Consider the following 56,737-nt stretch of genomic DNA (forward strand, 5'->3'; position numbering starts at 1 on the left):
CGCCTGCTCTGCCGCCCGTTCGGGTAGGCTTCGGCCCCAGGGCACGCGCCATGTTCGGCTTCCTCAAACGCAAGAAGACGCCCCCGGCGGCCGTGGATCCGTTGGCCACGTTCGACCGGCTCATCGAGGACCTGGAGCGCCAGGCGGCCGAGGTGCGCAAATCCGCCGCCACGCTGCTGGCCCTCAAGGGCGAGCTCGCCCGTGGGGTGACGCGCTACACGGCCCGCCTGGGCGACATCTCCGGGCGACGCCAGACGGCCCAGGAGCGGGGGGACCCGAAGGGCGTGGGCGTGCTGGAGCGCGACCGCGTGCAGACCGAACGCCTGCTGGAGTCCACGCGCGAATCGCTGCGCCGCGCGGAGCGGGACTCGGAGCTGCTCCTGTCCGCGGCTGGAGAACTGGGCGAGCGTGTGGCCGACCTGCGCATCGAACGGGAGAGCGCCTCCGCGCGGATGGCCGTGGGCAGCGTCATCACCGACACGCTGCGCGAGCAGGTGGAGCGCTTCGACCGGGTGCTCGCGCTGGAGGCCGCGCGCGACGAGGTGGAGAAGGCGCACGCCCTGGCGGACATCTACCGCGAGGAGCACGGCCCCGCGCCCGAGCGCGCGAAGGAGTAGGGCAGGGGGCTCAGGAGCGACGCGCCGTCTGGTGCAGCTCCAGCACGATGTTGCCGCCCTTGAGCAGCCGCACCGCGCCCGACGTCTGGCTCACCACCAGCGCGATGCAGTGGGTGGTGGAGGTGATGCCGGCGGCGGCGGCGTGCCGTGCACCCAGCCCCAGGGGAATCTTCACCGTGTCGTCGTTGGCGGACAGGTAGCGTCCGGCGGACAGCACCACGCCGTCCTCGCGGATGACGAACGCGCCGTCCAGCACGGAGAAGTTCTTGATGGCGTCGCGGATCTTCGGGTCGAGCACGTTGCGCTCGGCCTCCGACAGGCCCTGGAACGGGTTGATGGTGAGCTGTCGGCTCTTCTCCAGGACGCTCGTGTGGTCGCCAATCGTGATGATGGTCCCGATGGGGTGGCCCTCGAAGCCCTCCTGGCCAATCTGGAGCGCCAACTGGATGAGCGCGTCCACCACCTGCGAGTTGAACTCCTCGCCCAGCTTCACGCCCTCGATGGCCAGCCGGTCGTCCAGCGATCCGCCGATGCGCATCTGCATCAACGTGTCCGGTGCCCGACCCACCTTTCCCGTCATGCACAACACCAGGTCGCCTTCCTTGAAAGCTCCCTGGGAAAGCGCGGACACGAGCGCTACCTTCACGCGCTCGGTGCGCGAGTAGTCGTAGGCGGGAATCACGAGTGCGCGTACCTTCTTGCGCTGATGCTCGTGCGCCAGCGTTTCCAGCGTCACCGCGTACACGAGCTTCCTGCGGGCAGGACGACCCCGCAGGTCCTCGGGAGGAATGGGCGTGTCACAGATGTAGAGGAAGTGGTCGACGTCGCTCTTGGCGGCCAGGGTGAGCGCCGAGCGCAAGAATTCCCGATCGAACTTCGTGTTGTCGCTCAAGCCGCCCCTCGTGCATCCACGATTTCAAGCAGGTCAGCTTGACACTGCAAGCTGCATGAATAAAGCTTTCGGGCCCTTTTTTTCAGGGGCCCAAGCCCCCTCTACCCGCCCCACCTGGAGCGCAGGCTGTGAACCAGAAAGATCTCAAGCGTTACAAGAAGATGCTCGAGGACAGCAAGGCGAGCCTGCTCGAGAGCGCGAAGAAGACCCTGGTGGAGGAGTCTTCTTTCGACACCGACGACCTGCCGGATGAAATCGACCAGGCCGCCTCCGAGTACACCCAGTCCATGCTCTTCCGTCTGAGGGACCGTGAGAAGTTCCTGATTCAGAAGATCGATAAGGCACTCGAGCGCGTCAATGACGGCACCTTCGGCACCTGCGAGCGCTGCGAGGAGGAGATCTCCCCCAAGCGTCTGGATGCGCGTCCGGTGACGACGCTCTGCATCCGCTGCAAGGAAGAGCAGGAGAAGAAGGAGAAGTCCTACGGCTGACGCCGGAGCGTGAAGTGTCCGGGCCGCACGGGCCTTGAAGCGCCGTGCGGCCTTGCCTTCCCGCCGCAGGACCCGCGAGGGACGTCCGCTTCAGGCGACGACGGCCTGGATTTCCACGCGCAACAGCTGGCGACCGATGAGGAAGTGGTCGCCGTTGTCCACGAACGTCGGCCCGGCGAGCCGGATGAACGTGCCGTTGGACGAGCCCACGTCCCGCACCATCAGCCGGTCCCCTCTTACCTGTAGCAGCGCATGCCGCCCGGACACGAAGCCGTCCGTGGGGAAGGCGATGTCGCCCTGCTCACGACCCAGCAGGTTGTCGCCGTCCTTGAGCGGGAAGGCCGCGCCGCGCAGGCCGCCCTCCAGCAGTTGGATGAGCCGCAGCCGGTAGCCGGGATCCGGAGACCCCCACACCTGCGTGCCGCCGGGCCCGAGCGCCGCGGTGGGGATGGGCTCCAGCACCAGGCGCTGACGGCCCAGGCGCAGCTCTCCGCCCGCGGGCAGCTCGCGCTCCTGGCGCAGGCGCACGAAGACGCCGTTGGCGCCGCCCACGTCCTCCACGGCCAGCCGGGCGCCGGAGAAGAAGAAGCGGGCCTGCACGGGCATGATGAAGGGGTCGTCGTTGAGCGCGATGTCCGCCTGCTGGCCGCAGGTGAGGGTGTCGCGCTGCATGCGCACGAGGGACTCGGGGCCGCCGTCCGCCCGCACGACGCGGATGGACACCTGCGGGCGCGAGGAGACGTGCGCCACGGCCATCACCATCGTCCCGGAGCGCAGCGCCGAGCCACAAGCGCGGCATACGGTGGCATCCCGGGAATTCTCGGTGTCACAGCGGGGGCAATAGTCCACGGCGTCCATGAGAGGCCCTCTTCTAGCAGGCTGGAGCGGTGTTGGGGGGCCCTGCGCGCACGGCTTGCTCCGCACCCGAGGGGCGTGGTGAAGTCCTGACCCCACCCACTGGACGCTGACGTGTACTGCCCTTCCTGCGGCGCCGACGCCGAAGACTCTTCCCGCTACTGCCCCGCCTGCGGCGCGACGTTGTTGCGCGCGGCGGAGGGCGGCGACGAGTACGTCGGCAAGACGATTGCCTCCAAGTACCGCGTCGAAGCCCTCATTGGCGAGGGCGGCATGGGCAAGGTGTACCGGGCCCGCCAGCTCGCACTCGACAAGGTGGTGGTGCTGAAGGTGTTGCGCCACACGCTGCTGTCGGACGAGCGCACCGTCGCGCGCTTCCAGCGTGAGGCGAAGGCCGCCAGCCGGCTCAACCACCCCAACTCCATCAGCGTGCTGGACTTCGGTCAGGCGGACGACGGCGCGCTCTTCATCGCGATGGAGTACGTGTCCGGGCAGGATCTGCATCAGATCCTCAGCCGCGAGTGGCCGCTGGGCGAGGCGCGCGTGGTGCGCATCGCCGTTCAGATCCTCAACGCGCTGTCGGACGCGCACGGCGCGGGCGTCATCCACCGGGACTTGAAGCCCGAGAACATCATGGTGGAGCAGCGCCGCAACGAGCCGGACTTCGTGAAGGTGCTGGACTTCGGCATCGCGAAGATCACCGACGTGCAGGACGAGGGCCCGGCCCTCACCCGCGCGGGCTTCGTGTGCGGCACGCCCGAGTACATGTCGCCGGAGCAGGCGCGCGGCGCGGTGCTGGACTACCGCTCGGACCTCTACGCGGTGGGCGTCATCCTCTACCAGCTCATCACGGGCCTGCTGCCCTTCGAGTCCGACTCGGCCGTGGGCTTCGCCACCAAGCACCTCACCGAGGAGCCGCCCCCGCCCTCGCGCCGCCGTCCGGAGGCGCGCATCTCCCCGGGGATGGAGCGCCTCATCCTGCGCGTCCTATCGAAGGACCCGGATGACCGTCCGGCCAACGCCGCGGCGTTCAAGGCGGAGCTGCTCGCGGTGGACAAGGAGCGCCGGCGCGGCGGTGCGAACGACACCGCGCCCCGCCGTCCGCAGGCCGCCAACGTGCTGGCGCCCATTCCGCGCAAGTCCCAGGCCGCCCAGAACCAGGACGCCCGGAACAACACCGGCTGGAACGACGTGACGGTGGAAGCCACCGTGCGGGCGCTGCCCGACTCACGCACCCCCGTGTCGTCGGAAGAAGCCACGCTGGCGCCCGAGGAGGCCCGGCGCGCTGGCCGCACCTCGGTGTCCACCGCGCCCGCGTCGGGTGGCGGCGAGGGGCTCATCCTCTTCTTCAAGGCGCTCACCACGGTGCTGGTGCTGGGAGCGGTGGGCTTCTTCGTCTACTACTTCGGCATCGGCGCGGGCAGCGGCGCGGAGGGCAACTCCTACCTGCCTCCGCCCAATGCGCCCCGGCAGCTCACCGCCGGCACGGATCCGAACCAGCCGCCCGAGTACCTGCGGCAGATTCCGAGCACCTCGCGCAACGTGGACAAGGCGCGCAAGCTGACGCAGGACGGGGACCGCGACGTGCTCGCGGGAGAGCTGAGCCGCGCGACCGCGAGCTACAAGGAAGCCTTCAGCTTCAACCCGGAGGCGGAGCTGGCCCTCAAGCTGGGGGAGCTGTACTGGCAGCGCGATCAGACGGACGAGGCGCGGGGCTGGTGGGAGCGCCACATGCGGGACATGCCCGACTCCAAGGCGCGTGAGTACATCGAGAAGCGGCTCGGCAGCCCCATCGCGCGCCCCGCGGCGCCCTGAAACCTGGGGACTGCACGGTGCTGGCGGTGCCTTGCCTGGAACGAGGGGCCGGTCCATCCAGGCCCGGCCCCAGCGCTTGCGCCGAGCGGTTTGCCCCGACCTGAAGGTTCGAGGGGGGACCGCTGGTTGACGCTGCGACCTGCGTCTAGCCGAGCGTTTCGACCTGCACCACGTGCTGGCCCAGGCGGACCCGGTCGCCCGGACGCAGGGGACGCTCCGTGGCCGGCGGGATGCGCACGTAGGTGCCCAGGCCGCCGGACAGGTCGCGGAGCATCGCGCCCGTCGCGGTGGGGCTCAGCTCGCAGTGCCGGCCGGCGAGCCCTTCGTCATGCGGGTACGCGAGGTCGCAGTGCGCCTGTCCGATGGTCAGCAGCGCCGCGGCCGTCACCACTGCCCGGCCCGCCCTGCCGCCCATGTGCACTTCCTCCACCCCGTACAGCGCCTGGCCCAGCGGCACCGGCGAGCCGTACAGGTTGGGGCGGCCCGCGACAGGGGGCGGGGACTCCACGCGGCCGGTGAAGCGGAACAACCGCTGGCCCGCGCTGAAGAGCGCTCGGGGCGCCAGGGGCTCCGTGCCGGAGAAGGTGACGTACACGCCGGAGGCGCTCGTCTCATCCCGGACATAGAGGGCGCCGTCCTTCACCAGGAAGGTGGCATGCAGCGGCGACACGAAGACGTCGTCGGGGAAGAGGATGGCGCCGCGCTGCCGGCCCACGACGCAGCCCGTCACCGGAAGCTTGTAGCGCTGGCCGCGCGTCGTCCCGGCGATCACCGCCAGCCCGAAGCGCGAGGCCACCGGAGGCGGACGCGACACCGGCGCCCCTCCCGTGGGAGCCGGCGCCGTGGGCACCGGGCCCGTCGTCGCCGGAGCGGTGGGCGGCAGGGTCGTCCCCGTGTTCGCACCCCGGCCGGGCAGGGCGCTGTCCGGCACCGGAGGCGGGGGACGGGTGTTCGCGGCCGGGAGCGCCGGCCCGTAGCCCGCGCGGGGGGGCGGGGCGCCCGGAGCCGGCGGTGGCGCGCGGCGGGCCTCCACCATCAGGCCGGCGGCGGCGGTGGGCGGGGGGGTGCGCGCCGAGAGCTTGAGCCCGGGAGGCACCTGGCTGGGATGGAGCGGAGGCGCTGCCGGCGGGGGAGGTTCACCCGGGCGCGGGAAGCTGGCCACGGCGGCGGGACGGCCCGGGGGGGGCGTCACCGGCCGCATCACCGCCGGCACGGGCGTCGGACGGGGGGCGGCAGCAGCCTCGTCCAGCGCCTGGCCGCAGAGCACACAGGTGGCCGAGCGTGGCGGGTTGTACCCGTCACAATTCGGGCAGACCACCGGGAGCGCGGACAACAGGAGCTGAGACATGGTCTTGGGGCCAATCTAGGGGGGCCTGAAACGTCGGGTCAATGAAAGCCGGCAGGCTGCCGGAACCAGCGCTCCAGGCTTCCAACGCCCGTGAAGGAAGTACGATGTTCCAGGGGAACGTTGCCCCTGCTGTTTGAGGCAGTTACGATTGCTCCGCCTCGATGATTCGCCTGAACGACATCCTGCAGCGGGTTGCGTCGTACCACCCGGACCCCGACCTGGACATCATCAAGAAGGCGTACGTCTACTCGGCCAAGGTCCATCAGGGGCAGCTCCGGAAGTCCGGTGAGCCCTACCTGATTCATCCCCTGGAGGTGGCGGGCATCCTCGCGGAGCTCAAGCTGGACGAGGCGTCCATCGTCACCGGCCTGCTCCACGACACCATCGAGGACACGCTCGCCACCGCTGAAGAGCTCACGGAGCTGTTCGGGCCGGAAGTCGCCCAGCTCGTGGACGGCGTGACGAAGCTGTCCAAGTTCTCCGCGTCCGCGACGCTCTCCCAGGAGGAGAAGCAGGCGGAGAACTTCCGCAAGATGATCATCGCGATGGCGCAGGACATCCGCGTCATCCTCGTGAAGCTGGCGGACCGCACGCACAACATGCGGACGCTGGATCACATGTCCGAAGAGAAGCAGGCCCGCATCGGACAGGAGACGCTGGACATCTACGCGCCCCTGGCCAACCGCCTGGGCATCTCCTGGATCAAGACGGAGCTGGAGGACCTGTCCTTCCGCTACGTGAAGCCCCAGGAGTTCTTCGCGCTGGAGGAGCAGCTCAACAAGCGCAAGAAGGAGCGCGAGGCGTACATCGAGGACACGTGCGACCTGATGCGCGCCAAGCTCCAGGAGCGCGGCCTCAAGGGCGACGTCAGCGGCCGCTTCAAGCACGTCTACAGCATCTGGAAGAAGATCAAGTCACAGGGCATCGACTTCGATCAGATCCACGACATCATCGCCTTCCGCATCATCGCGCCCGCCGTGCCCGCCTGCTACGAGGCGCTGGGCATGGTGCACCAGATGTGGAAGCCGGTGCCGGGGCGCTTCAAGGACTTCATCGCCATCCCGAAGCCCAACATGTACCAGTCCCTGCACACCACGGTGATTGGTCCGTTGAGCGAGCGCGTGGAGGTGCAGATCCGCACCTCGGAAATGCACAAGATCGCCGAAGAGGGCATCGCCGCGCACTGGGCCTACAAAGAGGGCCGCGCGCCCATCTCCAAGGACGATGAGAAGTTCGCCTGGCTGCGCCAGCTGATGGAGTGGCAGCAGGACCTCAAGGACCCCAAGGAGTTCCTCGAGACGGTGAAGGTGGACCTCTTCACCGACGAAGTGTTCGTCTTCACGCCCAAGGGCGACGTGCGCAGCCTGCCGCGCGGGGCGACGCCGGTGGACTTCGCGTACGCCATCCACTCGGACGTGGGCGGTCGGTGCGTGGGCGCCAAGGTGAACGGCAAGATTGTTCCCCTGCGCTACAAGCTGAAGAACGGCGACACGGTGGAGGTGCTCACCAGCCCGCAGGCGCACCCGTCCAAGGACTGGCTCACCTTCGTCAAGACGAGCCGCGCGCAGCAGCGCATCCGCGGGTTCATCAAGCAGCAGCAGCGGGACAAGAGCCTGCAACTGGGCCGTGAGCTGGTGGAGCGCGAGTTCAAGCGCTTCCAGCTCAACTTCAACAAGCAGATGAAGTCCGGCGAGCTCAAGAAGGTCGCCGAGGAGCTGGGCTTCCGCGTCGAGGACGACCTGCTGGTGGCCATCGGCTACGGCAAGGTGACGCCGCAGCAGTTGGTGCAGCGCATCGTGCCGCAGGACAAGCTGGCGCAGGTGGAGCCCCCTCCGCGTCCGGACGCCAGCAACGGGAATGGCAACGGCAACGGGACGGGCAACACGTCCATGCTGCCGGGCCTGTCCCGCATGACGGACCTGGCCAAGCGGCTCGTCGGCCGCAACAGCCGCAGCGGCGTCCAGATTGGCGGCGTGGACGACGTGCTGGTGCGCTTCGGGCGCTGTTGCAACCCCGTTCCCGGGGACCCCATCGCGGGGTTCATCACCCGGGGGCGGGGCGTGACGGTGCACACGGTGGGGTGTGAGAAGGCCCTGGCCACCGACCCCGAGCGGCGCGTGGACGTGTCCTGGGACGTGAAGGGCGACTTCAAGCGGCCCGTCACGCTGCGCGTGCTGACGGCGGACAGGCCGGGCCTGCTGGCGGACATCACCCACACGTTCTCCAAGAAGAGCGTCAACATCTCCCAGGCGAACTGCCGGGCCACCGGCGATGACCGGGCGGTGAACACCTTCGAGGTCACCATCTCCGACCTCAAGCAGCTCACGGACCTGATGCGCTCCATCGAGCGTTTGACGGGCGTCTACTCCGTCGAGCGAATCTAGGCCCGGCCTGGATGTGCTACAGCGCGCGGCGGACCCGCGGCCCCTGATGTCCTTTCGGGGGCCGCCTCAACGCGAGGTGTGCTGCATGGCGCGCAAGGCAATCCACTCCGACGACGCCCCCAAGGCGATTGGCCCTTACTCCCAGGCCGTGCAGGTGGACGCCGGGAAGCTGACGTTCCTTTCCGGGCAGATTCCCCTGGACCCCAAGACGATGGAGATCGTCCCCGGTGACGTCGCCGCGCAGGCCGAGCGCGTGATGGAGAACCTCAAGGCGGTGCTCGCCGCCAGTGGCCTGGACTTCTCCCACGTCGTGCGCTGCACCATCTTCCTCACTGACCTGGGCGACTTCGCCAAGGTGAACGAGGTGTACGGCCGCGCCTTCACCGGCGCGCCCCCGGCCCGCGCCACCGTGCAGGTGTCCGCGCTGCCTCGCGGCTCCAAGGTGGAGATTGACGCCATCGCCGTCTCCTGACGCCCCCGGCTGAAGGGACGCGAAGCGCTGGAAACACGAAGGCCGCCGGTTCCCGCTGTGGGAGCCGACGGCCTTCAGTGCTTCAGGCTTTGGGGAAGCGGAGGTGGACTACTTCGCGTCCGCCGCGACCGCGCCGGCCTTCTTCAGCTCCTCGTCGATGACGCGCTTGAAGGCGTCGAAGGGCTGGGCGCCCACGAGGGTGCGGCCGTTGATGAAGAACGTGGGCGTGCCGTTCGCGCCCAGGGCGGAGCCGGTGGCCATGTCCGCGTCGATCTGCGCGTCGAACCTGTCGCTGTCCAGGCCGGACTTGAACTTCGCCATGTCCAGCTTCAGCTCCTGCGCGTACTTCTCCAGGGACTCGCGATCCAACGCGCGCTGGTTGGCGAAGAGCTTGTCGTGCATCTGCCAGAACTTGCCCTGCTCGTGGGCGGCCATGGAGGCCTTCGCGGCGAGCCTGGCGTGCTGGTGGAAGGGCAGCGGCTGGTGCTTGAAGGCGATCTTCACCTTGCCCTCGTAGGCCTTCTCCACCTGCTCCAGCGTCGGCACCGCGCGGCTGCAGAACGGGCACTCGAAGTCGGACCAGGCGACGATGGTCACCGGGGCCTTGGCGGGACCGCGCACCGGCGCGTTGCCCACGTCCACCTTCTGCACGGCCGGCTCGGACGGCGCCGCGGGGGCGGCCGGGGCGGCGTTCACGTTGTCCTGGTTCAGTTTGGCGTAGAGGTCCTCCGCCTTGGTGCCGGCGGCCAGCGCCTTGTCAGCCTTGGCGATCTCATCGTCGATGAGGGGCTTGAAGGCCTCGAAGGGCTGCGCGCCCGACAGGAAGCGGCCGTTGATGAAGAAGGCCGGGGTGCCGTTGGCGCCCACCGCGCTGCCCGCATCCGAGTCCGCCGCCACCTGCGCGTTGAACTTGCCGCTGTCCAGGGCGGACTTGAACTTCGCCATGTCCAGCTTCAGCTCCTCGGCGTACTTCTCCAGGGAGTTGCGATCCAGCGCGCGCTGGTTGGCGAACATCTTGTCGTGCATCTCCCAGAACTTGCCCTGCTCGTGGGCGGCGAGCGACGCCTGGGCGGCGATCTTCGCGTTCGGGTGCATGGGCAGCGGCTGCTGGCGGAACACCACGCGCACGTCCTTGCCGTAGGTCTCCTTGATGCGGTTGAGCGTGGGCACCGCGCGGCTGCAGAACGGGCACTCGAAGTCGGACCACTCCACGATGGTGACCTTCGCGGTGGTGGGGCCGAACGACGGCGCGTTCGCGGGGACTTCCACCTTCTTCGCGGCGGCGGCGGGCTCCGCGTTGCCCTGGGGACGCGACGGGGCGCGCTCGACGCCCTTCTCGATGGTGCGCGCGTAGACCTGACCGGGGGCGACGCCGCTCTTCACCAGGCCTTCGGCCTTGGCGAGCTCCTCGTCGATGAGGCTCTTGAAGTTGTCGATGGGCTGCGCGCCCGACAGGAAGCGGCCGTTGATGAAGAAGGCCGGCGTGCCGCTGGCGCCCAGCTGCGAGGCCAGGGCCTGCTCCTTGGCGATGGCGTCGGACAGACGGGACGCGGTCATGTCCTCCTTCCACTTCGCGACGTCCAGGCCAATCTCCCGGGCGTACTTCTCCAGGCTCTCCCCATCCAGCTTCTTCTGGTTGGCGAAGAGCAGGTCGTGCATGTCCCAGTACTTGCCCTGCTCACCGGCCGCGAGCGCGGCGAGGGCCGCGGGCTTGGCGTGCGCGTGGAAGGACAGCGGGTTCTGGCGCATCACCACGCGCAGCTTGCTGCCGTAGTCCTTCTGGAGCTGCACGACGGTGTTGTGCGCGCGGCTGCAGAACGGGCACTCGTAGTCGGAGAACTCCACCAGGGTGACGAGCGCGTTGACGCTGCCCTTCACCGGGGCGCCGTCGATGGGCACCTTGAAGACGGTGGGGTCCACCTGGCGCGCGCCGGGCTTGGCCGCCTGCGCGACGGTGGGCGTGCTGCCGGGGGTGGGGGTGGCTTTCGAGCCGCTGGCGGCACGGCCGCCAACGAACCCGAGCACCAGGCCCACCAACAGGGCCACGATGACATTGGGCTTCATGGGTTGGGAATGCTCCTGCGCCATAGGTCCGACTCCGAGGGGGCCCAAGCGGGTGTCTGGGTAGGGAAAGGGCGGCGTACTTAACAGAGGGAATTCCAGACACGCAAGCCGCGAAGACCGCCTGCGTCCGCCTATCCGGAAGCTCCCGAAGGGGCGGACAACGACGCGGGGTGGATCAAAATTCCCTCTCATCACGAGCCCGCCTGCGTTCAGGGCCCATGGCAGGATGCGAGCCCATGGAAGCAGGTGTGCGCGTGGATACCTCCGGGGCCTTCTGCCCGGTGCCCATCCTCGAAATCGCGAAGGCGATGCGGCGCCTCCCGCCCGGGACGCTGGTGGAGCTGGTGTCCACCGACCGGGGGCTGGAGGCGGACCTGCCCGCGTGGTGCGAGGCGACCGGCAACGAACTCGTCCGCCTGGAGCGGCGGGGCACCCACTATGTGGGCTGGGTGCGCAAGGTGGGGTGAGCGTCCGTGGGGTGCGGTCCTACAGCAGTTGGAGGACGCGGTCCTCCAGGCGGCGACCCCGGCTGACGCCGAGAATCAACGTCTGGTGCTGGATGAGGTGGCCCACGGTGCGGCTGATGACCTCCTCGGCCTTGTGGGCCTGGCCATCGAAGCGCACGCACAGCACGTCGGTGCCTTCCATGCGCGCGCCGATGACGCCGGGCAGGGAGGTGATCTCCGGGATGATGACGTCGCCCCGGGCAATCTGGACGCGGAACTCGGCGCCCTGGCCGGTGAGTTCGGCCATGGTGCCGGCCTGCGCGAGCGACCCCTTGTCGAGGATGGCGGCCGCGTCGCACAGCTCCTCCAGCTCCTGGAGGTTGTGGCTGGAGACGACGACGGTCTGCGTGCCCTTCATGTCCTTGATGACCTGACGCACCTGGGCGGCGATGCGCGGATCCAGGCCGGCGGTGGGCTCATCCAGGAGCACGAGGGGAGGGCGCCCCATGAGGGCCTGGGCCATGGCGGCCCGCTTGGCCATGCCGTGGCTGAGCGCCTGGGTCTGCACCTTCCAGGCCTCCATCAGGCCCACCTTCTCCAGGGCGCCGCGCGCTTCGTGCTCCGGCTGGGGCAGGTCCGACAGGCGGGCCCAGTACATGAGCAGCGCGCCCACCTCCCAGCCCGGCGGCAGCACCGCGTCCTGGGGCAGCGCGCCCACGCGGCCCTTGAGGGCACCGGGCGTGGTGGGCGACACGCCCATCACCTTGAGCGAACCCTCGGAGGGGTAGAGGTAGCCGCACATCATGGAGAACGTCGTCGTCTTCCCGGCGCCGTTGGGCCCGATGAGACCGAAGACGTCGCCCTGGCGCACCTGGAGGCTCACCGCGTTGACGGCGACCTTGGGGCCGAAGCGCTTGGACACGCCCGACAGTTCAATGGCCAGCTCGCTCACAGGTCCCTCGCGCGCAGGACGCCGTAGGCGCCCACCAGGAAGATGGCCGCGAAGGCGGCGTAGGCCGCGCCGCTGCCGGCGAACTCGACGAGCTTCGGGTGCAGCAGGTTGCCCGAGTAGTAGGACGGGGACAGGTAGCGCACGAAGCGCACGGGGCTGGTGTCGGCCACGGCGCGTCCCACGGAGTCCATCAGCCAGAAGACGAACAGCAGGATGAAGTTGAAGACGAGGCTGACGGCCGGGCTGCGGAACAGGCTGGAGCACAGGGTGGTGAGGGCCACGTACGCCAGCGAGAACACGATGGTCGCGCCCCAGAACTTCAGGAGGTTCGTCGCCAGCACCCCGAAGCCGAAGTCCGGGTTGAGGATGCGCGCGTAGACGAAGATGGCCAGATCGATGACCAGCACCAGCCCCAGCAGCAGCGTGGCCTGGGAGAGGAACTTGCCCAGCAGCACCGATGAGCGGCGCGCGCGCACGGTGAGGTATCGGATGGAGCGCGGTCCCACCTCGCCGCTCACCTGGTCGAAGCCCATCAGCGCGATGTAGGCAGGGAGGAAGAAGAGGGTGATCTTGAAGACGATGAGGACGACGATGGGCACCTGCGACAGCGCCTGCATCATCGCGGTGTCGTTGCTGGTGAGGAAGCCCAGCACGCCCTGCTGCATCTCGTCCGCGGCGCGGGCGGTGGCCTCCGCGTCGGCGCCAACCTCCATGAGCTTCTCGTTCACCTGGCCCTGCAGCTCGCGGGTCACGAAGCCCACGACCAGCAGCACCAGCGCGGAGAACATGCTGTAGAGCCCGAGCAGCACGAGCGCGCGGCCACTGCGCACCGCCCGGCGCAGCTCCGCGGCCCAGATCACCATCATCTCTTTAGGTCCGTCCAAGGTGCACAGGACCCTACTGGACCTCCGGGCAGCTTCCCAGGTTTCTCCCAGACGAACGAAGCAGTCGAGGGAGCAAGCCGTGGACAGCGCGCCCTCAACGACTACGATTCGGCGGCCTGCTCCCTGCCCCCCCAAGGAGAGCCCCGAAGCATGACGATTCGCCGCTTCCTCGCCGCCCTGCCGCTGTTCCCTCTCTCGATGCTGCTGGGCGCCTCGGCCCCGGACGCTGGCGTCGCGCCCTCCGCGGCCGTCGCCCCTTCGGATGCCCAGTCGCTGGCCGCCGCGCTCAACGCGCTGGAGACGGACGCGGGCCCCGTGGGCGCCCGTGCCCTCGTGGAGAAGGTGGAGGCCGAGCAGCGCGCAGCGGCACCCACGGCGACGGCCGGGTTGGCTCCAGACGCCGGTGCGCCGGTAGCCCGGGCCCCCGAGGCGGGGCAGGCAGGAGCGCAGGCCGGGTCGCCTTCGGTCGCGAAATCCGGCCAGGCACCGGGAACCCCCAACACAAGCGCTTCAAGTGCTCACGTCGTGCAGGCGCCCGGCGCGTCGGACGCGAAGGCCGCTGGCTCGAACCTCGCGGCCACCCCGGCGGACGTGACGCCCGGCGTGCCCGCGGCTCCAGCGGGCCAGGGCCTGGACACGCGTCCGGTGGATGCTCGCGCGCTGGCGGAGGCGCTGTCCTCGAAGAGCGACGTTTCCTTCGAGCCCGGCATGGTTCCTCCTTCGCCAGTGCCCTCGCGGGAGAAGGCGCCTCCGTTCGGCAAGATGCAGGGCCTGCCCCGGGCCCAGGACCTGGTGGCGCGCGCGAAGCTGGAGGGCAACAAGCTCGTCGTGAAGGGGGGCAAGAGCGCGCCGGATCAGGTGCTCACCATCGACCCAGGTCTCCAGGCGTCGCTCACGAAGATCATGCAGAACTACCAGGTGCCCTACGGCGCCGCGGTGGTGCTGGATCCCTCCACGGGCCGCGTCCTGGCGATGGCGGAGCACTCCGAGGCGAAGCCCGAACTGCGTGGGCTGCCCATCCGCGCGGTGTTCCCCGCCGCGAGCATCTTCAAGATCGTCACCGGCAGCGCGCTCCTGGAGGCGGGGGTCGCGCCGGAGACCGAGTCGTGCTTCCACGGCGGCAAGCGCAGCCTCTCCGAGCGGCAACTGGCGGACACCGACCGCGACGGCGCCTGCTATTCGCTGGCGCTGGCCATGGGCAAGAGCGCCAACGTCATCTTCGCCAAGATGACGAACAAGCACCTGAGCGCGGACGCCCTCAAGCGGATGGCCGCGCGCATGCGCTTCAACCGCGAGATTCCCTTCGCCCAGCCCCTGGACGTGTCGCTGGCGTACATCCCGGAGGACGGCTTCGCGCTGGCCAACACCGGCGCGGGCTTCGGGGACGTGTACCTGTCGCCGCTGCACGGCGCGCTGCTGGCCGCGGTGGCCGCCAACGAGGGCCGCTGGGTGGATCCGGTGCTGGTGGAGCCGGAGCCCTTCATGCCCCTGCCGGAGCCGGAGCCCGTGCTCACGCCCACCGCCGCGCACGCCCTCACGCGCATGCTGGAGGAGACCGTCACCCACGGCACCGCGCGCGCCGTGTTCCGTGAGCGCGGCTTCCAGGTGAAGGACGCCGTGGGCAAGACGGGCACGCTCGCGGACCGCGAGCCCTTCCGCGACTACTCGTGGTTCGTCGGCTTCGCACCCAAGGACAATCCCCGCGTGGCCGTGGCCGCCCTCATCGTCAATGATCCGAAGTGGCGCATCCGCGGCTCCTATCTGGGCCGCGAGGCCCTGCGGCTCGCCCTGGAGCGCATCCCCGCGCCCGTGGAAGTGACGGCCCCGGCGGGCGCCGCCGGCAAGCACTGAGGCGGATCAGGAAAGCGGACGCGGGGTGAGCTTCACGAGCTCCGTGTCCACGAAGCCCTGGAAGAACTTCAGCGCTTCCAGCTCCTGCAACGGCGAGACATGCACGATGGCCGCCACGTCCCGCTTCCCGTCGATGCGCGACAGCAGGTAGCGCTCCGGGGATGACAGGGGCAGCGTCTTCAGGTGCGGCGCGGACACCCGCAGCGTCGGCACGCGCGAGGGCTCCATCAGCGCCTTGCGCAGCTCCGCGAGCAGCCGGGCCTCCGCGTCGCGCAGGAGCTTCTGGGTGTGCTCGGACGGTGAGATTTCGTGAGCCCTCCGGGCCAGCGCTTCGCCGTCGCGCAGGTTGCCCGCGTCGAGGAAGAGCTGGGCAGCCTGGAGCACCTCGTCCGACGAGGACTCGGAGCCGATGACGCCGCCCCCGTTCTCGTCGTCGTCATCCTCTTCCACCACCACCACGGTGGGCGCGCCGCGCTCCGGGGCGGGCAGGGGCGCTTCGTCCGACACCCTCAGCGCGTCCTGCCGGTAGAGCGCGTACAGGCGCTGGTAGAGGAAGAAGTCGGTGGCGTGCAGCGCCAGCGCGATGCCGTCGATGCTCAGCCCCTCGCGCGCGAGCTGGACGATGCGGTCGTCCATGCTGCCGGCCTTGCGGTCCGCGAGCTTCCTCTCGTCCACCTCCAGCCGTACCCCGCCGGAGGGGAACACCGCGCGGATGGCCTGCCACGCCGTCTCACGGAACTCGCCCTCGCGGTGCACGTCCAGCAGGTCCACGCTGACGTCCAGGCCCTCCAGCTCCGGGGCGACGTCCGTGGCCCGGAAGTCGAAGCCGCCTTCCTCCCAGGTGAAGGCATCCAGCAGCATCTCCCGGAACTTGTGGGAGAGCGTGGTGCGCACGGTGGCTTCCGTCACCGAGCCCGTCATGATCAGGATCTTCCCCAGCAGGATGTGCGTCTCCGCCTGGGTGGCGAACGCTCGCTCCAACTGGTCCTCGGTCAGGTGCCCCATGTTGATGAGGAACTGACCGAAGTATTCGCGCGGCTGGTTGGAGCTGGCGGTGATGACGTGCCCGTCGCGCAAGAGCAGCTGCTTGCGCACGTCTCCCCGCTCCACGTTCAGGGTGCCGGTGGACCGGCGATTCCCGAGGTGGACGACCAGGTCCTTGAGGGGCATCGTCGAAAAATCACCAGACACGCCGCGCATCGAACGCCCATCCTGCAACGCATGCGCGTCGATATCTACTCGAAACCCCGATGCTCCCTCTGTGAGAAGGCGCGTGCCGTGGTGGAGGAGGTGCAGGCCCGACTGCCCTTCGAGCTCTACGTCACCGACATCCTCCAGAGCCCGGAGCTCTTCGAGACCTGGCGTTACGACATCCCCGTGGTCCTGATCGAAGGCGTCCCCGCCTTCAAATACCGCGTGGATCCGGAGGTCCTCGAAGCGCGCCTCCGTGAGGTGATGAATGGCACACCCATTGCTAAAACCGTGGGCCAGGATGGGTAACAAAGTGCCCTTCTCCAAGAAATCCGGGGGGATACGAAGGGCGCAAAAGTGACGGGGCTGTAAATCTGGGCGGTCGGGAGGGGCGGTGGGGCAGAAATTGCTGGAAGGGAGGGCACGGCGGTGGGTCTGAAGCGCAAGCGGACAGGAAAGTCGGGGCAGCCTCCTACGGTGTTGCTGGTGGAGCCTCGGGCGGAGGATCTGGAGCGCACCCGGGCGCTCCTGGGCGAGGCGGGCTTCCGCGTGGTTCCGCTCACGCGTTTCGACGCGGCGGTGCCGCTCTTCGAAGTGATCCGCCCGGACGCGGTGCTGCTCGCCGCCCAGCCGCCGGACTACGCGGCGGTGCAGACGGCGCGGCGCCTGCGGCAGGTGGGCAAGGGCACGGTGCCGATGCTGTACCTGGTGGATTCGCACGACCGGGATGCCTGGCGCTTCTGCGTGGAGAAGGGGCAGTGCGTGGACGTGGTGCCGCGCACGGTGGATGGCGCGGAGCTGTCCATGAAGCTGCACGCGCAGATGCGGCTCAAGCAGTCGGTGGAGCGCGCGGCGGCCGGTGAAGAGGCCGGCACGGCGCTGGCGCTGCATGATCCGGTGACGGGCCTCTACAACCGGCCCTTCCTGCTGGCGCTCATCGGCCTGGAGGCCCGGAGGACGGAGCGCTACGGAGGCAACTTCTCCGTGGTCGCGGCGGAAGTGAGTGGCTGGAGCGCGCTTCGCAAGGAGCACGGCAGGTCCATGGCGGAGCGGCTGCTCGTCTACAGCGCGGTGGTGCTGGGGCAGACGGTGCGCGAAGCGGACGCGGTGGCGAGGGTGGGGGACAGCGAGTTCGCGATGCTGCTGCCGGGCACGCCCGCGGAGTCGGTGCCAGAGGTGCTGGCGCGGGTGGAGGCCCGGTTCGAGGCGGCACGGTTCCAGATGGAGGGTCGCGTGGTGCGCACGGCGCTGGAGCTGGGGGCGGTGAGCTTCCCGGACACGGTGGGGGCTCCCACCCAGTTGCTGAGCGCGGCACTGCTGACCCTGAGGCGTACACGTGAGATTCGGCGGGCGGCCGGTCCGGCCCGGCTGTTGTCGGTCTGATGAAGTTCACTGAGGATTTGATGCACAGGGCGAGCGGAGGCGTGGGGATGGATCGGATCGCGGTGCTGGTGGTGGATGACGAAGAGTCGGTGCGCACGTTCCTGTCCGAGCTGTTGGGCAGCTCGGGTTACCAGGTGCGGTGTGCGTCGGGCGGCTCCCAGGCGCTGGAGATGCTCTCCGGTGGCTCGTTCGATGCGGTGCTGCTGGACGTGGTGATGCCGGAGATGAGCGGCCTGGAGGTTCTGCGCCGCTACCGGGGCAACGGCGGCAACGCCCCGGTCATCGTGTTGAGCGCGCTGTCCGGCGCGGACGACGCGGTGCGAGCGCTGAAGATGGGCGCGTCCGACTATCTGGCGAAGCCCTTTGGCAACGACGAGCTGCAGGACGTGCTCGCGCGTGCCCTGGGGACCCGCGTGCCGGAGCGCCAGATTACGGCGCCGGTGCCGCCCGCGCCCCGCGTGATGCTGACGTCGGCGGAGGCCGCGGCCGAGGCTCGCGTGCTCATCTCCACGTCGCCAGCCATGCGCCGGGCCCGCGCGCTGGTGGAGCGCATCGCGGACACGGACGTGCCGGTGCTGCTGCTCGGTGAGTCCGGTACGGGCAAGGAAGTGATTGCCCGGGAGATCCACGCGCGCAGCCAGCGCCATGGTCGCCCCTTCATCAAGGTGAACTGCGCGGCGCTGCCGGGCGAGCTGCTGGAGAGCGAGCTGTTCGGCCACGAGCGCGGTGCCTTCACGGGCGCCACGGCGGAGAAGCCGGGCAAGTTCGAGCTGGCGGACCAGGGCACCATCTTCCTGGACGAGATTGGCGAGATGGCCATCCGCCTCCAGGCGAAGCTGCTCCAGGTGCTGCAGGACGAGGAGTTCTTCCGCGTCGGTGGCAAGAAGAGCGTTCGCGTGGACAGCCGCGTGGTGGTGGCGACGAACCGCGACCTGGAGAAGGAGATCGCGCTCGGCAACTTCCGCGAGGACCTGTACTACCGCCTCAACGTCGTGGCCATCCGCCTGCCGCCCCTTCGCGAGCGCCGCGAGGACGTGGTGCCGCTCACCGACCACTTCTTGAAGAAGTACGGCAAGGGCTTCATGGCGGGCGTCTCCGAACTGCCCACGGAAGTGCTCCATGCCTTCACGGACTACGAGTGGCCGGGCAACGTGCGCGAGCTGGAGAACATGGTGCGCCGCCTGTGCGTGCTGAAGGATTCGACGCTGGTGCTGGACGAGATTCGCGGGGGTGGCCGGACCCCGGCGAGCGCTCCGTCGCTGCCCACGTCCTTCGGGGGGGAGGACTTCAGCCCTCCGCCTTCGCCTTCGCGCCACTACGAGGAGGCGGCTCGCGTCTTCGCGGCCCCTCCGTCCCAGGTCGTCTCCTCGAACGCGTCGGGCGTGCAGGTGCTGGAGATGCCCGCGCGCGGCTCGATGACGCCCGCGCCGGTGGCGCTGGTGTCGGACGCTTCGCCGTTCAACGCCGTGGCACCCCAGCGTTACCCCAATCCGTTCGACGCGCCCCAGCCGCCGCCTCCGCCACCTCCGGCCGGGGAGCCGTCGCTCAAGGACATCGGCAAGCGCGCCGCGATGCTCGCTGAGCGTGAGGCGATACTGGCCATGCTCCAGCGCACCGCGTGGAACAAGCGCCGCGCCGCCGGCAAGCTGCGCATCAGCTACAAGGCACTGCTCTACAAAATCAAGGAGTGCGGCATCATCGATCCTCGCGCGAGCGCCGAGTTCTAGCGCCGCTCCCGCCCGTGTCCTCGGGCGGGGATGCATGAACGACGGCCCTTCTTCCAGATGACGGAAGGAGGGCTGTCCGCTTTGCGGGGCTCTCTTGCGCCGGAGGGGTGTTGGCCGATATCGCGGAGGCCATGACGGCTCCGCTCATCCTGCTCGGCTGTGGCTACACGCTCACGCGTTTCGCGCGGGTGGAGGCCCGCTCCGGCCGTGAGGTCCTCGCCACCACGCGGGATGCGTCGCGCCGCGCGGTGCTGGAAGGCGCGGGCGTGCGGGTGCTATCGCTCGAAGACGCCCTGGCGCGGGTCGACGGGGCCCACGTCGTGGACTCGGTCCCTCCCGAAGCCGGGCTGGATGCGCACTTCGCGGACGTGCTGTCCCGGGCCCGGCCTTCCCGGCTCGTCTACCTGTCGTCCACGGGCGTGTATGGCTCCGCACGCGGACACGTGGATGAGACGACGCCCGTGGATACGACGTCCCCGGTGGCTCGGGCCCGGCTGGCAGCGGAGGCGCGCTTCCTTCCCCTGGGCGCGAGCGTGATGCGCATCGCGGGCATCTACGGCCCTGGCCGTGGGACCTCCGGACGGCTGAAGGCGGGCACGCTGCGCATCCCCGAGTCCGGTGGCGGTCGGCTGTCGCGCGTCCATGTGGATGACCTGGTGGATGCCGTTCGGGTGGTGCTCGAACGCGGTGCTCCCGGGGAAGTGTATTGCGTGGCGGACCGGCGCCCCGCGACCCAGGAGGAGACGGCCACCTGGCTCTGCCAGCACCTGTCCCTCCCCATGCCGCCCCGCGTCCCCTTCGAGTCGCTCCATGAATCCCTGCGCGGGGACCGGGCCATCAGCGGCGCGAAGCTGGAGGCCCTGGGCTGGACGCCCCGCTACCCGGACTTCACGACCGGCTTCGTCGCGGCCATGGAGGAAGAAGCCCGGGGGTGACACGTCGTCCGACGGTCAGTGCTCGGCGGCTTCCGCGCGCAGGATCTGCTGGAGGTCGAGCTCCGCCCAGTCCAGCTCCTGCTCCACCTGCTGGAACGCGGCATCCCCGATGGTCCCGTTCGCGCGCAGCTCCAGCAACCGCCGCCGCTCGGCCGCCATCGCGGTGCGCACCATGTCCGCGTCGGCGGAGGGCGGACCCCAGGGCGCCGCGGCCCCGTCCGGTCGGGCTCCGGCGCGTGTGTCCGCGCGCCCCTCCAGCAACTGCTTCGCCCGCTGGAGCTGCAGTTCGTACCGCCGCCGGACGAGGGCCGCCATCTCCGTGCCCGGGGAGGCGTCGGTCGTATCCAGCGCCGCGCGCAGGGTCTGCACCCGGGCGAGCCTCACCTCGTGGTCGACCGCGCCGTCGTCGTCCAGCTTCAGGCGCGTCATCAGGGGTCGCAGCGTCATGCCCTGGAGGACGAGCGTGCCCAGCACCACCGCGAAGGACGTGAAGAGGATGAGGTCCCGGTAGGGGAACGGGGGACTTCCCTCGCCACCGGTCGGCAGGGCCAGGGCCGCCGCGAGCGTCACGATGCCGCGCATCCCGCACCAGCCCACCAGCATGGCCGCGCGAGGTGACAACGCGACCGCGTGGGCGCTGCCCGGGGTCTTGGAGGAGGTCCGGCGCTCGCGCCAGCGGCCGAGCGCCGCCACGCCCATCACCCAGGCGATGCGCGCGAGGATGGCCACCCCGGTCACCACCGCCGCGATGCCCGCGTACTCCAGCCACGTGGGCCGGTCCAGCCGCCCGACGATGGACTTGAGCTGGAAGCCCACGAGGATGAAGGCGAGCACGTTCAACACGAACACCGCCACCTCCCACACCGCGTACGCCGGGATGCGGATCCGCGCGGGCGTCACCAGGGCCGCGATTCGCGAGGCCGTCATCGCGTAGACGACCGTCGTGAGGATGCCGGACAGGTGCAGCCGCTCGGCGAGGATCCACACCGCGAACGTGCTGCCGAACTGCACGATGACCGCCGTGGACACGTCCTCGACGAACCGGTTCATGAAGAGGGTGACGCGCGCGAGCACGTACCCCAGCACCACGCTGCCCACCGTGACGATGAGCAGCATGGGCAGCGCGCTCCAGCCCAGGATGCCCCCCGCCGCCACGGCCCCCAGCGCGAGCCGGTAGATGAGCAGGGCGCTGGCGTCGTTGAAGAGGCTTTCGCCTTCGAGGATGACGAGCAGCCGGTGCGGGGGCCGCAGTTGCTTCAACACCGCCGTGGCCGCCGCCGCGTCCGGGGGCGCGACGATGGCGCCCAGCGCGATGGCCGCCGCCCAGGGCATGCCCGGCACGAGCCCGTGGACCGCGACCGCCACCGCGATGACCGTGAGCACCACCGCGCCTAGCGCCAACCCCACCACCGGCCGCCAGTTCGCCCGCAAGTCACGAGGCGAGGCGTCGAACGCCGCGTCCAGAAGCACCGGCGCGACGAAGAGCGTGAGCGCCAGCTCCGGATCCAACACCAGCTCCGGCGTCCCCGGCACGAGCGCCAGCACCGCCCCCGCGAACGCGACCAGCGCCGGGTAGGGTGTGCCAATCCGCCGGGACAGCGCCGCGAGCAGCGCGCCCCCGAGCAGCAGCGCGATGACGATCTCGAACACGAGCATGGAGCCCTCCCAGGGGAACAATCCGCCGCCTGGAATCCAGCGGCGTAGCGCAGGAATGCCGGTTCTGGACAGTGGCGACTCGCCGACGCCGCAACCCGTCGTACCCACGAGGGGCGCGCGCGTCATCAGCCCAACGCGATGGATGCCATCAGCCGGGGAGGGGGCGCGGCTTTGCGGAGCGGTGTCCCCCGGTGACAGGCTGGCGCTTTGGGCCACGTGCGGATGCGGGGCCCTCGCAACCCTGTTCCCTGGGGGAACGATGTCCAGGTCGTTGTTGTTCGCGGCGTTCAACGAGGGCGTCCACCGTTCCATGTCCGGCAACCACGAGGCCGCGGTCCAGTCGTTCGATCAGGTCCTCGCCGTGGATCCACGCCACTTCCCCGCGCTCACCGGCAAGGCGTTCGCGCTCAAGCAACTGGGCCGGACCGCGGAGGCCCTGAAGGGCTTCCAGCGCGCCGTCGAACTGGAGCCCACCGCCGCCGACCCCCTGCGCGAGGCCGCCCTCTGCCAGTTGGAGCTGGGCGAGCCCGAGGCCGCCGCCCTCCTGATGGAGCGCGCCGTCCAGCTCAACCCCACCCCCGGCTACCGCGAGGCCGCCGCCGTGGAGGTCTACCACCTGGGTAACGCGCTCCTGACGCAGGGACGGCGCCCGGACAAGGCCCGCTACCGGCTGGCCCGGCAGGTTTTCGAGCTGGCGCTGGAGCTGTCCCCCGCCTACGTCGAGGCCGCCAAGGCCCTGGCGGACGTGTGGGAGCACCTGGGAGACCCTACCCAGCAGGAGCACTACACCCAGCTGGCGACCCGCCTACGCCCTGCCTCCTCCTGAGCCGTCCCGTTTCAATTTTCCATAAAAGCGGAGGGAAAGGGCGCGCCGTGGGTGTTGAATGCCGACTGGACGCCCTTCTTCAGGAGAACCCTTCGCATGATCGTGATGCTCGAGCCGGATTCCCCGGAATCCGTCGTGAACGCCGTCCTCCACCTGGCTTCGCAGTACGAAGGCGTGACGCCCCGCGCGCACGTGGTCCAGGGCGCCGAGTCCACCATCACGGAGCTGTACCTGCTGGGCTCCACCGCGCAGGTGCCGCTGGAGCCGTTCCAGCAGCTTCCCGGCGTGCGCCAGGTGGTGCGCGTGTCGCAGAAGTACCGGATCATCGGCCGGCACGGCGGCCAGCGCACCACGGCGGGCTTCGAATACAACGGCGTGTCCTTCGATGACACCTCCGTGAACCTCTTCGCGGGCCTGTGCGCGGTGGATTCGCTGGAGAGCGTGGATTCGATGATGGCGGCGCTCGCGCGCTGCGGCATCAAGACGACGCGCATGGGCGCGTACAAGCCGCGCACGAATCCCTACGAGTTCCAGGGCCTGGGCGCCAAGTGCCTGCCGTGGGTGTTCGAGTCCGCGGGCAAGCACGGCATCAAGGTCGTCGCGATGGAGGTGACGAACCCGCGCCACATCGATGAGATCAACGACGCGCTCAAGCAGGCCGGCAATCCCACGGGCGTGATGCTCCAGGTGGGCACGCGCAACGCGCAGAACTTCGAGCTGCTCAAGAGCATTGGCCAGCAGCGCGCGTTCCCGGTGCTCTTCAAGCGCGGCATGGGCATCACGCTGGAGGAGTCCCTCAACGCGTGCGAGTACGTGGCGAGCGAGGGCAACCCGAAGATCGTCTTCTGCCTGCGCGGCGTGAAGACGCACCTGGGCGACCCGCACCGCAACATGGTGGACTTCGCGCACGTGCCCGTCGTGCGCCGGCTGACGCGCATGCCGGTGTGCGTGGATCCCTCGCACGCCATCGGGCGCGCGGAGGCCCCGCCGGACGGGCTGCCGGACATCTTCCACGCCATCGGCCAGGGCCTCATCGCGGGCGCGTCCATGGTGTTGGTGGACTTCCACCCGCACCCTGAGATTGCCCTGTGCGACGGACCGCAGGCGCTGCGCCTGGAGCAGTTGGGCGCGCTCCAGCGCTACACGAACATCGTGCGCGGCGCGTACACGGAAGCCGTGAAGAACGGCGACGGGACGGCCTCCAAGGCCGGCGCGCAGGTCAGTCGCTGAGCGCGTAGCTGCCGAGGACCTGGAGCGACGTGCACGCGCTCCGGGCCTCCTCCAACGCGGACCGCACGGACGGCGCATCCTCGCGGCCGTCCACGTCCAGGCACCAGCGGTAGTCCCAGGCGCGGACGCCGCCGGGGCGGGACTCCAGCCGCGCGACGTTCACCCCTCGCGCGGCGAAGGCCGCCAGTACACCCGCGAGCGCGCCGGGCCCGTCGTTCACGGTGAGGACCACGGACGTCTTCCACCGGGAGCCCAGGTGGGGCGGGATGGCCGGGCCCACCGCGAGGAAGCGGGTGGCGTTGTCCGGTGAGTCCTCGATGCCTTCGGCGAGGACGGCCAGGCCGTAGAGGTCCGCCGCCGTCCGGCTGGCGATGGCCGCCGTGCCCGCGGGAGCCTCCTCGCCCACGCGCCGCGCGGCGACCGCGGTGTTCACCTCCGGCACCGGCTGGAGATGGTGTTTGCGCAGCCAGCCCGAGCACTGAGCCAGCGCCTGGGGATGGGACAGCGCGCGGGTGAGGCTCGCGAGCGAGCGTCCCGGCGGCGCGAGCAGACAGTGGCGCACGCGCAGGCGCATCTCTCCGGACAGGCGCGGGGTGAACTCCAGCAGCAGGTCCACCACTTCCGCCACCGGCCCCGCGAGCGCGCTTTCCAGGGGCAGGACTCCGCCGTCCACCCGGCCTTCGGCGACGGCTTCGAGCACGGCGCGGAAGGAAGGGCAGGGGACCAACACCACGGTCGGGCCGAAGAAGGCCCGCGTGGCCTCGTCGCCGTACGCGCCACGCTCACCCTGGAAGGCGATGCGGCGGGGGGCGGCGTCATCCATCGAGATGCTCCGCGCGCGGATACGTGCCCAGCACGCGCAGCGATGAGGTGAGCGAGCGCAGATCCTCCAGCGCCGCCGTCACCGACGCGGACGCGGCGTGGCCCTCCACGTCCAGGTAGAAGCGGTACTGCCACGGCGCGCCGGGGATGGGGCGCGACTCCAGCTTGGTGAGGTTCACCCCGCGCTGCGTGAGCCGTTGCAGCACCTGGCCCAGCGTGCCCGGGCGGTGTTCCAACACCACCAGCAGCGACGTCTTGCACGGCACATCCGGCGCTAGCGGCGTGGGTTCGCGCCCCACCTCCACGAAGCGCGTGAAGTCCGCGCCGGGTTGCAGGTCGCTTGCGAGCACGACGAGACCGAAGCGGCTGGCCGCGGACTCACTGGCGATGGCGGCCACCGTCACGTCGTTGCGGTCCGCCACCGTGCGCGCGGCGACGGCGGTGTCCGGCCCCAGCACCGCGCGGGCCCACGGCACGTGCGTGCGCAGGTAGTCCTCGCACTGGGCCAGGGCCTGGGGATGCGACAGCACCTCGCGCAGGTCCTCCAGTTTCGCGCCCTTGATGCCCAGGAGCCGGTGATCCACCTGGCTCACCAACTCGCCGGTGATGACGCCATCGCCCGCGGCGAGCACGTCATAGGTCTCGTTGATGGTGCCCGCGGTGGTGTTCTCGATGGGCATCAGGAGCAGGTCCTGGTCGCCCTTCTTCAGGGCCTCTACCGCCTGCCTCGCGGAGTCGAAGCCGGTGAGGAGCACGCCGCCCGGACGGTGGCCGTAGCGCTGGCGTGCGGCCAGGTGGCTGTAGGAGCCCTCGACGCCCAGGTACCCCACGCGCAGGGGCGTGGTGTCCAGCCGCGTGACGAGCGCCTGCTGCCGCGCGACGGACATGTCCAGGATGACGCGGTAGAGGCGCTCCACCTCGTGTGGATCCAAACCGCGCTCGGCGGCCCGACCGCGCAGCTTGCGCAGGAGCAGGTCCTCGCGCTGCGGGTCTCGAAAGGGCCAGGCCGTCACCAGCTTGGCGCGCGCCACGTCATCCGCCAGGGCCATGCGGCGCTGGAGCGCGTCGAGGATGTCGTCGTCGACGCGTTCGAGGGCTGTCCGCAGGGTGTCCAGGTCCGGGGTGTCCGACATCGCGAGAACATAACAACTCGCGTCAGGGAACGGTCATCCGGTTACATCCCAAGCCGTCGGGCGAGCTCCGGAGGCACCGGGTAGACGGACTCCTTCGGCAACAGGCGGGTGGCCTGGTCGGCGCGGCCGTCGTCCAGGTGCTTGCGCAGCTTCTGCGTGAGCGGCGTCAGGTCCGTGATGGAGACGGTCCAGTCGTCCACGAAGCGCTGGATGACGGCGCGGCTCAAGCCCACCTGGATGCTGTCGTGGGGCAGGCCCGCGCCGCGCAGGGTGCGCTCGGGGTCCCACTGGATGTGGACGGGCGCGGACTCGAAGGCCTTGCGCCACGCGTCCTGGGTGCCGTGTGCCTTCGGCTCATAGGCGGTGAGGACGCCAGCGCCCAGGGCCTCTTCCCAGCCGGAGCGCTTGATGCGCACCGCGAGCGTGCGCTCCTGGCCACTCTTGCGGCCCCAGTTGGAGCGGTGCATGAGCCATAGGAAGCTGGGTTTGATCCACGTCATCCGCCCCACGGAGAACGGGGGGCCGAACTTCTGCTGCTTCACGGCCACGTCCGCGATGGCGTCCGGATAGGCTTGGTAGAGCACGATGGACGCGCGGTCGAAGTCGGCTCGGACTTCCCGCGCGGCGCTCATGGGCGGGCCCCGGACTTCGCTTTCGACTTCGGCTTGGACGCGGGGGCCTTTGGCAGCTTCGTGCGGCCCATCTCCAGGACGAGCTCGAAGTGCTCCACCGGGGTGGGCGTCACGCTCAGGCGGCTGCGGGTGAGCAGCGGGAAGTCCTTGAGCGCGGGCGTGGCCTTGATGGTGGCGAGCGTCACGGGGGCGGTGAAGGCGACCACGGGGCCCACGTCCACGGAGGCCCAGTCCTCACCGGGCGCGGTGGGGTCGGGGCCCGGCTTCGTGAGCACGCGCGCCACGCCTACGACGGCCTTGTCCTCGTTGGAGTGGTAGTAGAGGCACAGGTCCCCGGGCGTCATGGCCCGCAGGTTGTTGCGCGCCTCGAAGTTGCGCACGCCCGTCCACTCCGTCCGTCCGTCCGCTTCCAGCCGTGCGTACGCGTAGACGGAGGGCTCGCTCTTGATCAACCAGTACCGGCCAGTCGCCATGGCGGCGCACCCTAGCGCAGGGCCGCCCGGAGGCCAGCGGCCCTGAGTGCCAGGGGCGTGACTACTTCGCGCCCAGCGCGGCGATGAGCCGGTCCGCCTGTTCGCGGATGTGCTTGTCGGTGCTGGCCTGGGCCTTCGTCGCGTGCGTCCGGGCCTGGGCCTTGTCGGTGTCCGCCAGGGCCAGGGCCAGGTTGAGGTGCACGCCGACATCGTCCGGGTGCGTCTTCAGCGCCTGGGTCAACACGGCGCGCGCGGCGGTGGCTCCGCCAGGGCGGGACAGGTGCAGCACCGCGAGGTCGTTGGCCGCGCCTACTTCGGACGGGTCGGCGGCGATGGCGGCCTCCAGCAGCTTCTGCGCTTCCGCGTCGTCGCCCAGCCGGCGGCGGACCTTTGCCAGCGCGATGCGCACGGCGGCGTTGTCCGGCACCTTGGCGAGCGCTTCGCGCAGGATGCGATCCGCGTCTTCGTTCTTGCCGGCCACGAAGGACGCAAGCCCGTGCAGGTAGATGGCGTCCGCGTTGTCCGGCTGCTGCATGCGCAGGTCGATGGCGGCTTTGATGGCCGGCTCGGGCGCGCCCGCGAAGAAGCACAGCGAGGCGAACTCGCGGATGAGGGACGGCTCGCGGGGGCTGCGCAGGATGGCCTGTTGCAGCGTCGTCAGCGCGGCGCCCACGTGCCCCTGGAGGACCTGCACGCGCGCGGCGAGCAGCAGCGGCAGGTGCTCCGTGCGACTGGCCTCGGCGGCTTCCTGGTAGCGCTTCAGTGCGCGGTCCAACTGCTTGTCGCCCTGGAGCGCCATGCCCAGGTACGTCAGCGTCTGGGGATTTCCTGGCTGGACGGCGAGCGCCTTCTCCAGCGCGGGGATCGCTGCGGTGTACTGGTGGTGGGCGAGCAGCCCCCGGCCGTGGTTGACGACCTCGAAGAAGCCCGCCTTCGGCTGGGCCGCGAGCGCCTCCAGCACCGCGAGCTGCCGGGCATCACCCTTTTCGGCATCGAGCCGGGCCAGGTGGCTGAGCGCTTCAGGGTGGGTGGGGTGCTGCTCCACGAGCCGCTGGAGCATGGCGCGCGCTGCGGGCTCGTCATGCTGCGCGAGGCGCAGACGTGCGAGCCCGAGCATCGCGGCGGCGTCCTTCGGGTCCTGCTTGAGGGCGCGCTCGAATTCGAGCGCGGCATCCTTGAGCAGGCCCTGCTTCATCAGACGCGCAGCGGTGGTTGCCTGTTTGGAGACGGCCATGGGTCAAGAGGATAGCCCAGCCCCGGAAGGGCCGGGCAGTCTCCCGGGGACATCAGTCGAACAGTCCACCCACCGCGCCGCCGATCCCGCCAATCACGTCGCCCGCGCCTTTGATGAGGTCGCCCGCGGCATCCACCGCGCCGGAGAACACATCGCCGGCCGCGTCCAGCACCGCGCCGCCCGCGTTGATGGCGCCCTCGGCCACGTTCTCCAGGATCTCGCCACCGGCAGCGGCGGCCGTCTCGCCGACCGCCTTGAGGATGTTGCCGGGGTTGACGGAGCCTTCCACCTCGACGCCCAGGCCCAGGCCGGCCGTGGCCTCCACGCCGACGTCGAACTCCAGGTTGCCGCCATTCAGGCCGATGTCCGCGTGGGCGTCGCCGCTCACGCCGGCGCTGGCGCTGGCGGTGATGCTGGCGGAGGCCAGGGTGTCATCCTCGTGCTTCAGCTCGATGGCGCCCGTGAGGCTGGCCTGCGCGCCGGCGAAGCCGGACGCCGCGGCGCTGATGGACACGTCGCCGTCGGTGCCGACGTGCAGGTCCAGGTCGATGCTGCCCTCGGCGCCAATCTTGCCCAGCGCGGACAGGTCCAGCTCGACGGAGTACTGCTCACCGGCGATCTCGAACTCCACCGTCTTGGTGGCGCTGGCGCCCGCTTCCAGCAGGTTGGCGGACACGTCCACCTGCACGTTCACGTCGATGCCGGACAGGCCGATGTCGGCGTCCACGGAGGCATCCGCGCTGAAGGTCGGGCCCTGGACGTACGCGTTGGTGTTGATGCCGCCCGGGCCGGTGCCGTTGACCTCGGAGCGCGCGCCGCCGGCTTCGAAGCTCGACTGGCCGCTCAGCACATTGCGCGAGTTCGACTGCACGTTGCCCTGCGCCGACGTGTCCACGCGCGAGCCGGCCGGTGCCGTCGCGGGCTTCTGGCCATTCTTCGCCAGGTTCGGCGCGACGGGCGGCGGCGCGACGGGCCGCGGCGGGGGAGGCGGAGGCGGGCGGTAGCCGATGGGCGTGGACATGGCGGGCTCGATTTCGAAGGAACGGCGCCAGATTCGGCGCCAGCTTTTCCTCATTCTCCGAAATGCCCGGGGGAGAGTTTCCGACCCCGCATCACTTTGTAAGAAATGGCCCCCAGGATTCTCGCGAAGTGGGCGGGTGTCACACATGCAGGGTGGAATGTTTCCTGGGGGCCAGCGCGGAGACGGTGCGGTGCGTCGAAGCCAGGGTGTGGAGGACTGTCCATCGCGCTCCCCGGCGCGGGCCCACCCATGGAAACCTGCGCGATGGGATGTTGTTCCACCCGTGCCATTCCCGGTTGTTGGGAATATCGCCAGGGGGCGGGAAGGGCAGGGGGATGGCACGGTCAGCCTTTGGGGCGTGGCCGACTGACGTTCGCCCTACTGGATCAACCCGCGCTCACGGAACGCGGCGAGCAGCCGGGGCTTGCCTTCGTTCAGCATCGCCTCGCCGTGAGAGGGAATCACGTGCTCGAAGTCGAGCCCGGCGAGCGTCGCGATGGCCGCGTCGAACGCAGCCCGGTCCTTGGCGAACCGGAGGAACAGCTTGCTCACGGCGAAGCGTTTGTAGGTGCCGAACATCCCGAAGAACATCCAGGCGGCGAGCCCCCTGGGCTCTTTGATGTTGAAGACCATGTCGGTCAGATAGAGCGCCTTCGAGGGGCGGTGCAGGAACGCGCTCTCGTTCATCTTCGGCATGCCTGGGATGGGCAGCAGTCCAAGCTCGCTTTCAAAAGGCCACGGTGTTTCTCCAAGGATGCCGTGCCAGCTCAGCTCGGGATGCTTCTCCCGCGCGCCCAACGGGCCCCAGAGCCTCGCGTTCGGATGCGCCTGCGCGGCGGCCTTCATGCCGGCGGTGTGCATCAGGCTGGGGGCCACGATGTCAGTGACCGGGCCGGCTTCCTGAAGCTGTCCGGCCGTGAGCTTCGACCCCGGCGAGAGCATCACCCGCGCCTGCTCAAGCTCGAAGACCGCCGTCCGCACGGGCAAATGCATCAGCGGCGAAACCAGCGTGCAGTCCAGAAAATGTGTCTTGGGAAGGGACATGGGCCGGAAGCTCCCACGAACCTCCCCTGGACGTCACGCTGTCAGACCTCACCCGATGTTCGTCTTGCTGAACACGCGCAGTGCCTCCGCCACGCTCCATGCCTGGGCGAAGCAGCCTCGCGGATGGTAGGGCTCCGTCGCGTCGAAGATCTCCGAAATCTGACCGATGCCCCCGTGCGACAGGTGGTCCTCCATCCCCGCGAGCAGCGCGCGCGCCGCTTTCAGGTCCGGCGTCACCTTCAACGTCGCGTCCACGTAGTGCCCGATGAGCCAGCCCCACACCGTGCCCTGGTGATAGGCCGCGTCGCGCGCCCGCAGGTCGCCGTCGTACTTCAGTTTGTAGTCCTTGCTGCCCGGCGCGAGGCTCCTCAATCCCACGGGCGTCACCAACTCGCGGCGCACCACTTCCAGCACCCGCGCCCAGTGCTCGCGCTTGAGCACCGGGTGCTTCAACGAGATGGCGAAGACCTGGTTGGGCCGCACGTGCGCGTCCTCGTGGGCCGCGTCTCCGTCCACCACGTCGTAGAGACATCCGGCCGCTTCATTCCAGAAGCGCTGGTTGAAGCTGCCATGGGCCCGCTCCGCGGCGAGCCGGTACGGCGCCGACTCCTGGCCCAGCCGCTCCGCCCACTCCGCCATCAGCTTGAGCGCGTTGAACCACAACGCGTTGATCTCCACCGCCTTGCCCCGGCGGGGCGTCACCACCCAGCCATCCACCTTCGCGTCCATCCAGGTGAGCTGGTAGCCCTCCTGCCCCTGGCGCAGCAATCCATCCGCCGGATCCACCCCGATGTGGAAGCGCGTGCCTTTCTGGTGGTGCGCGACGATGTCGCTCAGCGTGGGGTACAGGTCGCGCAGGAGGTTCTCGTCCCCTGTCTCCTCCAGGTAGCGGTCCACCGCGTGGAAGAACCAGAGCGTTGCATCCGCCGTGTGGTAGACGCCCTCGTTCTCCCCGTCCGGGAAGTAGTTCGGAATCAGGCCGTCCTTCACGTAGTGCTGGAACGTGCGCAGGATGGCCGCCGCCTCGCGGTAGCGCCCCGTGGCCAGCGTCAGCCCGTCCAGGCTGATCATCGTGTCGCGGCCCCAGTCGGTGAACCACGGGTAGCCCGCGATGACGCTTCGAGCGTCCAGGCCCATGGACCGCGCCCAGGCTGCGTCCGCGGGCCTCGGCGGATCGATGATGAATTGATCCGCCGCCAGCACCAGCCGCGCCGGAACACCGGAACGCGCATGCTCCGGAGCGCGCTCCAACAGGCGCTGCTGCCGTGTCAGCTCCCGCTCGAACACGACGGCGGGGTCCCGCTGCAGATGCCCCGCGGTCTCCACGGTGAGGCCAAAGGCCAGCGTGCCCCCGGGCTTCAGCGTGGCGGCGAAATAGCCCGGCGAGTGCTGCACCTCCGTGAAGTCATAGCCGCGCGCCTTCTCCACGCGCAGGTGCTGCGGCTTGGACGTCTCATCCAGGCTCACGAACGGCGTGGGCCCGTCCGAATACAGCCGCATCGTCATGAGCGGGCCGTCCTCGCCGTTGCGCAACGTCACCAGCGGACCCCGCAGCGTGACGATGGCATCCTCCACCTTCTCGAGCAGCGGTCCATCATGCGAGCGCAGCACCGGGAAGGGCCGCAGGTGCAGGGTGGCCTCCGGACCGGACAGGTGCTGCCATTCGATGAACACCGTGTCCTCGCCGTGCACCATCACGAAGCGCCGACGCAGCCGCGTCCTCCCCAGCGCGTACTCCCAGACGGGAACAAGCCCCTCCAGATGGAAGTGCCGCAGGTGGCGCGCGCCGTCTTCCAGCGCCGTGCCGTCCGCATGCTCCTCGGAGGTCAGCCGGTAGCGCTGACCGTCCACGAAGGCCGCTTCGTCCATCCGCGCCATCAGCACCGTGCGGCCCAGCTTCTCCAACGTGGGGATGAACAGGCCGTGGTAGCGGCGCGTGTTGCACCCCACCAACGTGCCGGACGCGTAGCCCCCCCGGCCGTTGGTCATCAGCCACTCGTGGTGCACGCCGACGCCAAAGTCGGCGCCGTCCTTCCAGTCGAACGAGAGGCGGGGCAGGTCGGGGGCTGATGAATTCACGCCGTGGTCTCCTCCTCGCTCGTCAACACGAGCGCGGTCTGTCCGGGCAATGGCAACCGTCCATCCTCCGGAATCGGTGGCGAGCCCATCCCGCCGTAACGGGCCTGGTCACTGGACAACAACAGTCGCCAGCGCTTTCCCGAAGGTGGAGCGAGCAGCGGCTCCGGACACGGCTCCGAATCCAGTCCCGTGCCCAGGTTGAGGAGGACCAGTCGGTCGCCTTCCTGCTCGCTGCCCGAATAGCGCAGCACCAGCGCCTGCGGCCCCAGGACGGCCCCCGCCACGCGCGTGAGGTCCTGCGCGGCGAACACCGGATCCTCCCGGCGCAGGCGCAACAGGTTCCGGTGCAACGCCAACGCCTCGGTGTTCCGGGCGTGCTCGCTCCAGTCCAGCTTGGAGCGGCGGAAGGCCTCCTCTCCGATGGGCAGGTGGAACCCGTCCTCCTCCATCGCCTGCCGCGCGCTGGCGAACTGCGCGAGGAAGTCATCCCGGCCCTTCTGCACCAGCGGCTGGAGCTTGTCGTCGTGGTCCACGAAGTAGTGGAACGGCGTGGAGGCGAAGAACTCCTGACCCATGAAGAGCATGGGCGTCTGCGGCAACAGCAGGAAGAAGGCGGTGAGCGCGCGCATCCGGGGCATCCCCGCCAGAAGTTGGAGTCGGTCGCCGCGCAGCGTGTTGGCGAGCTGATCATGGTTCTGCAGGTAGAAGACGACGCGCTCCGCGGGCACCCGGCCCAGGGGCGAGCCGCGCTTCTTCTTCTGCCAGCGGTAGTACTGGCCCTGGTACAGCGAGTTGCGCAGCGCGCACGACAGCAGCTCCTGCGCGGTGCCCTGGTAGTCGGTGAGGTACGCCTCCGGGTGGCCCGTCATCGCCACCCGCGCGGAGTGGTGGAAGTCATCCACCCAGAGCCCGTCCGCGCCCTGGCCCCGCGCCTCCGGGGGCGTGACGATGTTCACGTCCTGGGGTTCGTTCTCCGCGATGAGGAGGATGCGCCGCCCGCCCGCCGCTTCCCGGGAACGCGAGATGAGCTCGCCGACGATGTTCCGGGGCGAGGCGTCGTAGAGGCTCTGCGTGGCGTCCAGGCGCAGGCCATCCAGGTGGTACTCGGCAATCCAATGGGCCGCGTTCTGGATGAAGAAGTCGCGGGATGCTCCCGCGTCCTCACCGTCGTCGAAGTTCGTGGGGTCTCCCCACTCATTCGGATGCTTCGAATTGAAATAGCCCTTCGAGAATTGCGCCAGGTAGTTCCCGTCCGGGCCCAGGTGGTTGTAGACGACGTCCAGGATGACGCCGAGCCCCAGGCGGTGCGCTTCGTCCACCATCCGCCGCAGATCGTCCGGATCGCCATACACGGTGCAGGGCGCGAACAGCGACACGCCGTCGTAACCCCAGTTGTGATGGCCCGGAAACGTGTTGAGTGGCATCAACTCCACGGTGGTGACGCCCACGTCCTTCAAGAGGGCCAGCTTCGAGGCGACCCCCGCATAGGTGCCCTCCGGGGTGAAGGTCCCCACGTGCAGCTCGTACAGCACCTGGCCGTGCGCCTCGATGCCCTTCCAACTGGCGTCCGTCCAGGCGAAGCGGCTGGGGTCCACCACCTGCGAAGGGCCGTGCGGGCCCTCCGGCTGGAAGCGGGAGCAGGGGTCGGGAAACGCGTCCCCACCATCCAGGCGGTACTTGTAGCGGGTGCCCACGGCGACCGCGTGCGTGCCCGCGAAGTAGCCGTGTGACTCTTCCTGGAGCGGCAGCGCGCGGACGCCCTGGGGGTCGGACAACAGCACCTCGACGGTGCGACGGCGCGGGGCCCAGACGCGGAAGCGGGTGCGCCCCTCGTCCAATGGCTGTGCACCCAATGAAAGTGATGCGGGAGTGATCCCCATCCTGCGTCCTCCAATCCATGGCCCGTGCGTCCGCCGGAATTCCCAGAGGGGCGGCCTCAGGGCGGAGACGCGGGGGAAAGGGTAGGAAGCAGGGGATGGCCCGGCATCGTCCCCCGGTCCGTCGAGGCCTCGCCGCCGGGCGCGCAGCGCATCGTGCTCGAGTGTCGGTTGCGCATCGGCCGCCGCGCCTTGCCGCGTCCGCGCTCCCGGGTGGCAGAAGCACGGTGGCTCGGCGTGCGCACCTCGCGGCCGTTGCCGCTGGCCCCCTGGAGTCCGTCCGCTCCCCTGGCTGCCCGCAGGCCGACAGGAGGGGCAGGCCCTGACTGGCGTCATCCCTGTGAGTGGGCCTCGCTCCCGGGTCCCTTGCGACGGCCTGGAAGGAACCGCACCTCACCCAGGACCTTCGCGGGCGCTTCTCCTATAGAGAGAGGTCCACCCCGGCGATTCGGAACGTGGAGGGGCGCGGGCACCCGGGTGTTCCGGCCCGAGGAGGAACGGCGTGGCCATCCTGAAGTCGACGGGCATCAGCGGGCCCCAGCGCGGGCTGGCGGAGCAGGTCTTCTCCCGGGCCGCGGGCGCGCCGCTCGTGCCGGGCAACGACGTGCACCTGCTGCGCGACGCGCGGGAGAACTACCCCGCGTGGCTGAGCGCCATCCAACTGGCCCGCCGCTCCGTCCTCTTCGAGAACTACATCATCGAGGACGACGACGTGGGCCGCGCCTTCGCGGACGCACTGGAGGCCCGTGCCCGCGACGGCGTGCGCGTCTGCGTGCTCTATGACTGGCTGGGCTGTCAGGGCACCGCGCCCAGCCGCTTCTGGCGCCGGCTGCGCGAGGCGGGCGTGGAGGTGCGCTGCTTCAATCCCTTCCAGTTCGACCGGCCCCTGGCCTGGCTGGGCCGCAACCACCGCAAGACACTCACCGTGGACGGCGAGGTGGGCTTCGTCTCCGGCCTGTGCGTGAGCCACAAGTGGGTGGGGGACCCGGAGAAGCACGTGGCCCCGTGGCGCGACACCGGCCTCGCGATTCGCGGCCCGGCCGTGGCGGACCTCGTGCGCGCCTTCGCCCAGGGCTGGGCCACCGTGGGCGCTCCCCTGGACGAGGACGCCTGCCTCTCCGCCCGCGCGCCCGAGCCCAGGGGGGACGTGGCCCTGCGCGTGGTGGCCGGCGTGCCCTGGAGCGCGGGCCTGTTCCGCGTGGACCAGCTCATCGCGTCGCTCGCCCGCAAGCGCCTGTGGCTCACCGACGCGTACTTCGTGGGCACCGCCGCGTATGTGCAGGCGCTCCGGGCCGCGTCGCGCGACGGCGTGGACGTGCGGCTGCTGGTGCCCGGCAGCAGCGACATCCCCGTGCTGCGCCCCCTCACCCAGGCCGGCTACCGCCCCCTGCTGGAGGCGGGCATCCGCGTCTATGAATGGAACGGCACCATGCTCCACGCCAAGACGGCGGTGGCGGATGGGCTGTGGGCCCGCGTGGGCTCGTCCAACCTCAACCCCGCCAGTTGGCTGGGCAACTCCGAAATCGACGTGGCGGTGGAGGACATCCACTTCGCCCAGCAGATGGAGGCCATGTACCAGCAGGACCTGGAGCACGCGACGGAGGTCGTGCTCAGCGGAAGGGACCGGCGCCTGATGTCCATGAACCCGCACCCGCGCCCGCTTCCGCGCTCCCAGCGGGGCGCGCCCGGACGGCGGGGCAGCATGAGCCGCGCGGCCGCGGGCGCGGTGCGCCTGGGCAACACGGTAGGCGCCGCCGTCACCAACCACCGCGAGCTGGGGCGCACGGAGTCGAAGCTCGTCTTCGGCGCGGGCGTGGTGCCTTTGGCGCTCGCGGGCGTGGCGCTGTGGTGGCCGCAGGTGGTGGCCGTGCCCGCGGCGCTCCTCTGCGCCTGGGCTGGCATCGCCCTGTGGAGCCGCGCCGCGCGCCTGCGCCGACAGGAATCCGAAACGCCCGAGACGCGAGCGCCCCTGCCGGAGTCCGAGGTGCCGCCCATGCCCGTCAAGGTGGAGCCGCTGCGGGTCGCGGAAGCCGAGCCGCGCAACGTGCCGGAAGCGGAGCGACATCAGCCCTGAAGGTCCGCGTCCGGACGCGCTCCGGGCGTGTCCTCGCCGCGAGCCTCAGTGCTTGCGCGCTTCATGGCTTGCGCGCTCGCGCAAATGAAACGGGGCCGCCGGGTCGGAGCGCAGGAAGCGTTGCTTCCCTTCGCGTCCAGGCCCGAGGCCCCGTGATTCCTACAGTCCTTCAGCCTTTATCAGGCCACCTGCCTACGCCTGCTTCGCGACGCCGGTCGGCTCCGCCGCCTTGCCGTTGAGCAGCGCGCTGCCCCCATACAGGGCCAGGCCCACCATTCCCAGGACGCCGGCTTCGATGCTGCTGCCCATCGCCGCGCCCATCAGGCCCACCACGCTGGTACCCACCATGAAGACCAACCCCATCGCCCCAGCTGCCTTGCCCATTCCGTTGTCCCCCGTGTGACGGTTGTGACGCCCTGAAACCCTACCGCTGCGTCCGACGGGCAGTCCCTCTTCAAGTCCCGTGCCGAAGTGCTCGCACAGGAGGGCCCCTCACATGTGCTGGAGCGTGTGGAACGGGGAGGGACTGGATTGGGCAAACCTCTTCCACTGCACGGAAGCGATCGGCAGAAAGCACAGGGGAGAACACCGGGGTACGACCGGAATTTTTCCCGATTCCCCCCATGTGCGCCTGATGTGGCACGCCGTAACCCACCGAAGTCCAAGGGTTTTCCTTCTTACAAGCCGCTGGCACACGCGCTGCTAAGGGACACCGCCAGAAGCGTGCTGCTCGGCCCGCAGGGCCGGTGGACGGCGGCACTCGCCAGACATCAGTGAACGAAGGAGAGCGGAAGATGGGAATGCGGCGCACGGGGTTCTGGGTGGGGTTGGGGATGCTCCTCCTGTCGGGATGTGCTCACCAGCAGACGCTGAAGGTGGACAACGCGGATCAGCCGTACCGGATCGGCCGCGAGGACGTCCTCGACGTCAGCGTGTGGCGTGACGCGGAGCTGTCGCGCACGGTGCCGGTGCGTCCCGACGGTTACATCTCCGTCCCCATGGTGGGGGAGATCCAGGCCGCGGGCATGACGCCCACGGAGCTGGCGGAGGCACTCAAGACGGGTCTGCAGCCGTATGTGCAGGAGCCCCGCGTGACGGTCATCGTCCGCGAGGTCAACAGCACCCGCGTGTTCGTGACGGGCGAAGTGGCCCACCCGGGCGCCTACCCGCTGCGCGGCCGCGTGTCGCTGCTCCAGGCCATCGCGCTGGCGGGCGGCTTCACCGACTTCGCCAACTCCGACGGCATCGTCGTCATCCGCACGGACGGCAAGGGCGGGCAGATCCCGGTTCGCTACAGCGACCTGGTCTCCCCCGACGGCGAGAACGTCATCCTGCGTCCCGGTGACACCGTCGTCGTCCCGTGAAGCATGACGGACGCAACTTAAAACACAGACATCCGGAAGATATGAACAAGGGCGCGGGCGTGGGCATGGATGGGAGGGCGGCGGTGAGGGGCAACTGGAAGCGGGCAGTGATTGCAGGCTGTCTCATCGCCGGACCGGCTGCTCAGGCGGCCACCATCCTGGAGCCGCGGCTGCGCCTGACGGCGGAGGAGCGCTTCGACAACGACCTGCGCCTGGGCGGCGGAGCAGGGGCCACCGGCGGGCAGTTCATGACGAAGCTGTCGCCCCGGCTGGGCCTGGATGTGAAGAACGAGCAGCTCACCCTGGATACGTTCTACGCCACGGACCTGCTCGCACGACACGGCTCCGGCAAGACGACGCTGGATCACCGGGGCGGGTTCGGCCTGCGCGACGTGCTGTCGCGCCGGCTGCGATTGGACGCGAGCGCCAAGGTGTTCCGCGTCACCGACCCCACCTCGCTGCCGCGTGACGGTCTGGCGCGCTCCACCTCTCCCACCTTCTATGCGCAGTCGAAGGTGGGGTTGACGGGGCGGGTGACGGACCGCATGGATGTGCGCGGCAGCTATTCGTTCGAAGCCACGCGCATCATCGAGCCGGGACGGGAGGCGGGTTACGCGCACACCCCGTCGGTGGAGTTGTGGTACCGCTCCACGCGCCGGTTGTCGTTGGGCGCTGAATATCGTTATCAGGGCTTCCTCTACGCGGGGGACTACAGCCAGGCGCACGGCGCTTCGGCGGCCCTGCGCTACCGGCTGACGCGGCCCACCACGCTCACCCTCCGGGGCGGGCCGGTGCGCTACATGCCGGCGGATTCATCCCGCGGGGGCTGGCTGCCTCGCGTGGCGCTGGAGCTGGTTCGTGAAGGAGAGCGTTCAGACATCGGCTTCGCCATGGGACACGATCTGGTGGGTGCCAGCGGGTTCTCCGGCGCGGTCTGGGCGGATTACGCATCACTGATGGCGGCGCACCGGTTCACGGCGAAGTTGTCTGCCTTTGGGGCGGCCAGCTTCTTCCGCAACGGCACCGCGCCGAACTTCAACTACACGCAGTGGCGCAACACCACGAACGTGTCGCAGGGCTATGCAGTGGGAGGCGGCGTCGAGTACCGGATGAACCGGAAGCTCGCGTTGCAGGGGGCGGTGGATCGCATCGCGCAAGTGGGCGCGGCGGACATCGCCGGGGCAGGGGATCTGACACGCAATGTGTTTGCTCTCCGTCTGGTCATGACACCTTGGTAGGGAGCATGCGAGTGCGAGGCATGGAGGAGCGGATCATGGAGCGTGGGATGACGGCGGACCAGATGCTTTCGGCGCTGTGGCGTCGCAAGGCCCTGGTGGGGGCGATCGCTGCTGCAATTTTCGTGGTGGGCGCGGCGATCGTGATGACGCGGCCTAGCATTTATGAAGCGTCGGTGGTGGTGCGCGTGGAACCGCAGCGCCCCGGTGAGGAGATGGTGCAGCGCACGGTGAGCGAGCTCATCGAGCAGCGGCTGGTGACGGTCCGCCAGGAGCTCCTGGCCCGGCCGGTGCTCCAGAAGGCCATCGAGGAGATGAACCTCTACCCGGAGCTCGTTTCGGAGAAGGGCATCGAGGCGGCGGTGGAGCAGATGCGCAAGGACCTCACCGTGCGCGTCGAAGGTGAGACGGCCTTCGAGCTGACGTACGCGGGCCGCGACCCGCAGGTCGTCGCGCAGGTGACCAACCGCCTGCCGGCCATCTTCTCCGAGGAGACGCTGAAGATCCGCCAGGCGCAGGCGGCCCGCGCCACCAACCTCTTCACGGAGGAGATGGTGAACATGGGCAAGGCGGTCTCCGCGTGGGAGGCGAACATCAGCCGCTTCAAGGTGGACCACCTGGGTGAGCTGCCCGAGCAGATGGAGATGAACATGCGCGGCCTGGAGCGCATCAGCGCCCAGCTGCAGACCAAGTCCGAGGAGCTGCGCGCCGCCGAGGCCCGTCGCTCCGACCTGGCTCGGGCCCGCAACGCCGCGGACAGCGAGGCGGGGCGCCTGGAGGCCGCGCAGAGCGGGCTGTCCCGGACGCTCACCCAGGCCAAGACGCAGTGGACCGAGGACCACCCGGAAGTGAAGCGGATGGAGCGCGAGCTGGGCAACGTGTCCGAGCAGCGCAAGGACGCCGAGGGCCGGATGTTCGCCGAACGCAACGAGCGGACCCGCGTCACCACGCTGGTGGGCAGCATCCAGAAGGACATCGTGGACCTGCAGAAGCAGGCCGAGGCCTACCAGGCGCGGCTGAACAACACCCCCCGCTGGGCGCATGAGCTGGCGGTGATGAACCGGGACTACGAAATCGCCCGCACCAAGTACCAGAGCGTGGTGAGCCGCAAGGTGGAGGCGGAGATCGCCCAGGAGCTGGAGGCCAAGAGTGCCCAGAGCCTGTTCAACGTCATCTCGCCCGCCGGGGTGCCTTCCGCTCCGGCCCGCCCGGACCGCCTGAGCGGCCTGCTCATCGCGGCCCTCCTGGCCCTGTCGCTGGGTGTCCTGACCGGCACCGTGCTGGAGATGCGCGACGACAGCCTCCGCGATGGCACCGAGGTCCGCGAGCGCATCACGCTGCCTGTCCTGGCGGTGGTCCCGAACATGCAAGGGAAGACGGAGAAGCGGGTGTTGATGCCCATGGCTGGGAGCAAGAACAGCGTCTCCTCGCCGACTTCGCTGAATTAATTGCCGACCCCCTACGGAAAAGATTGGAGCACTCAGATGGATTCGACGATGGAGCGGGCCGGAAACTTCCTCCCGCGTGTGGATGAGAGCGCGACTTCCTCGAACGCGGTGGACCGTCGGGTGGTGACGTTGACGGCCCCGGCCTCCGCGGCCGCCGAGCAGTACCGGACGCTGTACTACCGGCTGGAGCGGATGCGGGAGCAGCGCCCGATGAAGGTGGTGGCGCTCACCTCGGCCATGCCGGGCGAGGGCAAGACGGTGACGAGCGTCAACCTGGCGCTGGCCGCCGCCCGGGCGAACCCGGAGCGCCGCATCCTGCTGGTGGACGCGGACCTGCGCCGGGGGCAGGTGGCCCCCACGCTGGGCATGCGCAACAAGCAGGGCCTGGCGGAGCTGTTGGCCGGTGAGTGCGATGTGCGCGACGTGGTGCGCCGCTTCAACGCCACGCGGCTGGCGGTCATCCCCGCCGGCGCCACGCCGGAGGAGAGCACCCAGGTGCTGGCGAGCGCCCGGATGAAGCAGTTCCTCAAGGCGGTGCGCGAGGGCTTCGACGAGGTGTACGTGGACCTGCCTCCCACGCTGCCCTTCGCGGACGCGGCCATCCTCGGCCACCAGATGGACGGCGTGCTGATGGTCATCCGCGCCAACGTCACCCCCTCCAAGGTGGTGAACCAGGCGGTGGAGCAGCTGGCGGGCGCGGCGCTGGTGGGCTGCGTGCTCAACGGGGCGGAAGTGAACGCGACCCCGTACCTGAAGAACTACGTGAAGAAGTAGCAGCCAGAGCAGCACGACGTGCAGGTGAGTGCAGTCTGTCTGGCCTTCCGTCCCCCCTCCTATGCGGCGGGGGGGCGGGGCCTGGAGTGGAGTGGGCGGGTCGGGGTTGGAGGAGTCACGTGCTTCGCGTTTTTCACCACTACTTTTCTGCCAAGAAGCTGACGTTCTTCCTCGCCGAGAGCACGGCGATCGCGCTGGCCTGTGTCGCGGGTGCCGCGGCCTGCGCGGCCCTCTTCGCGCCCCCGGGTACCTGGCCGCCGCTCGCCACGCTGTGGCCGACGCTGGTGGGATTGGGCCTGGCCTTCGTCGTCACCTTCCAGTTCACGCTGTACCTGTTGGACCTCTACGACCTTCGCGTCGCCGCGGAAGACCGGACGCGCGGCTACCGCTTCCTCAAGGCCGCGGGCGTCACCGCGATGGTGGCGGGCGGGGTGATGCTGCTCCTGCCGCTGGCCCTCCCGGTGTCCCTGCCTCCCGGCACGCTGCTGGGCGGCGCGATGGGCGCCCTGGCCGGCACGCTGGCGGTGCGCGTCTCCATCCGCGCCCTGGTGGGTGAGCCCGACGCGGTCCTCATCATCGGGGATGGCCTCAAGGCCCGCGCGGTGGCGAGCGCCATCGAGGCTGGCGGCGAGGGTTCCTTCCGCGTGGTGGCCCTGGTGGACCCGCGCAAGGTGGACGAGCCGCTGGATGCGATGGCGGCGCGGCTCAATGCCTCCTATGTGGTGCAGGCCGCGGATGACATGCGCGGCGCCAACTGGGTGGACGCGCTGTTGCGCTGCCGGCTGGACGGGCGGCGGGTGTACGAAGCGTCTGGCTTCTGCGAGCGCGTGCTGCGCCGCATCCCGGTGCAGTTCCTCCGGGCGAGCGACTTCGCCTTCGCGGATGAGATGACGGTGTCGCCCCTGCGCCGGGCCTTCAAGCGTGCGTTCGACCTGGCGGTGGCGTCGCTCCTGTTGCTCCTGGCGTCGCCCTTCCTGGTGCTGGTGACGCTGGCCATCAAGCTGGATTCCAAGGGCCCCATCTTCTACCGGCAGGACCGCGTGGGATTGGGCGGGCGTTCCTACCCCTTGTGGAAGTTCCGCAGCATGCGCACCGACGCGGAGAAGGACGGCGCGGTGTGGGCGCGCTCCAACGACGACCGCGTCACGCGGGTGGGCAAGTTCATCCGCAAGACGCGCATCGATGAGATTCCCCAGGTGTTCAACGTGCTCATGGGCCACATGAGCTTCGTGGGCCCGCGTCCCGAGCGCCCGGTGTTCACCGAGCAGCTCAAGCAGCAGATTCCGTTCTACGGCGTGCGTGAGGCGACGAAGCCGGGCATCACGGGTTGGGCGCAGATCCGCTACCCCTACGGGGCCTCGGTGGAGGACGCGCGCAACAAGCTCGAGTTCGACTTGTATTATGTGAAGAACGGGTCGTTGTTTCTGGATGTCGGCATTATCTTCCACACCGTCCGGCACGTGTTGTTGGGGCGGGGTGCTCGGTAGTCAGCAATTGTCACGGTCCGCGGCCTCCGGTTGTCGGGGGAGGCCGGGATGCCAAGGGTGAGCAGCCATGGATTGGGATGGGCGAGGGGGTCGGAACATGGTCGGCATGGATGTGGATGCGCCGTTCGCGGAGTGGAGCCAGGACGACGCGGGCAAGCAGCAGAACGCCGAGCGCAATGAGTTGTTGCAGGCCCCGAAGACCCGCCCCACGCGCATCGTCGCGATGGGCGGTGGCACGGGCCTTCCCATGGTGCTGCGTGGGCTTGCCCGCCGCGCGACGCCCAAGCCGGGCTCGCCTGGCGTGGACATCACCGCGGTCGTGGCGATGAGCGACGACGGCGGCAGCTCCGGCCGCCTGCGCCGCCTGCACGGCGCGCTGCCCCCGGGCGACATCCGCAACTGCCTGGTGGCGCTCGCGGGTGGCAAGAGCGCCCTGAAGGATGTCTTCCAGTACCGGTTCGGCGGCGCGAAGGGCCTCGCGGGCCACGCGGTGGGCAACCTGCTCATCGCCGCGCTCGCGGAGTTGAAGGGTGACTTCCTGGAGGCCGTGCGGCTGTCCGGGGAGCTGCTGGGCGCGCAGGGCCAGGTGTTGCCCAGCACGCTGGCGTCGGTGCAGCTGGTGGCGCAGATGCATGACGACACGGAGGTCGTGGGCGAGCGCAACATCTGCCGTGCCCACGGTCGCGTGCGTCGCGTGTCGCTGAGCCCGCGCTCGCCGCCCCCGGTGGACGGCCTCCTGGAGGCCATCTATTCGGCGGACCTCATCGCCATCGGGCCGGGCTCGCTGTACTCGAGCGTGCTGCCCAACCTGCTGGTGGACGGCGTGGCCCAGGCGCTGAAGGAGACGCGCGCGCTGAAGGTCATGGTGGCCAACCTGATGACCCAGCCGGGCGAGACGGACGGCATGAACTGCCTGGACCACGTGCAGGCGGTGATTGAGCACGTCGGGCCGGTGCTGGACGCGGTGCTCGTCAATGGCCGGCAGCCGACCGAGGAGTCCATCCAGCGCTATGCGCGCAAGGGCTCGTTCGTCGTGACGGCGGAGACGCGGGAGCTGTTGTCGTCGGGCGTCATCCCGGTGCAGGCGGACCTGCTCAAGGATGGGTCCAAGATCCGACATGACAGCCGCAAGGTCGCCGCCTGCCTGCTGAAGATGGCGCGCAGCGGCTTGTAGGCCGCGGCAGCCGTCACCACCTTGGGTCCCGCTCCTATGGAAGCCAGAAACCTCCGTGCCGACCCGCACGTCGTGGAAGTCAACGACCGGGCGGCCTTCATGTCCCTGGAAGCCGAGTGGAACCAGCTCGTGGAGAGCACCTCCAACGAGCTGTTCTACCGGCATGAGTTCCTGCGTCTGTGGTTGGACAACTTCGCCGACGGCGGTCGCATGCGGGTCCTCCTGCTGCGAGGCCCGGACGGCGAACTGACCGCCGCGCTGCCGCTGGTGGAGGAGCGCACGTCGATGTACGGCGTGCCGGTGCGGCAGCTCACCTCCGCCGCCAACGCGCACTCCTGTCGTTTCGACCTGCTGGCCAGGGATGCCGAAGTCGCGTCGGACGCGTTCCTCACGCACCTGAAGCAGACGGGTGGCTGGGACGTGCTGCGGCTGACGGACGTGCCGGACGGCGGGGTGGGCTTCCGTCTGCTGGCCGAGGCGAAGCGCCGCGGGATGCCGGTGGGCGAGTGGGAGTCGTTGCAGTCTCCCTATGTGCCGCTGCCCGCGACGAAGGACGCGTACTTCGCGTCGCTGCCGTCCAAGTTCAAGGCGAACTGCCGTCGGCGTCGCCGCAAGCTGGAGGAGAAGGGGAAGGTCACCTTCGAGTGCGTGTCCGGCGGTCTGGACCTGGAGGGCTCGCTGGAGGAGGGGCTGCTCCTGGAGCAGAGCGGCTGGAAGGGCCAGAACGGCACGGCCATGGCGCAGGACGGGAAGACGCGGGGCTTCTACACGGAGCTGGCGCGGGACTCGGCCTATCGCGGGCGGCTGGCGCTGTACTTCCTGCGTCTGGACGGGCGCGCGGTCGCGTTCCAGTACGGCCTGGAATACGGCAAGCGCTACTTCCTCCTGAAGCCTGGTTACGACGAGAGCCTCAAGGAGTGCAGCCCCGGCCAGTTGTTGACCGAAGAGGTGCTGGGGGCCTGCCTGGACCGGGGGCTGACCGAGTTCGATTTCCTGGGGCCGGACATGGTGTGGAAGCGCGACTGGACGGATCAGGTCCGCAAGCACACCTGGCTCTACGTGTTCAATGACACCACCTTCGGTCGGGCCCTGTGCGCGACGAAGTTCCGGTGGGTACCGGCGGCGAAAGAGGCGGTGGCGCGATGGAAGCGGTGAAGAAGTCCGACAACAAGCTGTTCGTTCCGTCCCTGCCCACGCTGTGGCCGGGAATGCTGCTGGCCGGGGCCCGCCCCGGAGCGCTGCCCCCGTTCTCGTCACCGAGCGCGCGTTACTTCTACTTCGCGCGCAACGCCGTCTGGCTGACGATGAAGATGCTGCGCCTGGATGGCGGCGAGGTGCTGATGCCCTCCTACCACCACGGCGTGGAGGTGGAGGCGGTGGTGGACGCGGGCGCGACGCCGCGCTTCTACCGCGTGGGCGCCCGCTGGGACGTGGACATGGCGGATGTGGCCAGGCGCATCGGGCCGAAGACGAAGGCGCTCTACCTCATCCACTACGCGGGCTTCCCGGGGCCGGTGGACGCCATGCGCAAGCTGGCGGACGAGCACGGCCTCCCGCTCATCGAGGACTGCGCGCTGTCCCTGCTGTCGTCGGATGGCGCGACGCCGCTGGGCACCACGGGGGACGTGGGCATCTTCTGTCTCTACAAGACACTGCCGGTGCCCAATGGGGGCGCCCTTGTCGTCAACGGGCCGCGGCAGTACAGCCTGCCGGAGCCTCCGGCGCCGCCCCTGGCGTCCACCTTCAGTCACACCGTGTCCGCGCTCCTGCAGAACCTGGAGCTGCGCGGTGGTGCGGTGGGCCGGGGCCTGCGAGGCCTGGTGCGTTCGGTGGGGCACGGCACGGTGAAGGCCGCGAGCATCGAGCGCGTGGCCACGGGCACGCAGCACTTCGACCGCAGGCACGTGGACCTGGGCATGAGCCCGCTGACGAAGCGGATCGCCCTGTCGCAGGACCTGGAGGCCATCGTCGAGGCGCGCCGCCGCAACTACTTCTTCCTGCTGGGCCGGCTGCGGGATGTGTCGCCGCCGCTCTTCAACCAGCTTCCGCCGGGCGTGTGTCCGCTGTTCTACCCGATGGTGGTGCAGGACAAGGAAGCGCTGCTGGCGCGGCTGCGCGAGCGGGGCATCGACGCCATCGACTTCTGGAAGCGCTTCCACCCAGCCTGCGACCCTTCGGAGTTCCCGGAGGTCGCGCAGCTCAGGCGGACGATTCTGGAGATTCCCTGCCACCAGGACCTGTCGCCGGAGGTGATGGCGGAGGTGGCGGAGGCGGTGCGGGACGCGCTGAAGGCGGAGCGCCGTCCGAGCAAGCGCACGGGATGAGTGGGGATGGGTGGCTGGCTCCCGGGTTGCAATGACTGACGGGAGCCAGGTGGCGGTGCATCGTGAAAGGCATCAGGGTGACGCGGTGATCCGCGAAGACGAGTTGACGTCAGGGCCGCAGGTCGCGCCGAAGCTGGACGTGGCGGCGGTGGGCAGTGCTTCGCAGTTGTCGGGGATGCGGGCGGAGTGGAACGCGCTGTTGGACGCGAGCACCGCCGGCCCCTTCAACGCCTGGGAATGGCTGTATCCGTGGTGTCGGCGCATCTCGCCGGACGTGCGGCCGCTGGTGCTGACGGCCCGCGACAGGCTGGGCACGCTGGTGGGCCTGCTGCCATTGGGATTGGAGCACCGCTGGGTGAACGGCCTGCGCGTGCGGCGCCTGGGCTTCCTGGGTGAGACGCACGTGGGCAGCGACTACCTGGACGTGGTGGCGCGCAAGGGCCGCGAGGCGGAGGTGGCCCGCGCGTTCTTCCAGGTGCTCCAGGGGCTGCGCGACGAGTGGGATGTGTTGGATTTGACGGACCTGCGTGAGGGGTCGGTGACGCTGGGCGTGGCGCGCGAGGTGTTTGGCGCCGCGAACGTGCGCAAGACGGACAGGTATGTCTGCCCGTACGAGACGCTGGTGCCGGGCGAGCCGTTCGACGCGTTCCTGAAGCGCACGGGGCGCCGGGACAACTACCTGCGCCGGCGCAAGTGGTTGGAGAAGCAGGACGGCTACCGCATCGAGCGCACGGACGCGCCGGGTGACCTGGCGGGGCCGATGACGGACTTCTTCCGGTTGCATGCGCTGCGCTGGTCCTCGGATGGAGGGTCGCAGGGCATCAAGGGCGCCGGGGTGGAGGCGTTCCACCGGGATGCGACGCAATTGCTGGCGGAGCGGGGCCGGCTGCGGATGTACACGATGAAGGTGGGCGGCCAGGCCGTGGCGTCGGTGTACGGCATCCTGCATGAGAAGTCGTTCGTGTACTTCCAGTCCGGCTATGACCCGGCGTGGCGCAATCGCAGCGTGGGTCTGGTGTTGGTGGGCGAGACGTTCAAGGACGCCATCGACATGGGGATGACGGAGTACGACTTCCTGAGAGGCACGGAGTCCTACAAGGCGGATTGGGTGACGAAGCAGCGCCAGACGGTGTCGCTGCGCGTGCACGGCGCGGGCATGAGCGGTGCGTGGTTCACCCAGACCGAGGAGTTGGCCCGGAAGGCGCGCAACGCGGTGAAGAGCGTGCTGACGGATGAGTTGGTGGAGAAGGTGCGCCGGCTGCGTCGCCGCAAGGCGGCGGTGCATTAACGACGGGCCTGGCGGTATCCTGAAGAGCGAAGACCCTGTCTGCCCTTGGCAGCGGGGTCTTTCGCTTTGGAGCCGCCATGGAGAAGCTGCGCTGCGCCGTCCTGGATGACTATCAGGGAGTTTCGACGAAGATCGCGGACTGGTCTTCGTTGAGCGGGCAGGTCGAGGTGACGGTGTTCCGCGACCACTTCTCCCGGGAGGAGGAACGGGTCGCCGCGCTGGCTTCCTTCGATATCATCGTGGTCATGCGGGAGCGCACGCCCTTCCCGGCCGCGCTCTTCGCCCGGTTGCCACGGTTGCGCTTGTTGGTGACGACGGGGATGCGGAACGCGGCGATCGACTTGTCCGCTGCTGCCGCGCACGGTGTGATGGTGTGTGGGACGGCGAGCGCGACCGAGCCTCCCGTGGAGCTGACCTGGGCATTGATCCTGGCGCTCGCCCGGAACGTCGTGGGAGAGAACGTCGCGTTCCGGAAGGCCGGTCCCTGGCAGGGCTCCGTGGGGGTGGATCTCCACGGGAAGCGGCTGGGGTTGCTGGGGCTGGGGAAGATTGGCAGCCGGGTCGCGAAGGTGGGGGCGGCGTTCGGGATGGACGTGGTCGCCTGGAGCCCGAACCTCACCGATGCGCGGGCAGGGGAGGTGGGGGTGCGCCGGGCTCCGACGATGGAGGCGCTCCTGGAGACGAGCGACTTCGTTTCCATCCACCTGGTCCTGGGGGAGCGCTCACGGGGCTTGGTGGGGCGTGCGGAGTTCGCGCGGATGCGTCCGACCGCGTTCCTGATCAACACCTCGCGTGCCCAGATCGTGGATCAGGTGGCGCTCGTTGAAGCGCTCCAGCAGGGAATCATCGCGGGGGCCGCAGTCGATGTCTTCGAGGTCGAGCCCGTGCCCGCGGACGACGTGCTGCGGACCCTGCCGACGCTGCTCGCGACGCCGCACCTGGGCTACGTCTCACAGGGCAACTACGCCACGTACTTCCGCGAAGCGGTCGAAGACATCCACGCGTTTCTCGCAGGCACGCCCCTTCGAAAGCTGGGGTGAAGGGGACGCGAGTACATGCGCCCGCGCAAGCCCCTCATCGCGCAGAGGCTGCCGTCGACATCCCGCTTTAGGATCAGAGCCCACGAATCGCTTGAGTCATTGGGGCTTCCGTCCTACCAGCAAGACGTCGAAGATGGACGCATGTCATCCATCCATCTTCTCTGTCGTGGCAGCCTCAACCTCCACCGCGAGCCCAGCAGCGGCGACTATGAAAGCGGCAACTGGGACGTCTCGGAGACGGAAGCCAAGGAACTCATCGGAGGAATGATCTACCTGCACGAGACGAAATCGAAACGCTCCTACTTTGGCGGCAAGATCAATTCCTTCCGTACCCTCGTGATAGATGCCCCTCGCCCCAATCGCATCGTCTTCCGGCTCACGCCGCTTCGAGAAGGCAAGGGGGTTGAGTGGAAGGGCGCTGGTCACGGCATGGCTTCGAAGAGCGGTGTGGTGAGGACCTGATGTCGGCCGAGGGGCGGGCTGGGCGAGCACGCCGCGTGATCCCATGACTTCCAGTTCCTGGCTTTAGGGGATGCGCTCGGGAGTACTCGTGAAGAGTGCGTGGAAGAGCGTTGTGTCGGGTGGTGCTTCCAGCTCTAGTTGCCTGAAGGTGCGCTGGACGCCGTATTCGAACTGCACGCGATAGATGGAGACACAGCGCACCGGAAGCACGCATCCGTGGTCCCTGGCAATGGCCTCCAATTCCTCGACGGATGGGCGCATGGGTCTACATGCCTCCGCCAGGGGGTGACACACCGCAGGGGCCGGATGCACCGGCCCCGTACCGCTCGTTACTGTTGCTGCGCCACTTCCGCCCGCAGTTGCGCGATGGCGGGGGCAAGCTGCGGAGGCTGCATGTTCTTCGGCACCTCCACGGTGAAGCGCTCGAAGTGCTCCAGCGCTCCGGCCTTGTCGCCCCGGCGCAGCGACAGGCTGCCCAGGAAGATGAGCGCCTCCTGCGCGTCCGGCCACGTGTCCACCAGGTCGACGAGCTCCTGCTCCGCGCCCTCCAGGTCTCCGGACGCCGCCGCGCGCAGCACGCCCCGGTGCACCCGCAGCTCCACGTTGAACGGATCCACCGCCAGGCCCTTCTGCGTCACCTTCATCGCTTCCGGGAACTGCTGCTGACGGATGAGCTCATGGCTCAGCATCGCCGCCGCCTCCACGTCCCCCGGGTTCGACGCGAGCCGCTGGCGCGCCTGCTCAATCTCGTCGTTCTGCTGGGGCATCCCGGCGGCTTCCTCCTGCTGCTGGGCCGTCATGCCCGGCGGCGTCGCGCCCGTGCCCATCTGGCCCTCCTCGCGCGGCTTCTGCTCGGAGACCAGGAGGTAGCCCAGCCCCCCGAAGAAGACCACCACGCCCGCGCCCCACAGCGCTCCCACCATCTGCGGGTTGCGCGAGGCCCAGCCCGTGGGCGCCGGCACGTTGCGCGCGGGGACCTTCACTCCGGCCGCATGCCGCTTCTGGTGCTCGTCCCGGGCGCGCAGCGCCGCCGCCGCCTCATGCTCCAGGCGCGACTTCTCCGCCGTGTAGTGCTCCGCCGTGAAGTGGTGCTTCTCCGCCTCCAGCGTGCGCAGCTGCTCGATGAGCGACTGCGCCCGCTGCGACAGGTCCTCCGTCGTCCCGTCCGCCTTCACCTCGGCCGCGGAGACTCCAGGGGCCGCGCCCGTCTTGCGGCGCTGGAAGAGGAGCCACGCGGCCGCCAGCACGAAGGCGACCGAGAGGACGATGATTCCGGGCAACCAGTTGGTGGGCTCGGGCTGCATGGCTTAGCGCTCCAGCTCCCGGCGCACGGCCTGGAGATAGGGGTCGGCGTCGTCCGTCGACGGCGCCGGGGGGGATGAAGGGGAGGGTGCCGCCGCCGCTTCGGTGGCGACCGCGCCCTCGGGCAACGGCTGACGCTGCCGGAGGATGACGAAGAGGCCGCCCAGCACGAGCACCACCGGCCCCAACCACACGAACCAGTTGAAGCCCTCCGCGCGCGGCTCCAGCAACACCCACTCGCCGTAGCGCGCCACGAAGTAGTCGACGATCTCCTCGTCCGTCTTTCCGTCGGAGACCAGCTCGCGCACCTTGTCCAACTGCGCGCGCGCCATCGACGACGGGCTGTCCGCCACGGACAGGCCCTGGCACACCGCGCAGCGCAGCTTCTTCGCCAACACCTGCACCCGCGCCTCACGGGCCGGCGCGAGCGGATCACTCGCGGCCTGCTGTGGCGCGAACTGCCCCGTGGCAAGACTCAGGGCGAGGGTCAACGAGACGAGGACGGCATTCATCAGGGGCTCCAGCGGGGGCCGTGCCTAACTACAGCCCCCTGAGCGGTATTGCACAGCGAAACCTGGGACGCACGCCCGCCACCCCGGTCGCCCTCCGGGAGGTGGCGCGGGAGCTAGCGGGAGTAGCCCGTGTCGCGCTCGGTCTCCGAGTCCTGCTCCGGGTCGTAGGGCTCGTCGTCGTACGGGCCTTCTTCGGGCGGGAACCCGGAGCCCGGCTCGTCGCGCGCCAGGGCGTGGCGCACTGCATAGAAGCCCACGGCGCCCAGGCCGAAGAGGAAGGCGAAGGGCCCCACGGCCAGCCGGACGCCAGCGAGCGCCCAGAGCAGGCTCACGCTCACCGCGCCCAGGGGCACCCAGCGCAGGGCCGCCGGACGCTCCACCTCCGGGTGCAGCGCGGCGATGACAAGCAGGCTCAGGAGCGCGAGCAGCGGCAATTCCGACGCGGGCACGTCCCAGCCGGAGCGCGTGATGACGCCCCCGCCCGCGTAGAGCGAATCCTCGTCGGGCCGGTTGCTGGGAATCACGCGCAGCTCGGGCGGGGCCCCCTGCACGCTCGCAGGCACCGGGACGTTGGCCGGCAGGGACGACCCGTCCGCCATCATCTTCCCCCACGGCAGGTAGAGGGCGATGAGGCACACCGCGACGCCCGCCAGCGCCAACACCCGGGGAAACCCGAGCAGCGACCGGACGTCGAACAGGCGGTTCACCCCATCCGGCCCTTCGACGACCTGCTTGTACTGCTCCAAGCCCACCAGTACCGCGCCCGCCACCCAGATGGGCAGGAGCAGGTTGAAGCCCGAAAGCTTCAACGCGAGCGCCGCCAACAGCAGCGTGTACGCGGCGGGCACTTCCGGCCGCATCAGCACCAGCGGCACGGAGTCCACCCAGCCCGGGGCGTCACCACTGCGGCGCAGCTCGCGCGCGACCACCGCCACCCCGCCCACGAGCGTCAGCAGCGAGCCCACCACGCCCACGTTGGGGAAGAAGGGCAGGATGGACAGCGCCAGGCAGAACACCACCACGCCCACACCCAGCACGCTCTGCGAGTGGCCGGGCACTTCCTTGAGCCAGCGCGGCCCCGTGTAGCCGTCGTCTTCCTCGACCGCGGCCACGGGCGCGGCCGCAGCAGCAGGAGGACGATGGGTTCCGGTGCGCTGCCTGCGGTCCTCCTCCTCCTCTTCCATCAGCTCCGACGCGTAGGCGGGCTCCGAGGCGGGACGGCTGGGGCGCGAGTTCCGGGCACTGGGGCGCGGCGCGGTGGCCGGTCGCGCCGGCATCTTCGCGCCACATTGCTCGCAGTACATCAGCCGGACATCCGCCGCGCTCTCACCGCACTCGGGGCACTGCATGGGGGCCCACCTCGCTGGACAGGGGCCCGGGGGGAGGTCCCTGAAACGACGCCGACGGATTGAGGATCTACTACGGATTCTCCGCGCCCCGCGAGGCGGCCCCCCGGTGCCCTGATGGGGCCCGAAGGTGCCTGCCCTTCAAGCGGGGCAGCGCGGACTTCAGCGCTGGCGCGCGGCCTCGGCCGTGGGGGCCGGGGCGGGCTGGGACAGCTCCTTCACGCGCGCCGCCAGCGTCTGCGGATCGATGGGGCCCACGTGCTTGCCGCGGATGGTGCCCTGCGCGTCGATGAAGTACGTCTCCGGCACGCCCGCGACGCCGTAGTCCACCGCCATGCGCGAGCGCTCGTCCATCAACTGCGGGAAGCTGGCGCCCATGCGGCGCAGGAAGTCGAGCGCGTTCTCCTCGGTGTCCTCGAAGACGACGCCCATGAACACCGCCTGCGAGCCCATCTCCCGCGCGCCCCATTCGAGCACCGGGTGCTCGTACTTGCAGGGCCCGCACCACGACGCCCAGAAGTTGAGCACCACCGGGCGGCCCTTCAGGTCCGACAGCTTCACGGCCTCGCCCCCGCCAAGGAGCTTGAGGACGAAGGCCGGCGCCGGTGAGCCCTTGAGCATGAAGGGCACTTCATGCGGGTCGCGCCCGAAGCCCTTGAAGAGGACGAACAGCAGCGCCGCCGCTGCCACCGCGAAGGCCGCCGGATAGCGCCACCGCTTCATGCCGCACCCCGTTCGGCGTCACCGCCCGTGAGGGGAGGGGAGGCACCCACCGCCGGCGCGTCCGCGCGCACCACCGCCGCCTTGCGCTGCGGCCATACGGCAATGAGCGTGCCCAGGAGCAACAGCGGCAGGCTGTACCAGATCCACCCCACCAGCGGGAAAACCCAGACGTTGAAGCTCGCCGTGCCTGTCGACTCGCTGAAGGCCATCAGCGACACGTACAGGTCCTCCTTGGGCGTCTCGCGCACCGCCGGGGTGCCCACGGGGTCCGTGCTCCGCTCGTAGTAGTTCATCCGAGGGCGCAGCTCCGACACCGTGCCGTTGGGCGCGGTGACTTCCAGGCGCGCGGCGACGAAGGTGCGGTGCGGCTCCTCGCCGCTGGACAGGCCCTTGTACTTGAGCTGGTAGCCGTCCAGCGTCAGCGTGGCTTCCTTCTTCAGCGTGCCGGACGTGTGCGTCACGTACGCGCTGGAGGCCGCCACGGCGACGATGATGACGACGATGCCCATGTGCACCACGTAGCCGCCGAAGCGGCGGCGCGCCTTGCCCGTCGCGGTGGTGAGCGCGGTGACGAAGCCTTCCTTGCGCTCGCGCATGCGCACGAGCACCGGCGTCGCCAGCTCGCGCAGCGTCACCACGGTGACGAAGCCGGCCAGGCCGAAGGTCAGGATGGGGTACACGCCGCGAAGCCCCGACAGCAGGCACGCGCCCGACACGAGCAGGCCCACCACCGCGGGGACGATGAACTGCCGGCGCAGCGCCGCCTTGTCCGGCTTGCCCCACGGCAGCACGGGGCCCACGCCCATCAGGAACAGCACCGCGATGCCGCCCGGCACCGCCATCTTGTTGAAGTACGGCTCGCCCACGCTCACGCGCACGCCGCGCACCGCTTCGGACACCAGCGGGTAGAGCGTGCCCAGGAGCACCGTGAAGGTGATGGCCACGAACACCAGGTTGTTCACCAGGATGCTCGCCTCGCGCGACACCAGCGACGTGAGGTTTCCCTCCGGCGCCAGCAGGTGACCGCGCGTCGCCAACAGGCCGATGCACACCACCAGCAGGATGCCGATGAACACCAGGAACGTGGGCCCGATGTCCGACTGGGTGAACGAGTGCACCGAGTTGAAGATGCCCGAGCGGGTCATGAACGTGCCCAGGATGGTGAGCACGAAGCTGGCCAGCGCAAGGCTGAGCGTCCACAGCTTCAGCATCCGCTTGCGCTCCTGCACCATGGTGGAGTGCATGAACGCCGTCGCGGTGAGCCACGGCAGGAACGACGCGTTCTCCACCGGATCCCACGCCCAGTAGCCGCCCCAGCCCAGCACCGCGTACGCCCACCAGGAGCCCAGCACGATGCCCAGCGTGAGGAACATCCACGCGATGAGCGTCCAGCGCCGCAGGGGCGCCATCCACGCTTCGCCAATCTCCCCGCGCAACAGGCCCGCGATGGCGACGCCGAACGGCACCGTCATGCCCACGTAGCCCAGGTAGAGCATGGGCGGGTGGATGATCATCAGGAAGTGGTTCTGCAGAAGCGGGTTCGGCCCCGGCCCGTCCGCCGGCACCGGCGACACCGCGCCCCAGGGGTTCGCGGGGCCGGCGATGAGGAAGGCGAAGAAGACGCCCACGGCCAGCATGGTGCCCAGCGCCAGTTGCATGTAGCGCGCGTGCTCGCGGCGGTGCACGTACGCGAACGCCGCGACGTACACGCCCATGATGAGGCCCCAGAAGAGGATGGAGCCTTCGAGCGCGCTCCACAGCGACACGATGGTGTAGATGAGCGGCGTCGCGCGGCTGCCCACCTGGGCCACGTACTTCACGCTGAAGTCGTGGTTGATCAACGCTTCGACCATCACCAGGTTGCTGCCAATCATGCAGGCCGCGAAGCCCCACACCGCGCGCAGCACCCAGGGGTAGCTGGCGTCGGTGCGGCGCATGCCGCCCACCAGGCCGACGATGGCGCCAAAGGCCGCGAAGGCCAGGCCCGCCAGCACCAGCCCGTAACCGAGGACTCCGTTCACGGCGCCCCCGGCGGCGTCATGGTGGCCGTGGTGGCGCCCTCGGCCAGCGTGTCCTGCCACTGGCGCGGAGCCTCGCCTTCCTTCGGCGCGCGGTACTCGTTGGAGTGGTTCACCATCAGCCGGTTCGACGTGAAGATGCCGGCCTGGTCGTAGGTGCCCTCCACGACGACGCCAATCTTCTCGCGGAACATCTGCGGCGGCGTCTCCAGCGAGCGCACGTGCACGCTCTTGGACTCCGGCTTCGCGTCATCCGCGACGCGGAACTCCAGCGTGGTGTGGGCCTCGTTCCACTGGATGCTGCCCGGCTGCACCACGCCGCCCAGGCGGATGGTGGCCGAGTAGGCCTTGTCCCCGTTGGACAGCAGCTCCGACGGGCTCCAGTAATAGACGAGGTTGTCGCCGATGTTGCCGAAGGCGATGAAGGCGAGGCCGGCGCCTGCGACCAGCAGGGCTCCCAGCGCGACAAGTCGGTTGCGGTTGACGGGCGTCATGGGCTCACTCCTTCGAATCGGACGCGGCGCGGGGGCGGCGGGCCCAGAGGGACACCGAGTAGAGCACGAAGGCGGCCACGGAGATGCCATAGCAGGCACCCACATAGCCCCAGCCGCCCTGGAGGCGGCCGCTGCCCACCTGGGCCAGCACCATCAGCGAGGTCAGTGCGTTCATCGGTCAGGCCACCTTCGAGGATTGGGACGCGCGCTGCGCCGGGTCGTCCGAAGGCAGCGCCTCCGGGAGCGCCACCTCCGCGTTGCGCTCCGCGATCGCGATGCGGTAGCGGTGGATGAGGAAGACAATCATCAGCCCCAGCATGCCGAACGCCGCGACGCGCAACGGCAGCACCATCTGCGGGTCCACCGTCTTGGGGCTGGACTGCGTCTGGTGCAGGCTGCGCCACCAGCGCACGGAGAACCACACGATGGGCAGGTTGACGGCCCCGATGATGGCCACCACCGCGCTCCACACCGCGCGCTTGTCCGGGTCCTCCACGAAGCGGCGCAGCACCAGGTAGCCGGTGTAGGCCACCAGCAGGATGGCCTCCGACGTCAGGCGCGGATCCCAGGACCAGTACACGCCCCAGGTGGGGCGGCCCCAGATGGCGCCGGTGATCATCCCGAGCGCGCCGAAGAGCAGGCCCACCTCCGCGGCGGCCTCCGCCAGCGCGTCCGTCTTCCACGACTGACGCATCAGGTACGTCACCGCGGCCACGAAGTTGAGGAACATGGCCAGCATGGCCATCCACTGGAGCGGCACGTGGACGTACATGATGCGCTGCACGTCGCCCATTTCGCGGTCCGGCGGCGCCCAGACAAGGCCCAGCCACCAGCCCCAGCCCAGCAGGCCCAGCGTCAGCGCCGGCAAACCCCACTTGACGAACTTGTTCATCCTTCAGTCCTCGATGACGCGCGGGAAGAGCATGAAGCCCAGGCCCCAGTAAATGAGGTTGAACCCCAGCAAAAGCCCCTGCCAGGAGCCCAGCTGATGCATCGGATCCCCCTGGAGCACGAGCGTGGTCCCCTTGGCGGCGGAGAGGAGGGCCGGAATGACGAGCGGGAACAATAGCAGAGGTAGGAGCACATCCCGCGCGCGGGCATTGCTGGAGATGGCCGCATACACGGTCCCCGGGGCGCTGAGCGCCAGGCAGCCCAGGACCAGGATGCCCGCCAGGTCACCGAACCCGGTGACGATCTTCACCCCGTAGAGCGCCACCATCACCGGCACCAGCACCACGCCCAGCGCCAGGAGCAGGAGCGCATTGCCAATCGCCTTGGACAGGAAGATGGCGCGCGCGTTCGCGGGCGCCAGCCGCACGCCGTCCAGGCAGGCGTTCT

At 69.5% G+C, this 56,737-nt stretch carries 53 protein-coding genes; 25 read left to right on the forward strand and 28 right to left on the reverse strand.

Translation table 11 applies throughout. The annotated features are described in order from the left end of the window. The first annotated feature begins 50 nt into the window (after window positions 1-50). Window positions 51-617 (forward strand): PspA/IM30 family protein, encoded by a 567-nt coding sequence (locus OV208_RS25705; RefSeq protein ID WP_267576582.1) that lies wholly within the window; start codon window positions 51-53, stop codon window positions 615-617. Between the two features lie 10 nt (window positions 618-627). Here OV208_RS25705 and OV208_RS25710 read toward each other — a convergent pair whose 3' ends face one another. Continuing rightward, window positions 628-1,509, reverse strand: coding sequence for a DNA integrity scanning protein DisA nucleotide-binding domain protein (locus OV208_RS25710; protein ID WP_267576540.1), 882 nt, complete (start codon window positions 1,507-1,509; stop codon window positions 628-630). 128 nt (window positions 1,510-1,637) lie between these two features. On the opposite strand from OV208_RS25710, the gene OV208_RS25715 reads away from it, so the two are divergent. Beyond that, a complete protein-coding gene (locus OV208_RS25715) occupies window positions 1,638-2,000 on the forward strand; it encodes a TraR/DksA family transcriptional regulator (RefSeq protein WP_267576541.1) in 363 nt (120 codons plus the stop codon). A 90-nt stretch (window positions 2,001-2,090) separates the two neighbouring features. Here OV208_RS25715 and OV208_RS25720 read toward each other — a convergent pair whose 3' ends face one another. Continuing rightward, entirely contained in the window at window positions 2,091-2,858 is a 768-nt protein-coding gene (locus OV208_RS25720) for an FHA domain-containing protein (protein ID WP_120532651.1), read from the reverse strand. A gap of 111 nt (window positions 2,859-2,969) precedes the next feature. Here OV208_RS25720 and OV208_RS25725 point away from each other — a divergent pair, with 111 nt between their 5' ends. Further along, window positions 2,970-4,670, forward strand: a complete 1,701-nt coding sequence (locus OV208_RS25725) for a serine/threonine-protein kinase (protein ID WP_267576542.1) — start codon at window positions 2,970-2,972, stop codon at window positions 4,668-4,670. 145 nt (window positions 4,671-4,815) lie between these two features. Here the strand turns inward: OV208_RS25725 and OV208_RS25730 are convergent, their stop codons facing one another. Then, window positions 4,816-6,018: an FHA domain-containing protein gene (locus OV208_RS25730; RefSeq protein ID WP_267576543.1), complete on the reverse strand. Its 1,203-nt coding sequence runs from the start codon at window positions 6,016-6,018 to the stop codon at window positions 4,816-4,818. 161 nt (window positions 6,019-6,179) lie between these two features. Between OV208_RS25730 and OV208_RS25735 the strand changes: the two genes are divergently transcribed. Both OV208_RS25735 and OV208_RS25740 read left to right on the forward strand, forming a co-directional pair. Then, on the forward strand, window positions 6,180-8,402 hold the full coding sequence (locus tag OV208_RS25735) for a RelA/SpoT family protein (RefSeq protein ID WP_267576544.1): 2,223 nt from the start codon (window positions 6,180-6,182) through the stop codon (window positions 8,400-8,402). A gap of 85 nt (window positions 8,403-8,487) precedes the next feature. Beyond that, entirely contained in the window at window positions 8,488-8,874 is a 387-nt protein-coding gene (locus OV208_RS25740; protein ID WP_120537127.1) for a RidA family protein, read from the forward strand. Between the two features lie 108 nt (window positions 8,875-8,982). Here OV208_RS25740 and OV208_RS25745 read toward each other — a convergent pair whose 3' ends face one another. Then, a complete protein-coding gene (locus OV208_RS25745; RefSeq protein WP_267576545.1) occupies window positions 8,983-10,938 on the reverse strand; it encodes a DsbA family protein in 1,956 nt (651 codons plus the stop codon). A gap of 236 nt (window positions 10,939-11,174) precedes the next feature. Between OV208_RS25745 and OV208_RS25750 the strand changes: the two genes are divergently transcribed. Continuing rightward, entirely contained in the window at window positions 11,175-11,405 is a 231-nt protein-coding gene (locus tag OV208_RS25750; protein ID WP_267576546.1) for a sulfurtransferase TusA family protein, read from the forward strand. 19 nt (window positions 11,406-11,424) lie between these two features. On the opposite strand, the gene OV208_RS25755 is transcribed toward OV208_RS25750, so the two are convergent. Further along, a complete protein-coding gene (locus OV208_RS25755) occupies window positions 11,425-12,336 on the reverse strand; it encodes an ABC transporter ATP-binding protein (RefSeq protein WP_267576547.1) in 912 nt (303 codons plus the stop codon). After that, entirely contained in the window at window positions 12,333-13,199 is an 867-nt protein-coding gene (locus tag OV208_RS25760) for an ABC transporter permease (protein WP_267576583.1), read from the reverse strand. Before OV208_RS25760 ends, OV208_RS25755 begins: the two co-directional genes overlap by 4 nt. A 651-nt stretch (window positions 13,200-13,850) precedes the next feature. Here OV208_RS25760 and OV208_RS25765 point away from each other — a divergent pair. Then, the gene (locus OV208_RS25765) at window positions 13,851-15,071 is read left to right on the forward strand and encodes a penicillin-binding transpeptidase domain-containing protein (protein ID WP_420715050.1); all 1,221 of its coding nucleotides are present in this window, start codon (window positions 13,851-13,853) and stop codon (window positions 15,069-15,071) included. Window positions 15,072-15,077: 6 nt separating this feature from the next. On the opposite strand, the gene OV208_RS25770 is transcribed toward OV208_RS25765, so the two are convergent. Then, window positions 15,078-16,271, reverse strand: coding sequence for a DUF4388 domain-containing protein (locus OV208_RS25770; RefSeq protein ID WP_267576548.1), 1,194 nt, complete (start codon window positions 16,269-16,271; stop codon window positions 15,078-15,080). A gap of 21 nt (window positions 16,272-16,292) precedes the next feature. Here OV208_RS25770 and OV208_RS25775 point away from each other — a divergent pair, with 21 nt between their 5' ends. The 4 genes from OV208_RS25775 to OV208_RS25790 all read left to right on the forward strand — a co-directional run bounded on the left by OV208_RS25775 (window position 16,293) and on the right by OV208_RS25790 (window position 20,307). After that, the gene (locus OV208_RS25775) at window positions 16,293-16,571 is read left to right on the forward strand and encodes a glutaredoxin family protein (RefSeq protein WP_120539969.1); all 279 of its coding nucleotides are present in this window, start codon (window positions 16,293-16,295) and stop codon (window positions 16,569-16,571) included. Between the two features lie 120 nt (window positions 16,572-16,691). Continuing rightward, window positions 16,692-17,645, forward strand: a complete 954-nt coding sequence (locus tag OV208_RS25780) for a GGDEF domain-containing protein (protein ID WP_267576549.1) — start codon at window positions 16,692-16,694, stop codon at window positions 17,643-17,645. Between the two features lie 47 nt (window positions 17,646-17,692). Next, window positions 17,693-19,372 (forward strand): sigma-54-dependent transcriptional regulator, encoded by a 1,680-nt coding sequence (locus OV208_RS25785; RefSeq protein ID WP_267576550.1) that lies wholly within the window; start codon window positions 17,693-17,695, stop codon window positions 19,370-19,372. Window positions 19,373-19,503: 131 nt separating this feature from the next. Further along, complete coding sequence (locus tag OV208_RS25790; RefSeq protein ID WP_267576551.1) at window positions 19,504-20,307, forward strand: NAD-dependent epimerase/dehydratase family protein; 804 nt, start codon at window positions 19,504-19,506, stop codon at window positions 20,305-20,307. 15 nt (window positions 20,308-20,322) lie between these two features. Here OV208_RS25790 and OV208_RS25795 read toward each other — a convergent pair whose 3' ends face one another. Beyond that, window positions 20,323-21,963 carry a cation:proton antiporter gene (locus OV208_RS25795; protein WP_267576552.1) on the reverse strand — a complete coding sequence of 547 codons (1,641 nt, stop codon included), beginning with the start codon at window positions 21,961-21,963 and terminating at the stop codon, window positions 20,323-20,325. 259 nt (window positions 21,964-22,222) lie between these two features. On the opposite strand from OV208_RS25795, the gene OV208_RS25800 reads away from it, so the two are divergent. Beyond that, window positions 22,223-22,789, forward strand: a complete 567-nt coding sequence (locus OV208_RS25800) for a tetratricopeptide repeat protein (protein WP_267576553.1) — start codon at window positions 22,223-22,225, stop codon at window positions 22,787-22,789. Window positions 22,790-22,885: 96 nt separating this feature from the next. Further along, window positions 22,886-24,019 (forward strand): 3-deoxy-7-phosphoheptulonate synthase, encoded by a 1,134-nt coding sequence (locus tag OV208_RS25805; RefSeq protein ID WP_267576554.1) that lies wholly within the window; start codon window positions 22,886-22,888, stop codon window positions 24,017-24,019. Here the strand turns inward: OV208_RS25805 and OV208_RS25810 are convergent. The 9 genes from OV208_RS25810 to treZ all read right to left on the reverse strand — a co-directional run bounded on the left by OV208_RS25810 (window position 24,009) and on the right by treZ (window position 34,337). Then, on the reverse strand, window positions 24,009-24,842 hold the full coding sequence (locus tag OV208_RS25810) for a prephenate dehydratase (RefSeq protein WP_267576555.1): 834 nt from the start codon (window positions 24,840-24,842) through the stop codon (window positions 24,009-24,011). The genes OV208_RS25805 and OV208_RS25810 overlap by 11 nt on opposite strands. Then, window positions 24,835-25,974: a bifunctional chorismate mutase/prephenate dehydratase gene (locus tag OV208_RS25815; protein WP_267576556.1), complete on the reverse strand. Its 1,140-nt coding sequence runs from the start codon at window positions 25,972-25,974 to the stop codon at window positions 24,835-24,837. The genes OV208_RS25810 and OV208_RS25815 overlap by 8 nt, the downstream gene beginning before the upstream one ends. 41 nt (window positions 25,975-26,015) lie before the next feature. Then, window positions 26,016-26,606, reverse strand: a complete 591-nt coding sequence (locus OV208_RS25820; protein WP_267576557.1) for a DUF4291 domain-containing protein — start codon at window positions 26,604-26,606, stop codon at window positions 26,016-26,018. Next, on the reverse strand, window positions 26,603-27,079 hold the full coding sequence (locus tag OV208_RS25825) for an EVE domain-containing protein (protein ID WP_267576558.1): 477 nt from the start codon (window positions 27,077-27,079) through the stop codon (window positions 26,603-26,605). The genes OV208_RS25820 and OV208_RS25825 overlap by 4 nt, the downstream gene beginning before the upstream one ends. Window positions 27,080-27,140: 61 nt before the next feature. After that, a complete protein-coding gene (locus tag OV208_RS25830) occupies window positions 27,141-28,313 on the reverse strand; it encodes a tetratricopeptide repeat protein (RefSeq protein WP_267576559.1) in 1,173 nt (390 codons plus the stop codon). Between the two features lie 52 nt (window positions 28,314-28,365). Next, window positions 28,366-29,334 (reverse strand): Circumsporozoite protein, encoded by a 969-nt coding sequence (locus OV208_RS25835; RefSeq protein ID WP_267576560.1) that lies wholly within the window; start codon window positions 29,332-29,334, stop codon window positions 28,366-28,368. Window positions 29,335-29,712: 378 nt separating this feature from the next. After that, the gene (locus tag OV208_RS25840; protein WP_267576561.1) at window positions 29,713-30,378 is read right to left on the reverse strand and encodes a hypothetical protein; all 666 of its coding nucleotides are present in this window, start codon (window positions 30,376-30,378) and stop codon (window positions 29,713-29,715) included. A gap of 48 nt (window positions 30,379-30,426) precedes the next feature. Continuing rightward, the gene (locus tag OV208_RS25845; RefSeq protein WP_267576562.1) at window positions 30,427-32,457 is read right to left on the reverse strand and encodes an amylo-alpha-1,6-glucosidase; all 2,031 of its coding nucleotides are present in this window, start codon (window positions 32,455-32,457) and stop codon (window positions 30,427-30,429) included. Continuing rightward, complete coding sequence (gene treZ, locus OV208_RS25850) at window positions 32,454-34,337, reverse strand: malto-oligosyltrehalose trehalohydrolase (protein ID WP_267576563.1); 1,884 nt, start codon at window positions 34,335-34,337, stop codon at window positions 32,454-32,456. The genes OV208_RS25845 and treZ overlap by 4 nt, the downstream gene beginning before the upstream one ends. A 499-nt stretch (window positions 34,338-34,836) precedes the next feature. Between treZ and OV208_RS25855 the strand changes: the two genes are divergently transcribed. Beyond that, window positions 34,837-36,408: a phospholipase D-like domain-containing protein gene (locus tag OV208_RS25855; RefSeq protein WP_267576564.1), complete on the forward strand. Its 1,572-nt coding sequence runs from the start codon at window positions 34,837-34,839 to the stop codon at window positions 36,406-36,408. Window positions 36,409-36,600: 192 nt separating this feature from the next. Here OV208_RS25855 and OV208_RS25860 read toward each other — a convergent pair whose 3' ends face one another. Then, window positions 36,601-36,792: a hypothetical protein gene (locus OV208_RS25860; RefSeq protein ID WP_267576565.1), complete on the reverse strand. Its 192-nt coding sequence runs from the start codon at window positions 36,790-36,792 to the stop codon at window positions 36,601-36,603. Window positions 36,793-37,202: 410 nt separating this feature from the next. On the opposite strand from OV208_RS25860, the gene OV208_RS25865 reads away from it, so the two are divergent. The 11 genes from OV208_RS25865 to OV208_RS25915 all read left to right on the forward strand — a co-directional run bounded on the left by OV208_RS25865 (window position 37,203) and on the right by OV208_RS25915 (window position 49,004). Beyond that, window positions 37,203-37,772, forward strand: a complete 570-nt coding sequence (locus tag OV208_RS25865; protein WP_120539951.1) for a polysaccharide biosynthesis/export family protein — start codon at window positions 37,203-37,205, stop codon at window positions 37,770-37,772. Between the two features lie 41 nt (window positions 37,773-37,813). After that, complete coding sequence (locus tag OV208_RS25870; protein ID WP_267576566.1) at window positions 37,814-39,010, forward strand: hypothetical protein; 1,197 nt, start codon at window positions 37,814-37,816, stop codon at window positions 39,008-39,010. 35 nt (window positions 39,011-39,045) lie between these two features. Beyond that, the gene (locus tag OV208_RS25875) at window positions 39,046-40,455 is read left to right on the forward strand and encodes a GumC family protein (protein ID WP_267576585.1); all 1,410 of its coding nucleotides are present in this window, start codon (window positions 39,046-39,048) and stop codon (window positions 40,453-40,455) included. A 36-nt stretch (window positions 40,456-40,491) separates the two neighbouring features. Next, window positions 40,492-41,229, forward strand: coding sequence for a CpsD/CapB family tyrosine-protein kinase (locus OV208_RS25880; protein ID WP_120539949.1), 738 nt, complete (start codon window positions 40,492-40,494; stop codon window positions 41,227-41,229). 119 nt (window positions 41,230-41,348) lie between these two features. Beyond that, window positions 41,349-42,716, forward strand: a complete 1,368-nt coding sequence (gene exoE, locus OV208_RS25885) for a polyisoprenyl-phosphate hexose-1-phosphate transferase ExoE (RefSeq protein ID WP_120539948.1) — start codon at window positions 41,349-41,351, stop codon at window positions 42,714-42,716. A gap of 97 nt (window positions 42,717-42,813) precedes the next feature. Then, entirely contained in the window at window positions 42,814-43,890 is a 1,077-nt protein-coding gene (locus OV208_RS25890; RefSeq protein WP_267576567.1) for a gluconeogenesis factor YvcK family protein, read from the forward strand. Between the two features lie 36 nt (window positions 43,891-43,926). Continuing rightward, window positions 43,927-45,045 carry a GNAT family N-acetyltransferase gene (locus tag OV208_RS25895; RefSeq protein ID WP_267576568.1) on the forward strand — a complete coding sequence of 373 codons (1,119 nt, stop codon included), beginning with the start codon at window positions 43,927-43,929 and terminating at the stop codon, window positions 45,043-45,045. After that, window positions 45,033-46,214, forward strand: a complete 1,182-nt coding sequence (locus OV208_RS25900; RefSeq protein WP_267576569.1) for a DegT/DnrJ/EryC1/StrS family aminotransferase — start codon at window positions 45,033-45,035, stop codon at window positions 46,212-46,214. Before OV208_RS25895 ends, OV208_RS25900 begins: the two co-directional genes overlap by 13 nt. 85 nt (window positions 46,215-46,299) lie before the next feature. Next, entirely contained in the window at window positions 46,300-47,502 is a 1,203-nt protein-coding gene (locus OV208_RS25905) for a GNAT family N-acetyltransferase (RefSeq protein WP_267576570.1), read from the forward strand. A 77-nt stretch (window positions 47,503-47,579) separates the two neighbouring features. After that, entirely contained in the window at window positions 47,580-48,542 is a 963-nt protein-coding gene (locus OV208_RS25910; RefSeq protein WP_267576571.1) for a D-2-hydroxyacid dehydrogenase family protein, read from the forward strand. Window positions 48,543-48,683: 141 nt separating this feature from the next. Then, window positions 48,684-49,004, forward strand: coding sequence for a hypothetical protein (locus OV208_RS25915; RefSeq protein WP_267576572.1), 321 nt, complete (start codon window positions 48,684-48,686; stop codon window positions 49,002-49,004). A gap of 63 nt (window positions 49,005-49,067) precedes the next feature. Here OV208_RS25915 and OV208_RS25920 read toward each other — a convergent pair whose 3' ends face one another. From OV208_RS25920 to OV208_RS25965, 10 genes are all read right to left on the reverse strand, one after another. After that, the gene (locus OV208_RS25920; RefSeq protein ID WP_267576573.1) at window positions 49,068-49,265 is read right to left on the reverse strand and encodes a hypothetical protein; all 198 of its coding nucleotides are present in this window, start codon (window positions 49,263-49,265) and stop codon (window positions 49,068-49,070) included. A 68-nt stretch (window positions 49,266-49,333) separates the two neighbouring features. Beyond that, entirely contained in the window at window positions 49,334-50,308 is a 975-nt protein-coding gene (locus OV208_RS25925) for a tetratricopeptide repeat protein (RefSeq protein ID WP_267576574.1), read from the reverse strand. A 3-nt stretch (window positions 50,309-50,311) separates the two neighbouring features. Beyond that, window positions 50,312-50,818 (reverse strand): cytochrome c-type biogenesis protein, encoded by a 507-nt coding sequence (locus tag OV208_RS25930; protein WP_267576575.1) that lies wholly within the window; start codon window positions 50,816-50,818, stop codon window positions 50,312-50,314. Window positions 50,819-50,931: 113 nt separating this feature from the next. Further along, entirely contained in the window at window positions 50,932-52,167 is a 1,236-nt protein-coding gene (locus tag OV208_RS25935; protein ID WP_267576576.1) for a zinc ribbon domain-containing protein, read from the reverse strand. A gap of 159 nt (window positions 52,168-52,326) precedes the next feature. After that, window positions 52,327-52,887 carry a TlpA family protein disulfide reductase gene (locus tag OV208_RS25940; protein ID WP_267576577.1) on the reverse strand — a complete coding sequence of 187 codons (561 nt, stop codon included), beginning with the start codon at window positions 52,885-52,887 and terminating at the stop codon, window positions 52,327-52,329. Beyond that, a complete protein-coding gene (locus OV208_RS25945; protein WP_267576578.1) occupies window positions 52,884-54,908 on the reverse strand; it encodes a heme lyase CcmF/NrfE family subunit in 2,025 nt (674 codons plus the stop codon). The genes OV208_RS25940 and OV208_RS25945 overlap by 4 nt, the downstream gene beginning before the upstream one ends. Next, a complete protein-coding gene (locus tag OV208_RS25950; protein ID WP_267576579.1) occupies window positions 54,905-55,399 on the reverse strand; it encodes a cytochrome c maturation protein CcmE in 495 nt (164 codons plus the stop codon). Before OV208_RS25950 ends, OV208_RS25945 begins: the two co-directional genes overlap by 4 nt. 4 nt (window positions 55,400-55,403) lie before the next feature. Continuing rightward, window positions 55,404-55,574: a hypothetical protein gene (locus OV208_RS25955; RefSeq protein WP_167508741.1), complete on the reverse strand. Its 171-nt coding sequence runs from the start codon at window positions 55,572-55,574 to the stop codon at window positions 55,404-55,406. Between the two features lie 3 nt (window positions 55,575-55,577). After that, entirely contained in the window at window positions 55,578-56,291 is a 714-nt protein-coding gene (gene ccsA / locus OV208_RS25960) for a cytochrome c biogenesis protein CcsA (RefSeq protein WP_267576580.1), read from the reverse strand. A 3-nt stretch (window positions 56,292-56,294) separates the two neighbouring features. Further along, window positions 56,295-56,737: heme exporter protein CcmB (locus tag OV208_RS25965; RefSeq protein WP_267576581.1), on the reverse strand; the 443-nt coding region annotated here is incomplete at its 5' end.

Source organism: Corallococcus sp. bb12-1, assembly GCF_026626765.1.
Classification (GTDB): domain Bacteria; phylum Myxococcota; class Myxococcia; order Myxococcales; family Myxococcaceae; genus Corallococcus; species Corallococcus terminator.

Coding starts and splice junctions, on each gene's coding strand:
- OV208_RS25930 (WP_267576575.1), bottom strand. CDS start 50,818: ATGAATGCCGTCCTCGTCTCGTTGACCCTCGCCCTGAGTCTTGCCACG.
- OV208_RS25820 (WP_267576557.1), bottom strand. CDS start 26,606: ATGAGCGCCGCGCGGGAAGTCCGAGCCGACTTCGACCGCGCGTCCATC.
- OV208_RS25795 (WP_267576552.1), bottom strand. CDS start 21,963: ATGCTCGTGTTCGAGATCGTCATCGCGCTGCTGCTCGGGGGCGCGCTG.
- OV208_RS25870 (WP_267576566.1), top strand. CDS start 37,814: ATGAACAAGGGCGCGGGCGTGGGCATGGATGGGAGGGCGGCGGTGAGG.
- OV208_RS25770 (WP_267576548.1), bottom strand. CDS start 16,271: ATGCGCGGCGTGTCTGGTGATTTTTCGACGATGCCCCTCAAGGACCTG.
- OV208_RS25920 (WP_267576573.1), bottom strand. CDS start 49,265: ATGCGCCCATCCGTCGAGGAATTGGAGGCCATTGCCAGGGACCACGGA.
- OV208_RS25705 (WP_267576582.1), top strand. CDS start 51: ATGTTCGGCTTCCTCAAACGCAAGAAGACGCCCCCGGCGGCCGTGGAT.
- OV208_RS25805 (WP_267576554.1), top strand. CDS start 22,886: ATGATCGTGATGCTCGAGCCGGATTCCCCGGAATCCGTCGTGAACGCC.
- OV208_RS25720 (WP_120532651.1), bottom strand. CDS start 2,858: ATGGACGCCGTGGACTATTGCCCCCGCTGTGACACCGAGAATTCCCGG.
- OV208_RS25910 (WP_267576571.1), top strand. CDS start 47,580: ATGGAGAAGCTGCGCTGCGCCGTCCTGGATGACTATCAGGGAGTTTCG.
- OV208_RS25915 (WP_267576572.1), top strand. CDS start 48,684: ATGTCATCCATCCATCTTCTCTGTCGTGGCAGCCTCAACCTCCACCGC.
- ccsA (WP_267576580.1), bottom strand. CDS start 56,291: ATGAACAAGTTCGTCAAGTGGGGTTTGCCGGCGCTGACGCTGGGCCTG.
- OV208_RS25840 (WP_267576561.1), bottom strand. CDS start 30,378: ATGTCCCTTCCCAAGACACATTTTCTGGACTGCACGCTGGTTTCGCCG.
- OV208_RS25860 (WP_267576565.1), bottom strand. CDS start 36,792: ATGGGCAAGGCAGCTGGGGCGATGGGGTTGGTCTTCATGGTGGGTACC.
- OV208_RS25815 (WP_267576556.1), bottom strand. CDS start 25,974: ATGTCGGACACCCCGGACCTGGACACCCTGCGGACAGCCCTCGAACGC.
- OV208_RS25785 (WP_267576550.1), top strand. CDS start 17,693: ATGGATCGGATCGCGGTGCTGGTGGTGGATGACGAAGAGTCGGTGCGC.
- OV208_RS25750 (WP_267576546.1), top strand. CDS start 11,175: ATGGAAGCAGGTGTGCGCGTGGATACCTCCGGGGCCTTCTGCCCGGTG.
- OV208_RS25865 (WP_120539951.1), top strand. CDS start 37,203: ATGGGAATGCGGCGCACGGGGTTCTGGGTGGGGTTGGGGATGCTCCTC.
- OV208_RS25740 (WP_120537127.1), top strand. CDS start 8,488: ATGGCGCGCAAGGCAATCCACTCCGACGACGCCCCCAAGGCGATTGGC.
- OV208_RS25940 (WP_267576577.1), bottom strand. CDS start 52,887: ATGAAGCGGTGGCGCTATCCGGCGGCCTTCGCGGTGGCAGCGGCGGCG.
- OV208_RS25800 (WP_267576553.1), top strand. CDS start 22,223: ATGTCCAGGTCGTTGTTGTTCGCGGCGTTCAACGAGGGCGTCCACCGT.
- OV208_RS25890 (WP_267576567.1), top strand. CDS start 42,814: ATGGTCGGCATGGATGTGGATGCGCCGTTCGCGGAGTGGAGCCAGGAC.
- OV208_RS25825 (WP_267576558.1), bottom strand. CDS start 27,079: ATGGCGACTGGCCGGTACTGGTTGATCAAGAGCGAGCCCTCCGTCTAC.
- OV208_RS25735 (WP_267576544.1), top strand. CDS start 6,180: ATGATTCGCCTGAACGACATCCTGCAGCGGGTTGCGTCGTACCACCCG.
- OV208_RS25745 (WP_267576545.1), bottom strand. CDS start 10,938: ATGAAGCCCAATGTCATCGTGGCCCTGTTGGTGGGCCTGGTGCTCGGG.
- OV208_RS25925 (WP_267576574.1), bottom strand. CDS start 50,308: ATGCAGCCCGAGCCCACCAACTGGTTGCCCGGAATCATCGTCCTCTCG.
- OV208_RS25950 (WP_267576579.1), bottom strand. CDS start 55,399: ATGACGCCCGTCAACCGCAACCGACTTGTCGCGCTGGGAGCCCTGCTG.
- treZ (WP_267576563.1), bottom strand. CDS start 34,337: ATGGGGATCACTCCCGCATCACTTTCATTGGGTGCACAGCCATTGGAC.
- OV208_RS25895 (WP_267576568.1), top strand. CDS start 43,927: ATGGAAGCCAGAAACCTCCGTGCCGACCCGCACGTCGTGGAAGTCAAC.
- OV208_RS25775 (WP_120539969.1), top strand. CDS start 16,293: ATGCGCGTCGATATCTACTCGAAACCCCGATGCTCCCTCTGTGAGAAG.
- OV208_RS25790 (WP_267576551.1), top strand. CDS start 19,504: ATGACGGCTCCGCTCATCCTGCTCGGCTGTGGCTACACGCTCACGCGT.
- OV208_RS25830 (WP_267576559.1), bottom strand. CDS start 28,313: ATGGCCGTCTCCAAACAGGCAACCACCGCTGCGCGTCTGATGAAGCAG.
- OV208_RS25935 (WP_267576576.1), bottom strand. CDS start 52,167: ATGCAGTGCCCCGAGTGCGGTGAGAGCGCGGCGGATGTCCGGCTGATG.
- OV208_RS25880 (WP_120539949.1), top strand. CDS start 40,492: ATGGATTCGACGATGGAGCGGGCCGGAAACTTCCTCCCGCGTGTGGAT.
- OV208_RS25730 (WP_267576543.1), bottom strand. CDS start 6,018: ATGTCTCAGCTCCTGTTGTCCGCGCTCCCGGTGGTCTGCCCGAATTGT.
- OV208_RS25810 (WP_267576555.1), bottom strand. CDS start 24,842: ATGGATGACGCCGCCCCCCGCCGCATCGCCTTCCAGGGTGAGCGTGGC.
- OV208_RS25835 (WP_267576560.1), bottom strand. CDS start 29,334: ATGTCCACGCCCATCGGCTACCGCCCGCCTCCGCCTCCCCCGCCGCGG.
- OV208_RS25900 (WP_267576569.1), top strand. CDS start 45,033: ATGGAAGCGGTGAAGAAGTCCGACAACAAGCTGTTCGTTCCGTCCCTG.
- OV208_RS25760 (WP_267576583.1), bottom strand. CDS start 13,199: ATGGTGATCTGGGCCGCGGAGCTGCGCCGGGCGGTGCGCAGTGGCCGC.
- OV208_RS25875 (WP_267576585.1), top strand. CDS start 39,046: ATGGAGCGTGGGATGACGGCGGACCAGATGCTTTCGGCGCTGTGGCGT.
- OV208_RS25955 (WP_167508741.1), bottom strand. CDS start 55,574: ATGAACGCACTGACCTCGCTGATGGTGCTGGCCCAGGTGGGCAGCGGC.